This is a genomic window from Streptomyces sp. AgN23 (genome assembly GCF_001598115.1).
Taxonomy (GTDB): Bacteria; Actinomycetota; Actinomycetes; order Streptomycetales; family Streptomycetaceae; genus Streptomyces; species Streptomyces antimycoticus.
On record NZ_CP007153.1, the window covers coordinates 5,276,245 to 5,331,677 of the forward strand.

The following is a 55,433-nucleotide window of genomic DNA, read 5'->3' on the forward strand; positions in this document are numbered from 1 at the left end:
TGCGGCTCACGCCGACGACGCCGACGGCATGTCGGCCGCCGCGCGCACCGCGCCCAGCACCGGCTTGCGGAGCAGCAACAGCGCCGCGTCGTCGTGGAGCCGCCCGCCCACATGGGTCAGCAGTTCGTCGTGGAGCGAGGCGAGCGTGCGGGACGGCTCGTCGCAGAGGTGCCGCGGCACCCGCTCCAGCAGCGGGAAGTACTCCCGGCCCCGGTCCCGCGCCTCGATGACCCCGTCGGTATAGAGCAGCAGCTGGTCCCCGCCCGCGAACGCCACGACCTGGAGGCTCGGCAGATCGCCGCCCAGGGAGGCCAGACCGAGCGGCGGGGCCGGGCGGCTGGGCTCGACGGCGATGACCCCGGACTCGCCGATCAGCAGCGGCGGGGCGTGTCCGCAGTTGACGAGCTCCATCCGGCCGTCGCTGGGGTATCCGGCGACCACGGCGGTGACGAAGTCGTCGGGCGTCAGGTTGCGGGACAGGCTGCGCTCGATCCTGGCGACGACGTCGAGCAGGTCGGGTTCGTCGTAGGCGGCCTCGCGGAAGACACCGAGCACCAGCGCGGCGGTGCTCACCGCGGGCAGCCCCTTGCCGCGCACATCGCCGACGATCAGCCGGACCCCGTACGGCGTGGGCAGCAGGGCATAGAGATCGCCGCCCACCCGTGCCTCCGCGGCGGCGGCACTGTAGCGGACGGCCACCTGGAATTGGCCGACCCGGGAGGGCACCGGTTGGAGCAGGGCGTTCTGGGCGGCCTCGGCGACCGAGCGGACGTCGGCGAGGACCCGCTCACGGCGTCTGCGCAAGGCGCTGGCCCCGCAGCTCGCCAGGGACACGGCGGCGGGCGTGGCCAGCAGGATCGCCTGGGTGCGCATCGGCTCCACGCCCTGGGTACCCAGGAACGCGCCCACCGCCACCGCGAGCAGCCCGATGCGCAGTACCCCGTACGGTCCGAACTGGGCGGCGGCGAGCGCCGGGCCGACGGCGAGCAGGGGCAACCAGGCCAGCCCCTCCGAGGTGGCCAGGGCCAGCGGGATCACCCCACAAATGATGACGACGGGGACCGCGGAGGCGAGGTGCCGACCGGCGACCAGCTGGTCAGGGTCGGATGGGCGGAGTCGGGCCGGGAACATGACCTGCTTCGCTGCTCTCTTTCACGGGGGACAAGTGATACCGGAAATGTCTGTTACATCCAGAGAAACAGCGATTCCATAGGTTCGGCAAGGGCGGCGTTTTCAGATAGTGAGCGAGAGGTGCCTGCTCACCCGGTTCGCCGTCGGGACCAGGTGGGTCCGGAACAGCTCACGGTGCGGATCCAGCCGGGCCAGCCGGGCCAGCCGGGCCACCGGCAGCGAGACCCCGAGCGAGCCGAGCCGGTCCCCCCAGGAGATCGGCACCGCGAAGCAGACCGTGCCCAGGGCGTACTCCTCCAGGTCCGCGACCAGCGGACTGCCGGTCGGGGAGTCCAGCCGGCGCAGCAGATCGTCGGAGCGGGTGACGGTGCGCGGGGTGAGACCGAAGAGCGGATGGCGGGCCAGATAGTCGTGGCGGGCATCGTCGTCCAGTTCGCGCAGTACGCATTTGCCCAGCGCGGTGGCGTGCCCGGCGTCCTTGTACCCCACCCACAGATCGACCCGGGGCGCGTGCGGGCCGTCGACGATGTCCACGACCCGGATCTCGCCCTCGTCGTAGAAGGTGAGGTAGGCGGCGGCGGAGAGCTCGTCGCGCAGCGCGGTCAGGGTGGGCCGGATCCCGGCGAGCAGCGCCTGCTCCCGGCTTCCGGACTCGAGGGTGTGCAGCTTGTCGCCGATCACGAAACCGCCGTCGTCCAGCCGACGCAGATAGCCGTCGTGGACCAGCGTCCGCAGCAGGTGGTAGGTGGTCGCGAGCGGCAGCCTCGTCTCCCGTGCGAGCCGCTTGGCCGGCACACCGCCCTCATGCGCGCCCACCGCCTCCATCAGCCGCAAGGCCCGCTGTACGGATGTGATCAGCGTAGGCGCCGCGTGAACACCCATACATCCAGCTTGCTCCCGTTATGACCGGATGAGCAAGAACGGGATCGGACCCGCGTGAGGGCGCCGACCGGTGCGGTCGGCGCCCTCACGGACACGGGTGGAATCGGCGCGGTCGGCCGGGGGGGTGCCGACCACACGGTGGGGCCGGCCGGGGGAGATCCGGCCGCGCGGTGGGGTCAGCCGGGGGAGATCCGGCCGCGCCAGGCGCCTTCCGCCTCGCCGCGCCGCTCGATGAAGTCCTTGAACCTCCGCAGGTCCCCCTTCACCCGCCGGTCGAGCGTCCCGGTCATGTCCGCGGCCTTCTCCGCCATCCCGCTCGGCTGGAAGACCAGGGCCAGATTGACCCGGGTGTGGCGCTCGTCGAGGGGCTCGAAGGTCACCAGGCCCTGCTGCCGCACATCACCGGAGGTGGTGCGCCATGCGATGCGCTCGTCGGGAAGCTGATCCACGATCTCGGTGTCGAACTCCCGGTGCACACCGGCGATGGAGGTCGCCCAGTGGTTGTGGCGTTCGTCCACCTGGGTGACCTGGTCCACACCTTCCATGAACCTCGGGAACTCGGTGAACTGCGTCCACTGGTTGTAGGCGGTGTGGAGCGGAACCCCAACCTCGACGGACTCCCGCACGGTGCTCATCGGTGACTCCTTTCGATGTGGTCGTGTCGCTCACCACGGCGGGTTTCCGAGAGCGCCGCGCCAAAACATGCCCTCCCCGGACGATCGACGCGTCGACAGGAGGCGACAGGAGACGACGGGAACAGAGGCGGAGGCAGAGCCTGGGGACGGCCGCGGATCAGCGCAGCGGATGCAGCGGCGCCAGTTCGGCCGGGGAGGTGCCGGTCGCGATGGCCTCGGCCAGCAGCCGTCCGCTGAGCGGGCCGAGGGCCACGCCCCACATGCCGTGGCCGCCGTTGACGTAGACGCGCGGCGAGGCGGTCGGGCCGACCAGGGGCAGTCCGTCGGGGGTGCAGGGGCGGGCGCCGACCCAGGTGTCCTTACGGGCTTCCCAGTCGATGCCGCGCAGCAGCGGGCGGGCCGCCGCGATGATCGCCTGGATGCGGCGCGGGTCCACCGGCCGTTCCACGGGCGCCAGTTCCATCATCCCGGCGACCCGCACCCGGCCCTCGCCCAGCGGGGTGCAGACGACCTTCTGGGCGGCCAGATAGGTGGGGCGGGTGGGGGCGCCCTCGGCCGGCACGCTGAAGCTGTAGCCACGTCCGGCCTGGACCGGCACCCGGACCCCGAACGGCCGGACCAGCCCGTCCAGCCAGGCGCCGGTGGCCACGACGGCGACGTCCGCGCGGAGTTGGCCCCGGGAGGTGGTGACGGCCACGCCCTGCCCGAGGTCCCGGATTCCGGACACCTCCGTCCGCTCCAGGATCTCGCCGCCGTGCTCGCGCACCGCGTCCGCGAGGGCGCGGACGAAGTTCCCCGGGTTCAGATAGCGCTGGCCGTGGAGTTCGAGGGCCGCGCCGATGCCGTCGCCGAGCGTCGGCTCCAGCTCGCGGGCCCGGTCCCCCTCGATCGGCTCGTACGCGATCGAGAAACCGGCCGCGCGGGCCTGCTCCAGCTCCTCGACCATCGCGGCGCGCTCGGCCGCGGTGCGGAAGGCGAGCAGACAGGGTTCGGCGGGCCGGGTCGGCTCGGCGACACCGTCCGCCGCGAGGGCGTCGTACGCCTCCAGTGCATGGCGGTTCAGCGTGGCGAAGGTGGCGGCCAGGACCCGCCAGCGGCGGGGGGTGCAGTTCCGGGTGAAGGAGAGCAGGAAGCGGGCGAGCCGGGGATCGGGACGGGGCGGTATGTAGACGGGCGACTCGGGGGAGACCAGGCTGCGCAGCCCGTAGCGGAGCGCGGCCGGTTCGGGCAGCGGCAGCGTCAGGGCCGGGGACAGCCAGCCGGCGTTCCCCCAGGAGGCCCCGGCCGCGGGGTGACGCCGCTCCACGACGCTGACCTCGACGCCGTGGTTCCGCAGCGACCAGGCGGTGGCGAGGCCGACCATGCCGGCGCCGATGACGATGGCGCTGCGGGGCGGGCGGGACGGGCCGGTGGCACGGGACGAGCCGGTGGCAGAGGACACGGATGTGCTCCTTCCCATGGGTGGAACGCCATCATCGGCGGTAGCGGCCGGTCGCGGCACCGCCCCGCCGCCCTGGTGTGCCTCCTTGGTCACCCGATACCCGCCGGGCGCCGCCGCCAGTGCCCGGTGGCCTGCTCGAAGGCGTGGCCGACCTGGAGGACCGCGAAGTCCGCCCGGTGCGGCCCGACGATCTGCAGCCCGACGGGCAGCCCGCCGGGCGTGAACCCGGCCGGTACGGACAGTGCCGGACTGCCGGTCGAGCTGATCAGATACGCCGAGCGCATCCAGTCCAGATAGTCGTCCATGGCCACCCCGGCGACCTCGGTCGGGTACTCGATGCCGACGTCGAAGGGCAGCACCTGGCTCACCGGGAGCAGCAGCACGTCATAGCGGCCGAAGAACTCCCGGACGCGGTGGTAGAGCTGGGTGTGCAGCACCTCCGCGCGGCCGACGTCCGGCCCGCTGAGCTTGCGCCCCTCCTCGGTGTTCTCCCGGATCGTCCGCTTCAGACCGTCGGGGTGGCGGTCCATGAGCGTGCCGAAGGCGACCTCGAACATCGAGGCGCGCAGCGTACGGAAGACCTCCTCGGCCTCGGTCAGGTCCGGGCAGGCCCGCTCCACGACGCAGCCGAGGTCGCTGAAGACCTCCACCGCCGACTCGACCGCCGCGGCCACCTCGGGCTCGACCGGCACCAGCCCCCCGAGATCCGGCGACCAGGCCACCCGCAGCCCCGTCAGATCGCGGTCCAGGGGGCGGGCGAAGCGGGCGCCGGGCTCCTCCAGGGCGATCGGCGACCGCGCGTCGGGCCCGGCGACGGCGGACAGCAGCAGGGCGGCGTCGGCCACGGTACGGGCCAGCGGGCCCCTGACGTTGAGCGTGCTCCAGGCGGTCGCGGCAGGCCAGCCGGGGACGCGCCCGGGCGACGGGCGCAGACCGACGACATTGCAGAACGAGGCCGGGTTGCGCAGCGAACCGCCGGTGTCGCTGCCGTCCGCGATCGGGATCATGCCGGAGGCCAGCGCGGCCGCCGCGCCCCCGCTGCTGCCGCCCGCGCTGCGGCCCAGGTCGTACGGGTTGTGGGTGGCACCGAAAATCGGGTTGAAAGTGTGCGAACCGGCCCCGAACTCAGGAACGTTGGTCTTGCCGATGGTGATCGCCCCGGCGGCCCGGATCCGTTCGATCAGCAGATCGTCCTGGTCGGGCACGCCGTCGGCGAGCGGCGAGCCATGGGTGGTGCGGATGCCCGCGGTGTCGTGGGTGTCCTTGTGGGCGATGGGCAGCCCGTGCAGCGGCCCGAGCTCCTCCCCTGCCGCGGTCCGCTCATCGGCCCGTTCGGCGGCCTCGCGAGCACGGTCCGCGACGAGGGTGACGATCGCGTTGACGGCGGGGTTGACCCGTTCGATACGGGCCAGATGGGCCTCGAGCAGCTCGCGCGCGGACAGCTCGCGGGTGCGCAGCAGGCGGCTGAGGTCCAGCGCGGTCCTGAAGCAGAGGTCGTCATCCGTCGTCGTCACGGTCGCTCGCCTTCCTTACGGGGCCCAGGGACGGAACCCATGGTTCGGGAAGCGGCCGGTCGAGGGAAGAGCACCTGGGGTCGGGGCATCGGTCCGGTCGGCCCGGTCAGTCCGGGTCGGCCCTGTCAGTCCGGCAAGTGGCCGCCCCGCCGTGTCCCCTCGGACACGGCGGGGCGGCCGACCCCGAGGTCCTCACGGACGTGCTCCGACCGCCCCGGCGGGCACCGGAATCCGGGCGGCCGAGGTGCCGAGCCCGGTGGGCCCGTGCCACGGGGCCACCGGCCGCGCCCCCGATCCGGCCCCGGCCCCCACCGGCCGCCGGTGCACGCGGAGCAGCTCCGCCTCGCGGTAGCGCGGGACCTCCCGGTGCCAGTTCATGATTCCGGTCATCCAGTGGCGCAGCTCCCGCACATAGCCGTCCATCGCCCGCCGGGCCTCCGGCGCCAGGCCGAAGTCGTCGTAGAGCACCGGGAACTCATGCTCCGCGACATGCTGGAACTGCCGCATCCGGGACGTCATCAGATCGTTCACGACGGCGACCCCGGTCGGGTAGTCGCAGTCGAAGAAGTTCTGGACGACGAGGACGCCGTTGTGGATCTCGCCCTCGAACTCGATCTCCTTCTGGTACGAGAAGACGTCGTTCAGCAGCGTCGCGTAGTCCATGGCGGCGTTCTCCAGCGACCGGACGGGGCCGCTGCGGTAGATCTCGGGCGGCACCCGCCGTCCGCGCGCCAGCCGGCACAGGCTCATGGTGAGGTCGGAGCCGAAGGTGTGCCGGCGCATCTCGATGTAGTCGACCGGGTCGGGGATCCGGTTCTTGGTCTGGTTGACCAGCTCCCACAGCCAGCTTGCGGTCATGTCCTCGATGGACTGCCGCAGATCGCGGCGTGCCGAGTCCTCCATCGGGGCCGCCGTACGGGCCCACAGATCGGCCAGCGACCGTTCCAGCGCGGTCGCCGGGGCCGGGGTGGGGCCCATGTCGAGCGGCATGAACTCCCCGAGCCGGGCGTTGCACGCCCAGGCTCCGGCCAGGTCGTGGGTGCGGCCGAAGACCGCCGGGTAGTAGTCGTCCGCGTAGGTGCCCCAGGCCAGCCAGCCCGACGCCACGTCGAGCTCGTCCAGGGAGCCGTCCGGGTGGATGCCCGCCGCGCACAGCGGGAGATCGGCGGCGAGCAGCCGCTCCTCGTCCCAGACCCGCGCACCGGGGATGCCGGGCTGCGGTTCGAGGATGCCCATCCGGTGTGCCCAGTCGGTCAGATGGCGGCGGGCGGTGGGCAGATGCGCGTTGAGCCGGAGGGGGAACGGCATGAAGAAGTCCGGCAGCAGGGACGGCCCGGTCTTCTGGAACGGGACATGGCTGAACGTGCGCGCCCTGGCCGCCTCCGCCCGGCCGGTGGTCAGCGGCAGGCTCGCCGCGGAGACGCCGAGGCCGCTGAGCGCGAAGGGGGACCACGCCCCGGGTATGGCCGCCTGGCCGGTGCCGGTCGCCTCGTCGGCGGCGTGAGCGCCGCCCGCTTCGTTCGCGCCGTTCATATAGCGGCTGGAGCGCATATGCCACTCATGGCCGCCGGACTGCCAGTCCTGGAGCCCCTTGACGTAGGCGAGGACGCCCGCGCAGGCCACCGGGTCCAGGCCGTGTTCGGCGAAGAGCGGGCCGAGCTCGGTGAGCGTGGTGTCCTCGAACTGCCGCAGCCGTGAGGTGAGCAGCTCGTTGACGGAGTCGGCCGCCTCCTGGGTGGTGCAGCACAGGAACGTCTCCAGGACCAGGACGCCATTGCTGAGCTCGCCCTCGTCCTCGATCTCCCGCTGGTAGGAGAACAGGTCGTTGCGCAGATGCACCGCGTCCGCGAAGGCGTCCCGCAGCACCCGCATCGGCCGCGACCCGGCGATCAGCGCCGGCACCTCGGCCCCCACCGCATGCTCGACCAGCCCGGCCGACCAGGGCGCGCCGCCGACCTTACGGCGCATCTCGATGTACTCGACCGGATTGGGGACCCGGTGGATGTTGATGTTCGAGAGCTCCCAGAGCGATTCGTTGAGCAGATTCTCGGTGCTCTCCCGGAACCGGGCCCGCCAGTCCGACGACATCGAGGGCACGGTCCGCGCCCACAGATCCGCGAGCCCCGCCTCGACCGGGTTGGTGGGCTCGGGGGTCCCGGCGGCCAGGTCCATCGGCATGAAGGCGGGCAGCCGGTCGAGATACGCCTTACCGGCCTCACGGTCCTGGGAGCGCTTGAACGTCTCCAGGAAGTGGTCGTCGAAGAAGAAGACCCACACATACCAGTCCGTGATCAGCGAGAGCTCCGCGCCGGAACAGTCGGGGTGGGTGTAGGCGCACAGCAGGGCGTAGTCGTGGGCGTCGAGGTCCTCCTGCTCCCAGATCCCCGAGCCCTCGAGCATTCCCATCGCGCGGGCCCACTGGGTGGAGTGCTCCCGTGCCTCCTGGAGGTGGGGGTTCAGCCGGGCCGGGTACGGCATGTAGAACTCGGGGAGTTGAAAGGGCTGTGTCACTGCTGGGCCGGCACCTCTCCGTGCGACGGTGGCCCGTAGCCGTCCGGCTACGGACCGGGGTCGGCTACGGGCTACCCATGCCACTCCCGGCCTATCCGAAAGCCCCATTAGTCACACGAATGCGCTGCCGGGCCGGTCGGCGGCGGCCCCGCCGCCGGACCGCGCGGTCGGCCGGAAGGCCCATTCCATCCGCGGCTCCATCGCGAACCGGAACATCCGCTGGACGGGCGGTGTGCACAGGGCGGTCACCACGGCCACCGCCACCGCCGTCACCGCGATCTCCCCCAGCGGCCGGTGCAGCCACGGGTGGTCGTACCAGCCCCAGAAGCGGGAGCCCTTGGCCAGGAAGCCGTGCAGCAGATAGCCGTACAGCGTGCCGGCGCCGAGCACCGTGAACCACATCCGGCGCCGGGGCACCCAGGCGAGGAAGCACACGGTGAGCACCATGGAGCAGCCGAAGAGCGCGAACGTCATCACCGGCCCGGCCCACCACGGCGCACCGAGTTCCTGCGCGCTGTCCCGGCGGTAGAACCACGCCGGGTTCATCCGCGGCACGGCCCAGTAGGCGAAGACCACCGCGGCGGCGGTCACCGGCACGGACAGCCGTCTGACCTCGCGTCGCCGCAGCATCCGGAAGTGCTCCGGCCGCAGGTGCAGCCCCAGCACGAAGAAGGGCAGGAACTGCAGCACCCGCTGCAGATCGAGGTCGTCACCGATGTTCGGGGAGCAGGTGGCGAGCGCGGCGACGGTGAGCGCCAGCGCCACCGGCCACCGGGCGATCCGCCACAGCGGCGTGGTCAGCCGCCAGACGAAGAGCGCGATCAGGAACCAGGTCAGGTACCAGGGGTCGAGCGGGGTGATCGGAGAGGACGGATCGTCGTCCGCCCACCGCTTGAAGAGGGTGTACGCGACCTCGAAGAGGAGGTACGGGACGGCGACTCCCGTGATCAGGCGCTTGAGCCGGTCCGGCCGGACATCGAAACTCCGCGAGAAGTAGCCGGAGATGAGCACGAACGCCGGCATATGGAATGTGTAGACGGTCATATAGAGCGCGGACGCCGCTCTGCTGCCGCCCCGCAGGGGCTCCCACGCGTGTCCCATCGCGACCAGCACGATCGCCAGGTACTTGGCGTTGTCGAAGAACGCGTCACGTTGTCTCGGCGCGGGAGACGAGGCCGGTAACGCCTCGGGGGGCGGGGTCGACGGCGCCCGCCGCGCGGGCAGCAAGGAGGAGACGTTCATCACATACGGCCTCCCGGGGAACCTGCGGGGAAAATCCCGCCTCTTTCCAGATTTCGGCGGAGGGTTGCGGAGTGGAACATTCCACGCACCATAGTGGCGCCCGCCGCGCCTCGCCCGAAAAGGCTCAGCTCTCGCGTACGACGGTTTACGCCCAGCCCAGCGCATCCTTCACCTCCTCAACTTGGGAACTTCTTTACCCCTCCGGAAAGTTCAGAGAGCGATGAAGAGGGCCGATCCGCCCGGCCTTGACCGACCCAGCCTGCTAACTTCTACACAACTGTAGATGCTGACGACCCTATGGAGTGTGAGTGGCCATGGCCCTGTGGGACCGCCTCAAGGAATCCGCCCAGACGATGCAGACTCAGCTCGTCGAGAAGAAGAACGACTTGAAGAGCGGCGCGTTCCGCGACGCGAGCATGGCGATGTGTGCCCTGGTGGCGGCGGCGGACGGTTCGGTCGAGCCGTCCGAGCGGCAGCGTGTCGCCCAGCTGATCGCCACCAATGACGTGCTGCGGAACTTCCCGGCCGACGATCTGCAGCGGCGCTTCAACGACTACCTCAACAAGCTCACCACCGACTTCGACTTCGGCAAGGTGAGCGTGCTGCAGGAGGTCGCCAAGGCCAAGAAGAAGCCCGCCGAGGCGCGCGCCGTGATCCAGATCGGCATCGTCATCGGGGGCGCCGACGGCAACTTCGACAAGACCGAGCAGGCCATGGTCCGCGAGGCGTGCTACACCCTGGAGCTCCCGCCGGCCGAGTTCGACCTGTAAGGCGGCCCCGCACGCCGTTGGCGACAAGCCGTACGTCCTACAGCGGCGTCGCGGCGTGCAGGACGAGAACCAGGGCGACCGCCGCGTTCGCCGACGAGAGGGCGGACGCGGCCGTGCCCACCGCCGCGATCCACAGGGCCAGCCCCGCCGCCGTCCACGTCGGCGGCCAGTGCCGGGACGGCGGCACCGGCCCCAGCAGCGCCGCGACCCGCCGCGGCACCGGCCCCGGCGCGGCGAACCCGGCGAGCGCCGGTCCCGGCGCGCCCTGGGAGACCAGGGCGGCCTTGCCGACCGCCCGCGCCATGACCCGGCGGTCGCCTACCTCCCGGGCCGCCTCCTCGTCCGCCCAGCGCTCGGCGCAGTAGTCCACCGCGGCCCGCAGCGGCCGCAGCAGCGGATTGGCCCGCGCCGCGAGCTGTGCGGCCAGCAGATAGCGGTGGTGGCGGGCGGTCAGATGGGCGCGCTCATGCGCGATCAGGGCCCGCCGCTCGCGGGGGCTGAGGCTGTCCAGCATCCCGGTGGAGACGACGATCCGGCCCGGCCGCCCCGTCCGCCCGGAGGTCCCGGGCAGGGCGTACGCGTACGCCCTGTCGTCGGGCAGCACCGCGACCGGTGACTCCGGCAGCCCGGCGAGCGCGAGCCGGGCGTCCCGCCGCACCCGTCCATGGCGCACACAGGTGGCCGTACAGGACACGGCCACCGCCACCAGCGCGCCGATCGCCGCCTTTCCGGCCACAGCGTCCCAGGGCACAGCCGCCCGTACTTCGGGGTCCGACCAGCTGTCCGGCAGCGGATTGCCCGGCAGTTGTGCCGTGCCGACGACCATCAGCAGCCCCAGGCACAGCGTGGAGCACACCGTAAGGACGGTGCCGACGAGCGTCAGCAGCCGGGTGGCGGTGCGCGGGTGGAGATGCTGTTCGGCGAGCCGGGCGATCGGCAGCGCCGTCAAGGGCAGAACCAGCGGGAGGAAGACGAAGACACCCATCGGTCAGTCCTCCGGCTCCTCCGCCACGTCGCTCAGCAGGTCGCGCAGCAGCCGCTCGTCGTCCTGGGTCAGCCCGGTCACAAAGCTGGCCAGAACCGCCCCGCGGTCGTCCTGGCCGTCCAGCACCCGGCGCATCCGCAGTGCCGCGAGCCCCGCCTCGTCCGAGGCCGCCCGCCAGACGAAGGAGCGGCCCGCGCGTTCACGGGTCACGGCCTGCTTGGCGTGCAGCCGGGACAGGATGGTCATGACCGTGGTGTAGGCGAGCTCGCCCTCGATCCGCTCCTGTACCCATGCGGCGGTCACCGGCCCCGGCGCCCGGCGCAGCGCCGCGAGCACCTGCGCCTCCAGTTCGCCCTGGCCACGCCGACGGGGGCGGCGGGGCCAGCCGGGACCGCCGGTCCGGTCGTGGTCCGTCACACCGTCTCCTTCCACACCGCACGCGCCCGGCGCGTGGCGCTACATGGTAGCGAGCGACGGACCGCCGCCCTCCTCTTCCCCGGACCGCGGCCGGGCCGTTCGCCGCCCCTTCCCCGGGCCCCGGTCGTACGTTCGCCGCTTGGGCCGGGCTGTACGCGCGGCCCCGGTCGTACGTTCGCCCCTTTGGCCGGGCTGTACGCGCGGCCCCGGGCCGCCTCACCGATGCTGAGCAGGGGGACGACCCCGACGAAGGAACTCACTCAGCCATGACGCAGACGCAAGGCTCACTCGCGCGGCAGATCACCGACTACGCCCATCGTGCCGACCCGTATCCGATCTACGCAGAGCTACGCAAAACGCCCGTGGTGCACGACGAGGAGGGCCCGTACATCGTCTCCACCTACTGGGAGATCCACGGTCTGCTGCACGACCCCCGGCTCAGCTCCGAGGCGCGCGACCTGGACCCCGAGGCCGCCCCGGAGCTGGTCGAGGAGGACGACCCGGGGCTGCCGCCCAGCTTCCTGCGGCTGGACCCGCCCGAACACGACCGGCTGCGCCGACTGGCGATGGCGCCCTTCGGCCCGCCGCACACCCCGCGCCGGCTCCACGCCATGCGCGGTGAACTCACCCGTATCGTCGGCGAGCTGATCGACGGCTTCGAGGGCCGGGACCGGATCGATCTCGTCGACCACTTCTCCTACCCCTTCCCGGTGACCGTGATCTGCCGGCTGCTCGGGGTGCCGCGGGAGGACGAGCCGCGCTTCCACGCCTGGGCCGAGACCCTCGCCCTCAGTTTGGACCCCGACCCGGACGCGGACGCCGCCGAGCGGCGGCGGATTACCCGGCAGGCCCGTACGGAACTGGCGATGTACCTGTCCGAGCTGATGGCGGAGCGCCGGCGCGCACCCCGCGACGACATGCTCTCCGCCCTGGTCAACGGGCAGGGCCCGGAGGGGCGGATGAGCCGTGTGGAGCTGCTGAGCACCGCGGCGCTGCTGCTGGTGGCAGGGCATGAGACCACCGTCAACCTGATCACCAACGGCATGCTGACCCTGCTGCGCAACCCCGATGTGCTCGCCCGGCTGCGCAAGGATCCCCATCTGGTCGTCCCGCTGGTGGAGGAGCTGCTGCGGTTCGATCCGCCGGTGCAGATGCTTCCCCAGCGCACCCCGCTCTCGGAGATCGACATCGCGGGCGTGACCATCCCCAAGGGGGCGCCCGTCTGGCTGCTGCTGGCCTCGGGCAACCGTGATCCGCAGCGCTTCCTCGACCCCGACCGGTTCGATCCGCAGCGCAGGGACAACCAGCACCTCGGCTTCGGCAGCGGCATCCACAGCTGTTTCGGCGCCCCGCTGGCCCGGCTGGAGGCGCAGATCGCGCTGACCGAGCTGGCCCGGCGGCTGGACCAGCCCCGGCTGCTGGAGGACCCGCCGACCTACCGGCGCAACGCGGTGCTGCGCGGGCCACGGCATCTGCCGATCGCCCTGGAGGGACTGCGGCCGAACGCATCCCCGAACGGGTCCTCGAACGCCTCCCCGGACGCATCCCCGGACGGGTCCCCGAACGGGTCCCGGTGACGGCGGGCCTCAGCGGCCCGGCGCCCCCCGGGCCGGCAACGGGGCTCACCGCGAGCGGGACGCCGACGTGCTCGTCCCGGCCGCGTCCGTCCCGCCCGTACCCCTCCCGGCCACGTCCTTCTCGGCCCGGGCGGCGATGTTCCGGGCCATACCGCCGAAGACGAGGGCGTGGAAGGGAGCGACCGACCACCAGTAGAGATGTCCGGCGAGGCCGCGCGGATGGAACAGCGCCCGCTGCCGGTACACCGTCCCGCCCCGCGCGTCCCGGTCGACCGTCATCTCCAGCCAGGCCAGGCCCGGCAGCCGCATCTCGGCCCGCAGCCGCAGCAGCCGGGGCGGCAGGACCTCCTCCACCCGCCAGAAGTCGAGGCTGTCCCCCATCCTGAGCCGCGCCGCGTCCCGGCGGCCCCGGCGCAGCCCCACGCCGCCCACCAGGGTGTCGATCCAGCCGCGCAGCGCCCAGGCGAGCGGCATCGAGTACCACCCGTTCTCCCCGCCGATCCCCTCCACCACCCGCCAGACGTCCTCCGGCGAGGCGTCCACCGCGCGTGCGCGGCGGTCCTGGTAGAGGCTGCCGCCCGCCCAGTCGGGGTCGGTGGGCAGCGGATCGCCGGCCGCTCCGGGGGTGGCGGCGGAGGACCAGCGGGTGGCCACCTTCGCGTCGCGGACCCGGCGCAGGGCCAGCTCCAGCGCCCGGTCCACGCCGAGCGGCCCGCCCGACGGGTCCGGCACATAGCGGACGATGTCCCGTTCGGCGCACACCACTTCATGGCGCAGCGACTCCACCAGCGGGCGGGCGATGGCGCCGGGTACGGGCGTGACCAGGCCGACCCAGAGACCGGACAGCCTGGGGGTGAGCACCGGCACCGGGACGACCAGACGCCGCCGCAGCCCGGTCACCTCCGCGTACCGCCGCATCATGTCCAGGTAGGTGAGGACGTCGGGGCCGCCGATGTCGAAGGTCCGGTGCACGTCGTCCGGCAGCGTGGCGCAGCCCACCAGCAGTCGCAGCACATCGCGGACGGCGATCGGCTGAGTGCGGGTGTGCACCCAGCGGGGCGTCACCATCACCGGCAGCCGCTCGGTGAGGTAGCGGAGCATCTCGAACGAGGCCGAGCCCGAGCCGACGATCACCCCTGCCCGCAGGACGGCCGTCGGCACCCCGGAGTCCAGCAGCACCCGGCCCACCTCGGCCCGGGAGCGCAGATGGGGCGAGAGCTCGCGCTCGGGGACCCCGCCCGGGGTCAGTCCGCCGAGATAGACGATCCGGTGGACCCCCGCGGCCCGGGCCCGCTCGCCGAAGATCCGGGCGGCGCGGCGGTCGGTCTCCTCGAAGCCGGCTCCGGTGCCCAGCGCGTGCACCAGGTAGTACGCGACGTCCACGCCCTCAAGGGCGGCGCCGATGGACTCCTCGTCGGTCACATCGCCGCGTACGGTCTCCACTCGCCCCGTCCAGGGGTGATCGCGCAGCTTCTCGGGCGAGCGGGCCACACATCGCACCTGATAGCCCGCGGCCAGCAGCTCGGGCACCAGCCTGCCGCCGATATAGCCAGTGGCGCCGGTGACCAGACAGCGGCGCGGCTCCTGCGCACCGCGCTCACGGTGCGGCTCCGGCGAACGCTCGGGAACAGCCATGAGGCCATGGTGCGCGGGCAGGACAAAACCTGCGAGGTGGGCTCCCTTCGGCGGCATTGTCCGTATCAGGTAGTGGAGGTCGCTTTCCGGTCTCCCCGACCTTCGAGCCTCTCAGCCCGGCCATCTAGGAAACGCTCCGGGGGACTGACGTCCTCTGTCCTGAGCGCCTCTCCGGTCGAGCTCCCTCGCTCGCCCCGCAGGCTGTTATTCACGTTACTCCGACCACCTTTGAGCGCCTAGCCCCTTTCGAGCATTTTTTCCGTTTTTCCGATCCAGGCGAAGTCGGCCCCGGCCCGGCACTCGGGCGCCTTGGCTGCGCCGGGAGGGGCTTGGCCGGTAGGCTTTCCGTGTGATCTTCAAGCGCATCGGAAACGGTCGGCCCTATCCCGACCACGGACGGGAAAGCACCCGCCAGTGGGCGGATGTCGCCCCACGTCCGGTACGTCTTGACCAGTTGGTCACGACGAAGCAGCAGCTCGACTTGGAGACGCTGCTCGCGGAGGACTCGACGTTCTACGGGGACCTCTTCGCCCATGTCGTGAAATGGCAGGGCGACCTCTATCTGGAGGACGGGCTGCACCGGGCGGTGCGCGCCGCGCTCCAGCAGCGCCAGGTGCTCCACGCGCGGGTCCTGGACCTCGAGGGCTGACCGCGTCCGCGCCCCCGGTGACCGATCACCGCTGATCGACTTCCGATCTCTGTTGACCCTTTCGGGTTGGTCTGAGCACCAACCATTGATCATTTAGTAGGCATCGCCACCTGGCCGCACTACGCTGCGCTTATGAGCATGCTGACCCCTCCCGGCATGGGCGGAAAGTACCGCATTACGGGCGATCGGTACCCGCGGATGAGTCGACCCCGGAGCCGTCGGCGGCTGATGTTCGCCGCATTCGGCTCGGTCCTGGCACTCGGCCTGGTCGGCTGGGGAACGCTTCAGCTCATCGACGTCTTCTCCGGCGACAGCGACGACCAGACGGTCCGCGCGGCGCACGGCACCGGGGACTGCGAGCGCGGCGACAAGCGCCCCGACGAGAAGGCGAAGTCCGGCCGGTCCGACGGCGGCCAGAGCGGTCAGGGCGGCCGGCAGGGCCATACGGGCGGGAAGCTGCCGAAGCCCTCCCAGATCACGGTCAACGTCTACAACGCGACCACGCGCTCCGGCCTCGCCAAGGACACCGCGAAGGAGCTGGAGAAGCGCGGCTTCAAGATCGGGAAGGTGGGCAACGCCCCGGCCCAGTACGACAAGAAGGTCAAGACCACCGGGATGCTGCTCGGCGCCCCCGGCGCCGGCGACGGGGCCTTCAATGTGCTCGGCACGCAGCTCAGCGGCGCCCAGACCAAGAACGACGCGCGCAACGGCAAGGACATCGACCTGGTCATCGGCAACGGTTTCAAGGACCTGGTCAAGCAGAAGGACGCCGACAAGGCGCTGGCCGCCCTGGCCAAGCCCTCGCCCGCGCCCTCCGGAAAGCCCTGCCGCTGACCGATCGCGTCAGAGCACCCTTAAGCGGTTCTCAGCCCGCGCTCCCGTACATCCGGTCACCCGCGTCGCCGAGCCCGGGCACGATGTACCCCTGCTCGTTGAGCCGCTCGTCGATGGACGAGGTGACCACCGTCACCGGCGCGCCCGCCAGTTCGCGCTCCATCAGCTCGACACCCTGCGGCGCCGCCAGCAGACAGAGCGCGGTCACATCGTCGGCGCCCCGCGATATCAGCTCCCTGATCGCCGCGACCAGCGTCCCGCCGGTGGCGAGCATCGGGTCCAGGACGTACACCTGACGGCCGGAGAGGTCCTCGGGCATGCGGGTGGCGTAGGTGGACGCCTGCAGCGTCTCCTCGTCACGGATCATGCCCAGGAAGCCGACCTCCGCGGTGGGCAGCAGCCGCACCATGCCGTCCAGCATCCCGAGACCGGCCCGCAGGATCGGCACGACCATGGGGCGCGGATGGGACAGCCGTACTCCGGTCGTGGCCGTCACCGGGGTCTGGATGTCGACCTGCTCGGTGCGCACATCGCGCGTGGCCTCGTACGCGAGCAGGGTCACCAGCTCGTCGGCGAGCCGCCGGAAGGTGGGGGAGTCGGTGCGCTTGTCGCGCAGCGTGGTGAGTTTGTGCGCCACCAGCGGGTGGTCGACGACGTGGATCCGCATGGCAACGACACTAACCGAGCCTCCCGAGCCCGACTGCCGCCGGTGACCCCGTCCGCCCCCTCCGTGCGCCTCCCCCGCGCTCAACCGTCTGCCGCCGCACTGGAATCAAACCGCCGTTTCGGGGGAAAGTGGGCAGCAGCGCCCGGAGTGCCCCCGGGCGACACCTCGGCCCCGAGGAGTGATTGACCATGGCCGACGCGACCGCGAAGGAAACCTCCGCGGAACGCCGCCGCCGTCGCGACCGCTTCCTGCGCGCGCTGAACGAGGCCAGAGCGGTGCGGAACCGGGTGCGTCCCCGCCAGGCCCGCGCGGCCCGGATGCGCCGGGCGATACACATGCGGACGTTTTCCTGGTGAGTTCTGGTGGGCTTCCGCCGAACCGCCGGAGGAGGTTTCCGCGCGTTTCGATTCCGTCCGCGTGAGCCACATCTCTTTGGACTGGTGCACGACGCAGCGTGGAAGACCTCTCGCGACGCGACGGTTTCTGCCACGATTCCGATTGGGGCGGGACACTGTCCCGCCCGCCCCCGGCACGCCTATGACCAGTGGGAGAGTCACGGTGTACTTCGCCGCATTGCTCGCGCGCACCGCAGAAGGGTGGGAAGCGAGCGACACAGAGCTCGATGACGTGGAAACCCTGACGGATCTGATCGAACTGGCCCGTCTGGCCTCCAAGGACGACGACACGGTATTGGCCTTCATCGAGCACGAAGACGCGTGGTTCGGCGTCGTCCGTGTGGACGGCGAGGACGACCCGCACATCTACGTATCGGACGCGGCAGCGGCCGCCCGCACCTCGTACGGCTCGATGCTCACCGACGAGCTGCTCGGCCGGGACCCCGACGACGATCTGGACAGCCTGGTCGACCTGGACGGCACCGAGGACGGGGAGCCGGACCGGGACGACGAGGACGCGGACGACGCCCCGGTCCCGCTCGGCCCGCTCGGCGACGCCGACATCCTGGCCGACTACGGCATGGACGAGAAGGAGCTGAAGTCCCTCGACGGGGACGCCCTCGAATCGATCGCCGAGATGCTGGGCTGCAGCATGGAGGGGCTGGAGGCGGTGCGCTGACCGCCGCAGCCATGCCACCCACCCCGTCACCGCACTGATCCAAATGATCCACACGAACCGCGGACGCAACCGATCCGCACGAACCGATCCACACTGACGTCATGACCGATCCGCTGACCGGCCTCCTGCCCGGCCCCGAACCCGACCCCCTGCGCGATCCCTGGCGCGCCCCCATGCGCCTGGCGCTGGAGGAGGCGCTACGGGCACCCGAAACGGGAGATGTGCCGGTCGGCGCCGTCGTGCTGGGCCCGGACGGCTCGGTACTCGGCCGCGGCCGCAACGAGCGCGAGGCCCACGGCGACCCCACGGCCCACGCCGAGGTCCTCGCCCTCCGAGCCGCCGCCCACCACCTCGGCGGCTGGCGGCTGACCGGCTGCACCCTGGTGGTCACCCTGGAGCCGTGCACGATGTGCGCCGGCGCGATCGTCCTGTCCCGCCTGGACCGGCTGGTCTACGGCGCCGTGGACGAGAAGGCCGGCGCGGTCGGCTCCCTCTGGGACGTCGTCCGCGACCGCCGCCTCAACCACCGCCCCGAGGTCATCGCGGGTGTCCTGGCGGAGGCGTGCGCGGCCCCCCTGACCACCTTCTTCCGCAAGTCCTGACCCCTGCGCCCGGGTCCGCCCCGTAACCGATTTCGGTTCCCGGCCGCCCGTCCGCTAGGCTCTCCCTCGGTAGCGTGTCCGAGCGGCCGAAGGAGCGCGCCTCGAAAGCGCGTGAGGGGGCAACTCCTCCGTGGGTTCAAATCCCACCGCTACCGCCGCTGAGAACGTAGGGCCCGGCTCTTATGAGCCGGGCCCTACGTGTGTGCGGTGGTCGTCCCATCCCGTCAGGACGGGGGCGGCTGCTCCGGGGGCTGCTGCTGGTTGGGGTCGGGCTGCTGCTGTGGCTGGTCCTGCGGGGGTTGGTTGGGGGGCGGTTGGTTCGGCGGGGGCTGGTTCGGGGGCGGGGGCGGCTGCGGCGGGGGCTGGTTCGGCGGAGGTTGGTTCGGGGGCGGCTGGTTCGGCGGGGGCTGGTTGGGCGGCGGCTGGTTCGGGGGCGGCTGGTTCGGCGGAGGCTGCGGCTGGGGTTGCTGCTGGCCCGGATCCGTGGGCTGGTCCTGGGGCTGCTGCTGACCCGGATCGGAGGGCTGGTCCTGCGGCTGCTGACCCGGATCCGTGGGCTGGTCCTGCGGCTGCTGACCCGGATCGGAGGGCTGGTCCTGCGGCTGCTGACCCGGATCCGTGGGCTGGTCCTGCGGCTGCTGACCCGGATCGGAGGGCTGGTCCTGCGGCTGCTGACCCGGATCCGTGGGCTGGTCCTGCGGCTGCTGACCCGGATCGGAGGGCTGGTCCTGCGGCTGCTGACCCGGATCCGTGGGCTGGTCGGAGGGCTGCGACTGCTGCGAGGGGGTCCCGGACGGGCGATCGGTCTCCAGCGGGGTGAACCGGTCGGACGGCTTCAGGCTGACCTTCGGCGCTTCCCGCAGCCGCGGGGCGTGCTGCTCGCCCGGCATGGCCAGGGAGGACGGGTAGTCGGCCCGAGCCAGCACGGTGTCGCGCGGGTCCCCGCTGCCGTCACCGTCGCCGAGCGGGCGCTTCAGAAGCTCGGTCTTGCCGGCCCCCACCAGGACGAGGTGCTTGATGTCCTTCGTGGCCGGCCGGATGACGGTCACCGTGGTCCGGGAGAAACCGTTCCACTGGGGCCCGGTGAAGGTCGGCTTGGCGTTGCGCGGCGGGGCCGAGACCCTGACGGGATTTCCGGAGTCGCACTTCACGACGGGCGCGCCGTGCTCATCGACGAAAACCGCCGTTCCGGCCTGGAGGACGGCGGGCACCGGTTTCACCCCGCCGCGGTAGCCGTAGGTCTTCGCATAGGTGTCGGAGCGCAGCGTGACGCTCGTGAGCCGCTGCACGAAACCGGGGATGTCGTCCTGGCTGATGTGCTGGACCCGGCTCCAGGCGGCCCCCCTCTTCTTGTCGGCGTCGAGGTCATGGGTCAGTCCCTGCCGGTCGCAGGGCTGCCGGTTCCGGACGCCGGCGTAGAGACCGGGGGTGTCGCCGCGGAAGGCCCGGCCTCCGTTGGACGGCGAGACCACGTATTTGCGGTCATGGCCGACGGAGGAGGTGAACGCGGGGACCGAGGTCCTTCCGACGGGTTCGCGCCGGTATTCGACCGTCGAGGCGAATCGGGGGGCTTCCCCGGAAGCCTGTCTGGGAGCTTTCCCGGAGGCCTTTTCGGAGGAGGAGACCATCCCAAGGACCACCACGACGGCCACCACGACGACGAAACCGACGAAGAGTGCTGAGCGACGTGAGGTGAGGTGCCATGAGATCAAGCGCATTTCCCTCTCCTTCCCTTACCTCGCCCCCCATCCTGCGCTCGCCCCGCCCGCCCCCGCTTCCCCCGAAACCTTGACATCTCACCCCACTTTCGGGGGACTTGGCCAGGGTTTGCCCGCCGCCGCCCGCAGAACCGCCTCCGGTCCGGTGGCCCGGACCGGAGGCGGTCGCTGCCCCTCGCGGTCTGTGTGCGGCACCCCCTCCGACCATGTCGGATGTTCGCCGCGTATCTAGACTAAACGGACCTGCTCCAGTTGGCAGGGGAACGGACCGGAGAACGGACGGCGGCCAAGGAGGACCCTGATGAGCGGCGCTGTCGTGGCGGGGGTCGACGGATCGCAGCGCAGCCTTACGGCGGCCGAATGGGCCGCGCGGGAGGCGGCGCGGCGCGGGCGCGTCCTGCGGCTCGTGCACGCCAGTCCGCCGCTGCCGCGACGGGTCTCGCCGGTGCCCGGGGCGGACGCCTGGCAGCACGTGGGCGAGCAGATGCTCGGGCAGACGGTCGCCGACTTCCGGGCGCGCGAGCCGGACCTCGAGATCGTCGGGGAGCACACCGCCGCCGAACCGGCCGAGGCACTGCTGACGGCCGCCGCGGGCGCCGGGCTGCTGGTGGTCGGGGCCCGGGGCTGGGGAGGCTTCGACGGGCTGGCACTGGGCTCCGTGGCGCTGCGGGTGGCGGCGATGGCTCAGTGCCCCGTCGTCACGGTCCCGGAGGCGCGGCGTACGGGCGGCCGATGGGACGGTGCGCATACGGACGAGGTGCAGCTCGGCTTCGACGCCCACGCTCCGGCGGAGGCGCCGGCCGACTTCGCGTTCCGCGGCGCGCAGGAGCGGGGCGTGCCGCTGCGGGTCGTGCATGCGTGGGCGCTGCCCCCGGCCTCCCCGTCGGCCTGGATGCTCACGGTGCTGGAGGAGGACCGCGCGATGTGGGAGGACCAGGAGAGCCAGGTGGTATCCGACGCCCTGCGGCCGTGGCGGGAGAGATATCCGGAGGTCACGGTGGTGCCGGATGTCCTTCTGCTCAATCCCGCGGAGGCGCTGGTGAGGGCCTCGGAGCGGGCCGGGCTGCTGGTGATCGGGCGCCGTGCGGCCACCCGGCCGACCGAGCTGCGGCTGGGGCCGGTCGCCCTTCCCGTACTGCACCACGCCCACTGCCCGGTGGCGGTCGTGCCGCACCCCGCACTCTGAACGCTCAGCCGAAGAACACCCCGAGTTCGGAGTAGAGCGCGGGATCGACGGTCTTGGTGCCCGCCGTGGCCTCCGCCAGCGGTATGCGCACGATGTCCGTGCCGCGCAGCGCCACCATCGTGCCGAAGTCCTGGTCCTTGACGGTGTCGATCGCGCGCAGCCCGAGGCGGGTGGCCAGCCAGCGGTCGAAGGCGCTGGGCGTCCCACCGCGCTGAATATGGCCCAGGACCGTGGTGCGGGCCTCCTTGCCGGTGCGGTCGGCGATCTCATGGGCCAGCCACTCGCCGATACCGGACAGCCGGACATGGCCGAACTCGTCCCGGCTGGAGTCCTTGACCACCATCTGCCCCTTCTTCGGCACGGCCCCCTCCGCCACCACCACGATCGGTGCGTATCTGATCTTGAAGCGGTTCTCCACCCAGGCGCAGACCTGGCCGATGTCGAAGGGCTGCTCGGGGATGAGGATGACGTTGGCCCCGCCCGCGATGCCCGAGTGCAGCGCGATCCACCCGGCGTGCCGCCCCATCACCTCGACCACCAGGGCGCGGGTGTGGGATTCGGCGGTGGTGTGCAGCCGGTCGATCGCCTCGGTGGCGATATTGACGGCGGTGTCGAAGCCGAAGGTGTAGTCGGTGCCGGCCACGTCGTTGTCGATCGTCTTGGGCACTCCGACCACCTGGATGCCCTCGCCGCCCAGGGCCGCGGCGACGCCGAGCGTGTCCTCGCCGCCGATCGCGATGAGCGCGTCCACCTCGAACTCGGCGAGGGTCTCCCGCACCCGGCCGACCCCGTCCTCGCCGGCCAGGGGATTGGTCCGGGAGGAGCCGAGGATGGTGCCGCCGCGCGGCAGGATGCCGCGCACGGCCCGGACGTCCAGCGGCACGATGGCTCCTTCGAGCACGCCGCGCCAGCCGTCCCGCACTCCGACGAACTCGAAGCCGTGGACCTCCACGCCCTTTCGGACGATGCCGCGGATCGCGGCGTTGAGCCCGGGGCAGTCACCGCCGCCGGTCAGCACACCGACACGCATCTCCGCTCCCTCCGCCGACGCCGCTGCTTCTGGCGCCACTCGGTCACCCCCCTCTTTCTCCAGAATCCACCTATTTGTAGCGCGGCGCCCACACCGGCGAAGGACCGTTTCCACAACACCAGTCCGTTCATCCGACTGATACGACTGATGCGCCAGAGGTGTGGATAGACTCTCGCGACTGCACAAGGGCACAGCGGGAGAGGCAGCACAGATGGCCCAGGCGAAGAAAATCGTGCTCTATATGCTGATCGTCTTCGTGCTGTACACGATCATCAAGACGCCGGCCAGGGCAGCCGACCTCGTCCAGGTCGGTTTCGAGGGCATATCGGACGCCGCGACGAGCGTCGGCGAGTTCATGACGGAACTGGCCAAATAGCCTCGTTCCACCGCGCTCTCACCCCTCGAACTACCACCCCCACCACCCCCTTATTGGGCGATTCCTCCACCAACACGTGGTAAAGCGGTGCTTGCACACAGTGCACATGTCTTGTGATGCTATGACCGCTTTTGCCGGGTGAGTAATCGTGAAGGGGTGGCGTGACCGTGTCGGCCCGTACCGCGCCCAGAACCCCGCCCCAGGGCGATGGCGGCAGCGAAAGCGGCAGAAGCCGCGGGGCTGACGCCAGAGCGCTCACCCAGGTGCTCTTCGCCGAGCTCTCGGGCCTCACCCCCGGAACCCCCGAGCACACCCGTGTGCGCGCCGCGCTGATCGAGGCCAATCTGCCGCTGGTCCGCTACGCCGCGGCCCGCTTCCGCAGCCGCAACGAACCCATGGAGGACGTGATCCAGGTCGGCACCATCGGCCTGATCAACGCGATCGACCGGTTCGACCCGGACCGCGGGGTGCAGTTCCCGACGTTCGCCATGCCGACCGTCGTCGGCGAGATCAAGCGCTACTTCCGCGACAACGTCCGCACCGTCCACGTGCCGCGCCGGCTGCATGAACTGTGGGTGCAGGTCAACGGCGCGACCGAGGATCTGACCGTGCTGCACGGCCGCTCCCCGACGACCGCCGAGATCGCCGAGCGGCTCAAACTCAGCGAGGAGGAGGTGCTCGCCTGCATCGAGGCGGGCCGCTCCTATCACGCCACTTCCCTGGAGGCCGCCCAGGAGGGCGACGGACTGCCCGGGCTGGTCGACCGGCTCGGCTACGAGGATCCGGCGCTCGCCGGAGTCGAGCACCGCGATCTGGTGCGCCATCTGCTCGTGCAACTGCCCGAGCGCGAGCAGCGTATCCTTTTGCTGCGTTACTACAGCAATCTGACGCAATCTCAGATCAGCGCCGAGCTCGGCGTCTCCCAGATGCATGTGTCCCGGCTGCTGTCCCGCAGCTTCGCCAGGCTGAGGTCCGCAAATCGGATCGAGTCCTGATCCTTGCGAGGGACCTGCGCCCCGGTACCTCAAGGCTGTAATGTCGACTTGGCGCTACAGCGTGTTGCCGACATGTGACATTCTGCGGAAACCGCGTTTGGCGCGGCCCGACCTCCGGTATTCAGGGGGAGGCTGCGTCGGACGCGAACCGCGCAGCTGGGATCCGTCCGCGACCTCTAGGGGGTGGCATGTCCGTAGAACTGGGCAGCTCGAAGGTGCTCAACAACGATGCACTGCTCATGCCTGACGACTGCGACGCCATCGACACCCGCACCCTCTCCCGCTCCCTCTTCCTGCGGCTCGCCACACTCGACAAGGACAGTGCGGAGGCCGGCTACGTCCGTGACACCCTCATCGAGCTGAACCTCCCGCTCGTCCGCTACGCGGCGGCCCGGTTCCGCAGCCGTAACGAGCCGATGGAGGACATCGTCCAAGTCGGCACCATCGGCCTGATCAAGGCGATCGACCGCTTCGACTGCGAACGGGGCGTGGAGTTCCCGACGTTCGCCATGCCGACCGTCGTCGGCGAGATCAAGCGGTTCTTCCGCGACACCAGCTGGTCGGTGCGGGTCCCGCGGCGGCTGCAGGAGCTGCGGCTGGCGCTCACCAAGGCCAGTGACGAGCTGTCACAGAAGCTCGACCGCTCCCCGACCGTCCCCGAGCTCGCCACGGCGCTGGGCGTCTCGGAGGAGGACGTGGTCGACGGGCTCGCCGTGGGCAATGCCTACACGGCCAGCTCGCTGGACTCCCCGTCCCCCGAGGACGACGGCGGCGAGGGGTCGCTCGCCGACCGGCTGGGGTACGAGGACAGCGCGCTGGAGGGCGTGGAGTACCGCGAGTCGCTCAAGCCCCTGCTGGCCAAACTGCCGCCGCGCGAGCGCCAGATCATCATGCTGCGCTTCTTCGCCAATATGACGCAGTCGCAAATCGGCGAAGAGGTCGGGATCTCCCAGATGCATGTCTCCCGGCTGCTCACCCGGACCCTGGCCCAGCTGCGCGAGGGTCTGATCTCGGACTGAGCCGGCCGCCCCGTCGCCCTGTCGGATCCCTGTACACCTGACGAGTCGTCAGACACACTGGCCCGATGCGATACGCATCGAGCCGGACAACCGGCCGCCGAGGCACGGCGCTCGCCTCCTCGGCGGCCGCGCTGTGCCTGGGGGCCCTGCTCAGCGGCTGCGGCGCAGGCGGCGACGGCTATGTCGCCGCCGGGGCGGCCGGGCCCGACGGCCAGCGGAGCGCGGAGGCCGTACCGCCCAAGGGCGGCGTCGACCTGGTGCCCCTGGACGAGGACGGCACAGGGAACGATCGCGACGGTAAGGGCGGCCTGGGCGGGAAGCGCGATCAGGGCGCATCCGGCCCGGCGGCCACCGGGGACGGCAATGCGGACGGGCCGGCCTCGCGGGCGCCCTCGGCATCAGCACGGGCCCCCGGCCGTACGGACGGCCCGGGCCGCGGCAAGGGCGGCTCCGGGGCCCCGGGAAATAGGGACGACGACCCCAAGGGCGACGAGCCGGGGAAGCCCTCGCCCTCCGGGCCCGGCTCGGACCCCTCGAACCCCTCCGGCTCCCCCACGCCCACCGGACCGGCCGTCCTCGAGGTCGGCAAGCCGGAGCGTACGGCGACCGATGAGCGCTGGTGCGAGAAGGTGAAGGTCGAGTTCCGCAACACCGGAGGATCCGCTGTCGCCTCGGGCACCGTCACCTTCTCGACGCATGTGATCGACCTCCTCGGCATCGACTGGGCGACGCTGAAATCCGAGGAAGAGCTGCCCGCGCCGATCGGCGCGGGTCAGAAGAAGGAGAAGACCTGGACGGTGTGCGTGGACGACTGGCGGGTGCCGCTGGGCATGCGTATCGAGACCAAGGACGTCTCGGTCACCTGGAAGCCGTAAGGCCGGTCCGGCAGCCGTAAGGGGCGCGGAAGCTCATGCTCCCGCTGGAAGCGTCAGGGCCTCGGGGCTCAGCCCAGCGCCAGCCAGGCCACCGCGGCGACGATCACGACCGCCGCGATCACACCGACGATCACGCCCACGCGCGAACCGCCGCTCGATCCGGTGGACGCCTGAGGCTGCCGCGTGCCCTCGTCGACGAAGGCGCGGAACATCTGAGTGGAACCGGACGGGTCCTGGTTGCCGTTGGGGCTCTGGGGGTTGTTCGCCATGGGCCCCGACCCTAGCGAACGAGCGGATTCCGGGACACCCCCGGGTCTCCGCCGCACCTGGCGCCTCAGCCACCCCACTTGACCGACTCCAGAACGACTCTTTAATGGCAATTTACCGCCCAGACCGCCCTTTCATTTGCCTGTTGCAACTAACTTCTTCTATGGTTGCCCTAAGCAACTGACCAATCCCTCTGGGGGGTGCCGTGGCCACACAGCGCCACTACGAGGAGCTGGCCCGGCAGCTCAGCGCCATCGGCACCGTCAAGCGCGGGCTCGGGCGCGTCCTGCCGACCGACTGCCCATCGGGCGCCGCCATCGTCCTGATGCTCCTCGACCGCTACGGCGAGATGCGCATGAGCAAGCTCGCCGAGCTGCTCGACATCGATATGTCGGTGACCAGCCGGCATGTGGCACATGTCGCGGGCCGCGGCTGGGTGGACCGCAAGCCCGACCCGCTCGACCGGCGGTCGCGACTGCTGAGCATCAACGCCAGCGGACGAACCCTGCTCGGTGAGGTGTCCGAGCGCTACACGGACGCGCTCGCCCACTGTCTGAGCGACTGGTCGGACGAGGACGTCGACCACCTCAACGAACTTCTCGACCGATTGCGGACGAGTTTCGGGGACACGCGTTCCCGAGCCGTGCCGCAACAGGTCGAGAGCAGCATCACCCGTACACCTTCGCAACGTTAAGGATCTTCATGGCAACGACCACACCGGACGGCGGTGTGCGGGGACCCGCGGGGCACCCCGCCCACGCCAAGCACGGCGGAGGAGGACACCGGGCCCATCAGGGCCACGACGCGGACTCCTCGGCGCCGATGACCCACCGGCAGATCATGGAGGCGCTCTCCGGGCTGCTGCTGGGGATGTTCGTCGCGATCCTGTCGTCGACGATCGTCTCCAACGCGCTGCCCGAGATCATCGCCGATCTCCACGGCGGTCAGTCCGCCTACACCTGGGTCGTCACCGCCACCCTGCTGGCCATGACCGCCGCCACCCCGCTGTGGGGCAAGCTCTCCGATCTGTTCAGCAAGAAGCTGCTGGTCCAGATAGCCCTGCTGATCTATGTCGCGGGCTCCGTAGTGGCCGGTCTGTCGCAGAACCCCGGCATGCTGATCGCCTGCCGTGTGGTGCAGGGCGTCGGCGTCGGCGGTCTGTCCGCCCTGGCCCAGGTCGTCATGGCGGCCATGATCTCCCCGCGTGAGCGCGGCCGGTACAGCGGCTACCTCGGCGCGACCTTCGCCGTCGCGACCGTCGGCGGTCCGCTGCTGGGCGGCGTGATCACCGACACCTCCTGGCTGGGCTGGCGCTGGTGCTTCTACGTCGGCGTTCCGTTCGCCGTCATCGCGCTGATCGTGCTGCAGAAGACCCTGAAGCTCCCCGTGGTCAAGCGGGACGTCAAGGTCGACTGGAGCGGCGCCTTCTTCATCAGTGCGGCGGTCTCGCTGCTGCTGCTCTGGGTGACCTTCGCGGGCGACAAGTACGACTGGATCTCGTGGCAGACCTACGCGATGGTCGGCGGTTCGATCGCGCTCGGCCTGATCTTCATCCTGATCGAGTCCAAGGCGCGCGAGCCGATCATCCCGCTGCGGCTGTTCCGCAACAAGACGATCACCCTCGCCTCGCTGGCATCGCTCTTCGTCGGTATCGCGATGTTCTCCGGCACCGTCTTCTTCAGCCAGTACTTCCAGCTGGCGCGCGGTGAGACGCCCACCATGTCGGGCGTCATGACCATCCCGATGATCGGTGGCCTGTTCATCTCCTCGACCGTCTCCGGTCAGGTCATCACCAAGACCGGTCGCTGGAAGGCATGGCTGGTCATCGGTGGTGTGCTGGTGACGGCGGGCCTCGGGCTGCTGGGCACCATCCGGTACGACACCCCGTACTGGCACATGGCGATCTACATGGCGCTCATGGGCCTCGGCATCGGCATGATGATGCAGAACCTGGTGCTGGCCACCCAGAACCAGGTGGCCCCGCAGGACCTCGGCGCGGCCAGTGCCGTCGTCACCTTCTTCCGCTCCCTGGGCGGTGCGGTGGGCGTCTCGGCGCTCGGTGCGGTGCTCGCCAACCGCGTCACCCACTACGTCAAGGACGGCCTGTCCGACCTCGGCCCCAAGGGTGCCGCGCTGGCCCACGCCGGCAGCGGCGGCGGTGGCATCCCCAACATCAAGGCGCTGCCCGAGCCGATCCGCACGATCACGGAGAGCGCCTACGGCCACGGTGTCGCGGACGTCTTCCTCTTCGCCGCCCCGGCCACGCTGCTCGGCCTCCTGCTGACCCTGTTCATCAAGGAGGTCGCCCTGAAGACCAACTCCGGATCCCAGCAGGCCGCGATCGCCTCGGACGCCCCGGCCAACGACGCCACCCCGGCCGACGCGATGGCTGCCCCGGCCGCCGCCGGACAGGTCGCCGACCTCGAGCCCGCCCTCGTGGGCGCCCCGGCCGCCGGGATGCCCGAGCCGGACTCGGGCGGTGCCCTCGCGGCCGCCGCCCCGCAGCGCCTGGCGGCCTTCGCCTCCACCGGGGGCGACGGCGCGGACCATCAGCCCCGGCAGGGTGTGCACGGCTTCGTGCGGAACGCGGACGGCGGCCCCGTCGCCCGCGCCGCGGTGACGCTGATCTCGCTCGCCGGGCGCCAGCTGGGCCGCTCGGTGGCGCACCCCGACGGCTCGTACGCGCTGGACGCGCCGAGCTCCGGCTCGTACGTCCTGATCGCGGCGGCCGACGGGCACCAGCCGCAGGCGTCCACGATCGTGGTCGGGGACGAACCACTCGGCTTCGACATCGTCCTGTCGGGCACCAGCGGTCTGGTGGGCACCGTGCGCGGCGCCGCCGACGGCCGTCCGGTCGACGCGGCGATGGTCGTGGTCACCGATGTCCGCGGCGAGGTGCTGGCCACCGGGAAGACCGGTGAGCAGGGCGACTTCGGCTTCGAGGAGCTGGTCTCCGGGACCTTCACACTCGCGGTGAACGCGCCGGGCTACCGGCCCGCGGCCCTGCCCGTCGAGGTGGGCGCCCAGGGTCTGACCCGGGTGGAGATAGCCCTGCAGGCCGGCGCCCGGGTGCAGGGCATAGTCCGGGCCGGTGCCGACCGGCGCCCGCTGCCGGACGCGCGGGTCACCCTCGTGGACGCGGCCGGGAACGTGGTCGCCACCTCCACCACCGGTGAGGACGGCGCGTACGCCTTCACCGACCTGGACGCGGGCGACTACACGGTCATCGCGAGCGGCTACCCGCCGGTCGCGGGGGCGCTGACGGTCTCCGGGCCCGGCGTCGACGGCCACGACGTCGAGCTCGCCCACCCGGGCGAGTGACGGAACTCCGGGCCCGGGGCGCGTAAGAGCGGAGACGCCCCGGGCCCGGTCCGGGTGACGGATTTTTCCGCCGGTCCCGGAACCCGGATCCCGGCGGCGGTGTAGTGAAGGCAGGGGACGGCCTTACACCGCCGCCCGGATCCGGCGCACGAACACGACGTACGCGACGTACGCGACGCACACGACGTACGCGGTGAACACTACGAGCACGACCAGCACGACCAGCACGTCGAGTACGACCAGCTCGACGAGCACCACGCGCACGACCAGCAACACCAGTACGACCAGCAGCACGAGCGACACGAGCGACACCCGAGCGGGAGCGAAACGCGGCATGACGACCACAGGAGCAGGAGCACGCGGGGGAGCGGGGCTGCGGGCCCGGATCCACACCCGCGACGGCTGGGCGGTCCAGCACGCGGTGCTGACCGTCACGGATATGACGGGCGCGCAGGTGCTGCGCGCGCAGGCCGACGGGGACGGCGCCGTGCGGACCGACGAGCCGCTGCCGCCGGGGCCGTACACGATCATCGCCACCGCCGTGGGCTATGCCCCGGTCGCGTCCACGGCGATCGTCACGGCCTCCGGGCGGGCCGATGTGGGCACGGTGGTGCTGGCGCGGCAGGGCGGAGTGGAGCTTCCCCCGCCCGGTGCGTGGACGCTCGACCCGGCGCATTCGACGGTGGCCGCGGTCGCCCAGCACCTGGGGATCTCCAGCGTGCACGGCCGGTTCACGGAGTTCGGCGGGCGGATCGAGGTCAGCGAGGACATCGAGAAGTCGCGCGTCGAGGCGGTCATCCAGGCCGCCAGCATCGACACCGGCAATGCCATGCGGGACGGCCATCTGAAGTCGCCCGACTTCCTCAATGTGGAGGAGTTCCCGCAGCTGACGTACCGGAGCACGCATCTGAGCACGGCCGGGGCCGACCGCTGGACGGTCCATGGTGAGCTGTCGATGCACGGCGTCGTCCGGGACGTGGACCTGGACCTGACGTACCTGGGCACGGGCCCCGACCCCTGGGGCGGAGTGCGGGCGGCCTTCCGGGCCGTCGCCGAGCTGCGCCGCGAGGACTTCGCGATGAACTACAACCAGGTGGTCGCGGCGGGCATCGCGGCGATCGGCACGACCCTGCGGGTGGAGCTGGACATACAGGCGGTGCAGGGCGAGGAGCTTCCCACGGCCTGACGGCCCGGCGGCCGCCTGACCGGTCACGCCCCGGCAGCCCGGCAGCCGGACCGCCCGGCGCCCTGGCCGCCCCGCCGCCCGACCGCCCGGCGCCCTGGCCGCCCCGCCGCCCGACCGCCCGGCGCCCTGGCCGCCCCGCCGCCCGACCCTCTGGCGCCTTGGCCGCCCGGCGGCCCGGTCCTCCGGCGGCCCGGTCCTCCGGCGGCTGATGTCCCGGGGCGGCGCCCCGGTCCGCCGGGCGCGCGCTACCGGTCCCGCAGGGCTTCGATACCGGCGATCGCGAGGTCCAGGGCGAACGTGAAGTCGCGGTCCCGCATCTCCTCGACCGTATTGCCGCCCCGAGCCTTCATGATCTTCCGCGACTCGTCGAACTCCATACGGTCCGCGACCGAGCTCATCGTCTCGTGGAACAGCTCGTCCTGGGTGAGTCCCGCCGCCCGGCAGCGGGCGGCGAAGCGGCCCTCGATCGTCCCGAAGCCGTAGACGAACTGGTAGACGAGGGACAGCGCGCTGGTGATCTTGTCGTCCGGCAGTCCGCTGTTGCGCATCACGGCCAGCGCGGCGTTGCTGAAGACCACCGCGTTGGGCCCGATGTTGAGGTACTCCCCCAGCAGCGCGGGCAGCCAGGAATGGCGGACCATCACCTGCCGGTACTCGGCGGCGAGCTGGCGCAGCTGCTCACGCCAGTCGCGCGGCTCGGCCGGGGAGTGCTCATGGCCCTCGACGGGCCCGACCGCCTCCATGGGCAGCGCTATCTCGCCCATCGCGGCGTCGAGGGCGAGTTCGAGCAGATGGTCCTTGGTCTCCACGTACCAGTAGACCGACATGGCGGTCACCCCGAGCTCCGCCGCGAGCCGCCGCATCGAGAAGCCCGACAGACCCTCGGCGTCCAGCAGCCGCATCGTCGCCGCGACGATCTTCAGATGGTCGAGCCCGACGGGCTGCTGATCGCCCTTGCGCTTGGGGGCCTTGCGTTCGGAGAGCCAGACGCTGGACCGCGGGCGGACGGTACGGCTGCCGGTTGCCATGGCGGCGCCTCTCTTTCTCCAATGCGCTGGCACCATGCGTACCGGGACCCGGCACGCGGCACCTCACTCCCTGCAGATGCTATGCCGCCGGGGCCTCCTGTGAAGATCGTTCAGCCCTGCTGAGCAGGAGCGCGGCCAGCAGCCCGCCCGCCAGCACGGCCGCCGCGCCGACGAGCTGGCTGGTCTCCAGCCCAGAGGAGAAGGCGTCCGTGACAGCCGCCCGGTCCCCGGGGGTACGGGCCGCGGCGAGGGCGGCCGGGAGCGAGCCGGCTCCGGCGGCGGCCGCGGGCAGCAGCGAGCTGAAGCGGGAATTGAGCACCGCGCCGAGGACGGCCACGCCGAGCCCGTTGCCGAACTCGGTGAGGGTCCCGTTGACTCCCGCGCCCACACCCGCCTTCTCCGGCGGGATGGCCGACATGATGGCGTTCGCCATCGCGGGCATGGCGAGCGCGATCCCGGCCCCCATCACCACCAGTCCCAGCAGCATTCCGCCATAGCCGTCCGCGCCGAGGACCGCGATGAGCGCGAGGCCGACAGCGAGCAGCCCCATACCGCTGACGATCGTCAGCGGCGTCCCGAGCTTCGGCAGCAGCCGGGCGCCGACCCCGGTGAGGTTGAGCGCCACGATCACCAGCGCGAGCGGCGCGGTGCGCAGCCCCGCGTCCAGCGCGTCGTAGCCGAGCACGAACTGCAGATGCTGCGTGAGCAGGAAGAGCGAACCGCCCATCCCGAAGGCGACGAGGATGCCGCCCGCGACGGCACCCACGAAGCGGCGGTCCCTGAAGAAGTGCATGTCCAGCATCGGATACGGAATATGACGCTCCCACAGCGCGAAACCGGTCAGCACCACGACCCCGACGACGGCGGAGAGCAGCACCCGGGCGGAGGTCCAGCCGTGGTCGGGCCCGGCGATGATCGCGTAGACGACTCCGGTCATACCGATGGTGGAGAGCACCGCGCCCAGCAGATCGGGGCGGTCGCCGACCGGGTCCTTGGACTCGGGCACCAGCCAGATCACGGCGATCAGCCCGAGCAGGGCGACCGGGATGTTGATCAGGAAGATCGAGCCCCACCAGAAGTGCTCCAGCAGCGCGCCGCCGATCAGCGGCCCGGCGGCGAAGCCGAGCGAGCTGACCGCGCCCCACAGGCCGATCGCCTTGGTCCGCTCGGTCTCGTCGAAGATCTGCACCACGACGGCGAGCGTCGTGGTCATCAGCAGCGCTCCGCCGACCCCCATGCCCGCGCGGGCGGCGATGAGCTGGCCGGCCCCCTGCGCCAGCGACGCGAACAGCGAGCCGACCCCGAACAGGGCGAGCCCCGCGACCAGCATCTTCTTACGGCCGTAGCGGTCCGCGGCATTGCCCGCGGTGAGCAGCAGCCCCGACTGGACCAGCGAATAGGCGCTGATCATCCACTGGATCTCGGCGGTGGTCGCGTCCATCTCCCGGGAGAGGGAGGGGACCGCGACATTGAGGATCGTGTTGTCCAGCAACACGGTGAGCTGGGCCAGGCAGATCACGGCGAGGATCAGCCAGCGCTGTGGATGACCACCCGGGGAGGGGCCGGGTGGAGCGGAGGCGGCGTCGGCGGTCGAAACCGTCATAGGGACTCCAGGCAGAGGCTTCTACGGTGTATGACGACGTGGTCGCTGTACACCGTACAAGCATCGCTGTACGGCGTACAGCGAATTACCGTCCACGCGCCGCACGCGTGTACGGGACTCCTGCGTCAGTCGAAGAGCGTCGAGGACGCCGAGGACGCCGACGACTTCGAGGACGCCGACGACTTCGAGGACTTCTGCGTCAGGTCATAGAGCGTGGTGCTGCCCACGGTGACCTTCTTGTAGGTGGCCTCGATCCAGGAGGTGATCTGGGACGAGGTCCCCTGGCCGCCGCCCGGCCCGCCGCCCATACCGGTGCCCGAGGAGATGAAGTAGTGGATCTTGCCCTGCTTCACATACTCCTTGAACTGGGCGAGCGTCGGGGACGGGTCGCTGCCGTTGAAGCCGCCGATGGCCATCACGGGCTTCTGGGTGGCGAGTTGATAGCTCGCGGCGTTCTGGGAGCCGATCGCCGCGGCCGCCCAGGTGTAGTCGTCGGCGTTCTTCTCCAGCTTCGCCTCCGTCCTGGCGTCGACCTGCTGACCGTCGAGCAGTCCGCCCATGCCGCCGCCGCGCCGGCCGCCCTCGCCCATGCCGCCGCCACCGGGCAGCATTCCCGGTCGGCCGTTCTGCCCCTGGCCCTGCCCCTGAGCGTTGCCCTTACCGTTTCGCGGAGACTGGCCGCCGCCCGGGAAACCGCCGCCGGGGAAACCGTTCTGACCGCCCGGCTGACCGCCGCCGATGCCCCCGCCCGGCATGCCCTGCCGACCGCCCTGCCCCTGCCCCTGCTGGCCCTGGCCACCCTGCTGATTGCCCTGGCCCTGCCCCTGCTGGCCCGCGCCCTGGCGTCCGTTCTGCATCCCCGGCGGGCCGCCCATCCGGCCGCCGCCACCGGGGCCGCCCATACCGCCCGCCACCGACGGACCGGCCGTCACGATGGAGCCGCGCTTCGGGGTGTCCACCGTGTTGAGCGTGTACGCGACCGGCCCGGCCAGCCCCGCCGCGAGGCCCAGGCCCGCCGCGGCCAGCACCGCCTTCCGGCCGAGGCGCGCCGTCAGCAGCAGTCCGGCCGCCGCCACGAGTCCGCCGATCAGCACCGCCCAGCGCAGCCAGGGGTGCCAGTCCGCCGACCGCCCCAGCAGCACGTACGACATATAGGCGGTCACCGCGACCGTGACGGCCAGCACCGCCGAGGCCGCCGACCCCGCCCGGCCGCCTTCGTTCCGCCGCTCCCACAGCAGCGCCGCGCCCATGCCCACGACCGCCGCGATATAGGGCGCCAGGGCGATGTTGTAGTACTGGTGGAAGATCCCGGACATGAAGCTGAAGGTGGCGAACGTCATCAGCAGCGCCCCGCCCCACACCAGGAAGGCCGCGCGCCGGGTGTCGGTGCGCCCCGCCCGCCAGGTCAGCCAGATCCCGGCCGCCAGCAGGATGAACGCCGCGGGCAGCAGCCAGGCGATCTGACCGCCCATGTCGGAGCCGAAGAGCCGGTCGATCCCGGTCTCGCCCCACCTGCCGCCACCGCCGCCACCCGGGCCGCCCCCGCCGACGCTGCCGGTCTCATTGCCGTTGATCCGGCCCAGCCCGTTGTAGCCGAAGGTCAGCTCCAGGAAGCTGTTGTGCTGCGAACCGCCGATGTACGGACGCGAGGACGCCGGCCACAACTCGACGATCGCGACCCACCAGCCGCCGGAAACCACCATGGCGAGCCCCGCGAGCAGCAGTTGCCCGATCCGCCGGCCGAACCTCGCCGGGGCGCACACCGCGTACACCACCGCGAGCGGCGGCAGGATCAGCCACGCCTGCAGGGTCTTGGTGAGGAAGCCGAGGCCGAAGCAGACCCCCGCGAGCAACAGCCACTTGGTGCGGGCGTCCTCCAGCGCGCGCAGCACGCAGTAGACGGCCGAGACCATGAGCAGACAGAGCAGCGCGTCGGGGTTGTTGAAGCGGAACATCAGCGCCGCGACCGGGGTGACCGCGAGCGCCGCGCCCGCGATGAGCCCGGCGGCCGCGCTGAACCTGCGCCGTACGGCCGCGTACAGCACCCCGACCGTCGCGACGCCCATGAGCGCCTCGGGGACGAGGACCGCCCAGGAGGAGAGGCCGAAGAGCCGCACCGACAGGGCCATCGGCCACAGCGCGGCCGGGGGCTTGTCGACGGTGATGGAATTCGCGGCGTCGGAGGAGCCGAAGAAGAACGCCTTCCAGCTCTCGCTGCCCGCCTGTACGGCGGCCGAGTAGAACTGGTTGGCGTAGCCGGACGCGCCCAGGCTCCACAGATAGAGCACGGTGGTCACGGCCAGCAGGGCCCACAGGGCGGGCCGCGCCCAGCGCGGGTCCTCCGGCCGTCCCCGCCAGACCCGCGTCAGGCGCGAACCGCCGGTGGCCTGCGGCCGCGCCGCCTGCCGCCCGTCCGTGGCCGCCGGGGTCGCCGGGGTCGCCGGAGCCACCTGGCCTGCCGGGATCGCCGAGGCCGCCAGGGGCTGGGGAGGCTGCGGGGGAGCTGGGGGCCGCGAGGCCGCCGGGCGCTGCGGGGGCGGAGGTCCGGCGTCCCGGGTGCCGTGGTCGTACGTCGTCATCGGTTGTCGTTCCTCAAGTCGTCGGTGGTGGCGCCGCTGTCCGACGGGAAGACCCAGGCCCGGAAGAGCAGGAAGCGCAGAACGGTCGCGGCGAGGTTCGCCGCGATCAGCACGGCCAGTTCGGTGCCGTGCGCGGCGGTGCCGGGGGCGGCGTCCAGAGCGGCGAGGGAGCCGCTGGTCAGCACGAGGCCGATGCCGAAGACGACCAGCCCCTGGGCCTGGTGACGCATCGCGCGGTCCCGGCCCCGCACCCCGAAGGTGAGCCTCCGGTTGGCCGCGGTGTTGCCGAGCGCCGACAGCAGCAGCGCCAGCGCGTTGGCCACCTGCGGGCCGGTGCCCATCCGGAAGAGCGAGTACAGCAGCAGATAGACCAGCGTGCTCAGCGCGCCGACCACGCAGAACCCGACGAGCTGGCGGGCCAGCCCCTTCGGCACCCCGCTCAGCTCGCGGTCGCGCGGATCGTCGCCGAACGGACGGCGCACCCGGTCCAGCGGCAGCGCACCGGTGGCCAGCGCGCGCCCCACCCGCCACACACCTCTGAGGTCCTCCGTGGCCGTCTTCACGATGTGGACCGTGCTGTTGGGGTCGTCGACCCAGTCCACCGGCACCTCGTGGATGCGCAGCCCGGCCCGCTCGGCGAGCACCAGCATCTCGGTGTCGAAGAACCAGCCCGTGTCCTCGACCAATGGCAGCAGCCGTTCCGCGACGTCCTTACGGATCGCTTTGAAACCGCACTGGGCGTCGGAGAAGCGGGCGGCGAGGCTGCCGCGCAGGATCAGGTTGTACGCCCGCGAGATGAACTCCCGCTTGGGCCCGCGCACCACACGCGAGCTGCGCGCCAGCCGCGATCCGATCGCCAGGTCGGAGTGACCGGAGATCAGCGGGGCGACCAGCGGCAGCAGCGCCTTGAGATCCGTGGACAGATCGACGTCCATATAGGCGAGCACGGGCGCCTCGGACAGCGACCACACGGTGCGCAGCGCCCGCCCGCGCCCCTTCTGCTCCAGCCGGACCGCCGTCACCTCCTCGATGGACTCGTCCAGGTGGGCCGCGAGCTCGGGCGTGCGGTCCGTGCTGGCGTTGTCGGCGATGGTGATCCGGAAGCCGTACGGGAAGGTGCGGGCCAGATGGTCGTGGAGCCGTCGCACACACCGCTCGAGGTCCGCTTCCTCGTTGTAGACGGGGATGACGACGTCCAGCACCGGACGGCCGAGCTCGGCCATCACCGGCCCGCGCACGGGCAAGGTCTGCAGGGGTGTCTCGGGCGGAACCCCGAGAGGGGTGTCGGTTCGCATGAGGTCGACACTCGCGAGCCGCGCTGTCACGGCTGTGTGGTCAGCCTGTGGCCTGCCTGTGAGTCCGTTACGGCGTGGTGAACGGCTTGCTGAGCGCCCCGGTGAACGGGCGGGTGGACGGGCGGGTGGACGGGTGGACGGGCAGATGGACGCCGAACACGGTGCGCCCGGGAACGCTGTCCACCGTCACCTGCCCGTCGTGCGCGGCCACGACCGCGTGCACGATGGCCAGGCCGAGCCCCGTACTGCCCGCGCCGCGGGAGCGCGAGGCGTCGCCGCGTGCGAACCGTTCGAAGACATGCGGCAGCAGCTCGGGCGGGATGCCCGGACCGTCGTCCTCGATCTCCAGCGAGACGTACGAGGGCGGCTGGGGCGGGCCGAAGGCCCCGGCGCCGACGCGGGCGGCCGCGTACGGCGGTCCGAACGGCGATCCGAACGGCGGGGCGTATGGCGAGCCGCCGCCCTTACGGTGCCCACGGGGGCCACCGGTTCCGAGGGACATGCCTGCGGACACCCCGGACGACGGGTCAGGGGGGACCCCGTAGGACAGGCCGTACGGCGCCCCGTAAGACAGGTTGTGCGGCGCCAGATACGGCGAGGGGTACGGCGACGCCTGCGGCCCGCCCCACAGCACCCGCGCCGTGACCGTGGTGCCGGCGGGGGTGTGCGTACGCGCGTTGGCGAGCAGATTGACCAGCACCTGGTGCAGCCGGGCGTCGTCACCGTGGACGACCGCGGGTTCATCGGGCAGCTCCAGCCGCCACTCGTGGTCGGAGCCCGCCGCCCGCGCGTCACTGACGGCGTCGACGACCAGCGGGGAGAGATCGACCTCCGCACATTCCAGGGGCCGGCCCGCGTCCAGCCGCGCCAGGAGCAGCAGATCCTCGACCAGCCCGGTCATCCGCCCGGCCTCGGACTCGACCCGGCCGAGGGCATGCCGGGTGTCGGGCCCGATCTCCTCCCGGCCGCGCCGGGTCAGCTCGGCGTAGCCGCGGATCGAGGCGAGCGGCGTACGGAGCTCATGGCTGGCGTCGGCGACGAACTGCCGCACCCGCGTCTCGCTCTCCTGGCGGGCCGCGAGCGCCGACTCCACATGGCCGAGCATGCGGTTGAGCGCCGCGCCCACCTGGCCGACCTCGGTGCGCGGATCGGCCTCCGAGGCCGGAACGCGCTCGCGCAGCGCCACCTCGCCGCTGTGCAGGCGGAGTTCGGCGACTCGGGTCGCGGTCGCGGCCACCCGGCGCAGCGGGCGCAGCGAGATGCCGACCATCGCGGCCCCGGCGATCCCGGCCGCGACCAGCCCGGCCGCGGCCACACAGAACTCGACGAGAATGAGGGTGTTGACCGTCTCCTGGGTCTGGTCGAGCGGGAAGGCGAGGATGATGCCGCCTTCCCGGTGATCCCACTGGGCCACGGCCCGATAGCCGCCGAGGCCGGGCAGATCGATGGTGTGCACCTGTCCGTCCAAGGGGACGGCGGCGAGCGCCTTGCGCTGACCGCTGGTCAGGGAATCCACCCGGCTGTCGACGTCGATGTCGTTCGTCACGGGCGAGTCATTGCTCTTGCCGGACGTGGAGATCTCCCCGCCCTGGCCGAAGCGTGCCCCGACCGTGCCGATGGGCTGACCGGGTGAGGCGACGAAGAGCACATCGTCCCGGGGGAGTTCGCCCGCCGGGCCCGGCTTGTTCAGGAACCGCCCGACCGATGCCCGCAGATCGCCGTCCACCTGGCCCTGGAGGTAGGACTGCAGGGCCAGGGTCGTGACCGTGCCGATCACCGCGCAGACCACCGCGATCAGCGCGACGGCCGAGACGACCAGGCGGGTGCGCAGGGACCAGGGACGGCGCCCGCCCCGCGGAGCGCGCCGGGCGTGCGCCCGCCCCTGCGCCGCCCCCGCACTCCGGGGCGGCTCGGGGGCGGGGGTCGGCCCGGGGGCGGCGGACGTCTCACGGACCCTGGGCGCCTCGCGGACACCAGACATCTCAGGGACACCAGACATCTCAGGGACACCAGACGTCTCAGGGGTCCCGGACGTCTCAGGGGTCCCGGACGGCCGGATCGGGGGGTGCGCCACAGTGGCTACTCCCCGGGCTTGATCAGATACCCGGCGCCACGCCGGGTGTGAATCATCGGGCTGCGCCCCGCATCGATCTTGCGCCGCAGATACGAGATGTAGAGCTCGACCACGTTGGCCTGGCCGCCGAAGTCATAGCTCCAGACCCGGTCGAGGATCTGCGCCTTGCTGAGCACCCGGCGCGGATTGCGCATGAGATAGCGCAGCAGCTCGAACTCGGTCGCGGTGAGATGGATCTCCCGGCCGCCGCGCGACACCTCATGGCTGTCCTCGTCCAGGATCAGATCGCCGACGGCCAGCACCGACTCGCTGCGCGCGGCCGCCGCCCCCGACCTGCGCAGCAGACCCCGCAGCCGGGCGACGACCTCCTCCAGGCTGAACGGCTTGGTGACGTAGTCGTCGCCGCCCGCCGTCAGCCCCGCGATCCGGTCCTCCACCGCGTCCCGCGCGGTCAGGAACAGCACCGGGACATCGGGCAGTTCGCGGCGCAGCCGCCCCAGCACCGTGAGCCCGTCCATATCGGGCAGCATGACGTCCAGGACCACCGCGTCCGGGCGCAGCTCACGGGTGATCCGGATCGCCTCCCCGCCGTCGCCCGCGGTGCGCACCTCCCAGCCTTCGTAGCGCAGCGCCATCGACAGCAGGTCGGCGAGCGCCGACTCGTCGTCCACGACCAGCACCCGGACGGGGCTCCCATCGGGGCGCAGCAGCTCGGTACGCCCATGGGGCGAGGTCGGCATCATGGGCCCTACCCTCCGGGCGGGTCCTGAGAGGTCGCTTTCGGCTGCCTGTGAATTACCTGAGAATCCTGTGGGGCCACGGAACAACGGCGGAGACACGGAACGACGAAGGGGAACGCGGACCACCCGCGGGCGCCCGGAACGACCCCAGGGGCCCGGAACAACTTCAGGGACGCGGAACAACCTCAAGGACGCGGAATAAGCGGAAGGACTCTCCGGCTTCCCCCTGTATGAATTCTCGTCCCGCACTTGGCAAGATCGGCGTCTGGACCGCGGCCCTGAAGACGGATTCCCTACCATCAGCACAGGTCAGCGAGGTGGCGGCCGAACTGGACGAGCTGGGGTACGGCGCTATCTGGCTCGGTGGCAGCCCCAGCCCGGACCAGGCCGGTGTGCTGCTGGACGCCACCTCCCGGATCACCATCGCGACCGGAATCCTGAGTATCTGGGACCACGAGGCGGCCTATGTGGCCGAGCGCCACGCCGCGCTCAGCGCGGCCCACGACGGCCGCTTCCTCCTCGGCCTCGGCGTGAGTCACAGCGCGCTCGCCGGTGAGCGCTATCGGCGTCCGTACACGGCGATGAAGGAGTACCTGACCGCGCTGGACTCCGCCCCGGCCCCGGTCCCCGCCTCCCAGCGGGTCCTGGCCGCACTGGGCCCCAAGATGCTGAAGCTGTCCCGCGACCGCGCGACCGGCGCGCACCCGTACCTCGTCACTCCGGAGCACACCGCGGAGGCCCGCGACATCCTGGGGAAGGATTCCGTGCTCGCGCCGGAGCTGAAGGTCGTGCTCGACACGGATCTGGACCGCGCCCGCGCCACGGCCCGCGGCTACCTCTCCCGCTATCTGGCGCTGCCCAACTACACCAACAACTTCCTGCGGCTGGGCTTCGAGGACGCGGACTTCGCGGACGGCGGCAGCGACCGTCTCATCTCCGCCATGTTCGCCCTCGGTGACGCGGAGGTGATCCGGGCGCGCGTCGACGAGTTCCTGGCCGCGGGCGCGGACCATGTCGCGATCCAGGCGGTAACGGACAGCCAGTTGGCCGACGTCCCGCGCGCGGAGTGGCGCACACTGGCCGAGGCACTGCCGCTGGACAAGGGCTGACCTCCTAGCCCCTCAGCCCCCTCAGCCCTTCACTCCCCGCCCGACGCCGAGATGGCGCCGGGCGGGCCGCTTCAAATCCCGAACAGACGCGCGCGTCATATCCCGAACAGGCGCGCGCGTCATATCCCGAACAGACGCGCCGCGTTCCCGTAGCACACCGCGCGCAGCCACTCCTCGTCCTGACCGATCCGCGTCAGCGCCTCCAGCGCGTGCAGGTACCCGTACGGGATGTTGGGGAAGTCGCTCCCGAACAGCACCCGGTCCCCCAGCGCGGCCAGCCTTCCCCGCTCCGCCCGCGGAAACGGCCACCGGCTCTCGGTGAAGTCGGTGAAGGCCATCGTGGTGTCCAGATGCACCCCCTCGTACCGCTCCGCCAGCGCCAGGAAGTCCGCGTACTCCGGCAGCCCCATATGCGCGATGATCAGGCGCAGCCGAGGATGACGGGCCAGCACCCGCCCCACCGGCTCCGGCCCGGTGTACTTGCCCGGATCGGGCCCCGATCCGCAGTGGATGACGATGGGCGTCCCGCTCTCGGCGAGCGTGCCCCACACCGGGTCGAGCAGCGCGTCGCCCGGGTCGTACGCCCCCACCTGCACATGAGCCTTGAACACCCGCGCCCCGTCTTCGAGCGCCGCGCGCACGTACCCCTCCACACCGGGCTCGGGGAAGAAGGTCGCGGTGTGCAGACAGTCGGGCGTACGGGCGGCGAACCCGGCCGACCAGTCGTTCAGCCAGTGCGCCATCTCCGGCTTGTGCGGATAGAGCATCGACGTGAAGGCTCGCACCCCGAATGCCCGGAGCACCGCGAGGCGTTCGTCCTCCTCCTCGCGGTAGGTGATGTGCCATCGGGGCTCGACGGCGTCGAAGTAGGCCCAGACCTTGTCCAGTACGCGCTGCGGCATGAAGTGGGTGTGCACATCGATGAGGCCGGGCAGCCCGAGTTCCTGCCAGAACCGCTGCACCGTCACCACGGCGGGATCGTCCATGCGGGTCACGGTAGTTGCCCCGGGCGTCTGTGCTACAGCCTCGTCTCAGGGCCGCTGCGAGTTGATCACAGCCTCAACCAGTGGTTTTGTCACGCCCATGATGATCTGCGGTGACAAGATCACCACAAGGGCAACCGACACGGTGAACTGACGCTCCGGCACCGGCGTATCCATCTGGGCCGGCCTGAGGCCATCTCCTGAGGCCGGCATCCAAGGCCACCGCCTGAGGCTCGTTCAACGCCACCTCAGGCCGCCGCCGCCCGCCCGACGTCGTCACCGACCACGACCAGCCACGGGGGACCATCCATGCTCAACCGCCCGCCTCACACCACCCGATTCCGGGCCGCTCTCGTCTGCGTCCTCGGCACCACCCTCCTCGGCCTCGCCACCGCCGGCTGCGAGGACGACACCGCGGCGTCCGACTCCGGCCGACGGCAGTCCGCGACCCGCGCCGACCTGGCGACCGACGGCGACGGCGGCAAGACGCTCCGGCTCGGCGAGCCCACGTCGATCACCTACAAGCGCGGCTCGGACCATATGCGGGGCGCCCTGCGGGTCACTGCGGTGAGCGTGCGCGAGGGCACACACGCGGAGCTGAAGAAGGCGGGCACGGAACCGTCCGACGTACGGACGACCCAGCCGTACTACGTCACCATGACCTTCGAGAACGTCGGCGAGAACTCCCTCCACTACCCCTTCCTCAACACCCCCACCGGACTCCAGGACACCAACGGTGTGGACGACCAGCCGCTCATCACCGGGGACACCGAGGTGGCGGCATGCCCGGGCAAGGACCCGGACGACTTCGCGGTGGGAGCGAAGGTCTCCCTGTGCAAGGTGTTCCTGGTGCCGAACGGCATACGGCCGTCGGTGGTGACATACAGCACAGGCGATGACACCAAGCGGCCAGTGAGCTGGAAGGTCAGGCGCTGACGGCGGCGGGGTGGAGGCGGCGGGAGGCTGCGGTTCCCGCCGCTCGAACCACGAGATGACCGAACGATCGAGGGCCCGGCACTGGAAAAGTGCCGGGCCCTCGATACCTGAGTAGCGGGGACAGGATTTGAACCTGCGACCTCTGGGTTATGAGCCCAGCGAGCTACCGAGCTGCTCCACCCCGCGTCGATGAACGTAACTCTACGTCGTTCTTCCCGCTAAGGGAAATCCGCCCTCCCCACACCGACTCGGCGATGGACCTCGACCACGACCGAGACGGCTCCGATGACCGCCCCGTACCCGAGGATCGTCAGCAGCGGCCAGGGGACGCGCCGGGGAACCAGCACCCTCAACGCGCCCATGACCCCGGCCGCCCGCTTCCCTCGCACACCTCGCGGGCCATGGCGCTCGCGGATCGCGGGCGGATAGTCATCTGTCGCCAGCGCCGAAATCCTCGACCGGCGCGGGTTGCTGCCGGCCGCGGAGGAGGTACAGCGCCGGCTCTTCGCATCCGTCGGCGCCTTCGCCGGCCGTAAGAACGCCTTCGCGAACCAGCCGGACTCGCACGAGGGCCCGCGCGAGCGTGCCGCGCACCGCTTCCCGGTCGCCGGACACTTCGCGGGCATGCTGTTCCGCAATGAGCTGGGCGGCACCAGTCGGATCGATCGCCGGAGATGTCACGTTGTCGTCCTCCGGCGACCGGCTCGCCGGCCACGCCCACGACGGCCGCTTCGCCCTCGTCGACCGTTCCCCCGACGGCCGCTTCGCCCAGGCCGTACGCCCGCTGGAGCACAGGATCGCCTACGTCGCCGCCCCCGCCTCCGACACATCGCCGCCCAGCCTGTTCGTACGTCCGGACGGTGTCATCATCTGGGCCACCTCACCCGACACCGCTTCGTCCGACGACGCCGTCCTCAAGGAGTTCGGCACCGCCATCCGGCGTTGGGTCGGCACGCGCCGAGAGAGCCGGTCGGTGCAAACGGAGCTGCGGGGTCCGAGGCTCAGGAGGCCAACCGCTCGCGTGCGGTGCGACCGGATCCTGCGGGTTCGGCCTCGCCGTCGGACTGGTTGATCTCGGCCCACACCTCATCGAGCGAAAGGCCGAGGACGTCGGCAATCGCCGCGATGGTCGGAAAGGCAGGGGTGGCTACGCGACCGGACTCGATCTTCCGAAGGGTCTCTGGTGAGACACCTGCGTCCAGCGCGGTATCGAGCATCGAGCGCTCCCCCCTGGCCCGACGGAGGAGGGCGCCGAGGCGCTGACCGCGCTCGACCTCTGCGGGAGTGAGCGGCAATCTGACCATGGCACCGATTCTAATACCGGTATAGTAAGCCCGGTATAGTTATTGGTCACATGAGTACGTGAGAAGGACGCCGCATGATCGAGATCCTGAGCCCCACCGAACTGACCCGAGCAAAGGACACCGGCGCTCTGGTCGCCGACATCCTGCACACGCTGAAGGGCCGTAGCACGGTCGGCACGAACCTTCTGGACATCGATCGGTGGGCCAAGGCCATGATCGTCGAGGCGGGAGCGCTGTCCTGCTACGTCGACTACGAGCCGTCCTTCGGACGCGGCCCGTTCGGCCACTACATCTGCACGGCCGTCAACGACGCCGTGCTCCACGGACGGCCGTACGACTACACCCTTGCCGACGGCGATTTGCTGACACTCGACCTCGCCGTCTCCAAAGCCGGAGTCGCCGCGGACGCCGCCATCAGCTTCATCGTGGGCGACGCGAAGCCCCCGGAGAGCATCGCGATGATCGATGCGACCGAACGCGCACTGGCCGCGGGGATCGCCGCCGCCGGGCCCGGCGCTCGCATCGGCGACATCTCCCATGCCATCGGCACGGTCCTCAGCGAGGCGGGGTATCCGATCAACACCGAGTTCGGCGGTCATGGCATCGGATCGACGATGCACCAGGACCCGCACGTGTCGAACACCGGTCGAGCCGGCCGTGGTTACAAACTGCGCCCTGGGCTGCTGCTGGCACTGGAGCCGTGGATCATGGCGGACACCGCCGAGCTCGTCACCGATGCCGACGGCTGGACCCTCCGCAGCGCGACAGGCTGCCGCACGGCGCACAGCGAGCACACGATCGCCATCACCGACGACGGAGCCGACATCCTCACCCTGCCCCAGCAGATGCGGCCGTGAGCGACGCGTTGTACGTGAGGTTTCAGGGGACCGCCCGGAGCCCGCGAGGCCACTTCCCCGGTGTCTTCGCACTGGCCAACGGCCTCGCGCGGGCAGGCCGGCTGAGTGACGAGGAACATCGCTTCTGGCGAGCGGGCAACGACTGGTTCAACGCCAACTTCGCCAACCCCTCCGAGGTCGATCCCTCGGTCTACGACCCCGAACTCAATCCAGGAGCGGTGGCATGGTTCGCCCTCGATCCGGGCCGCGACCGCCGTACCGCTCGATCAGCCGGTCGGCGACCGCATCGAGGTCCTGCCCGATGTAGTCGGGCTGCGGGCCGACGTCGAGGGGCGCGTTGCCCTCGCGGAGGATGAGCGCGGACTGCCAACCGGCCGCCGCAGCGCCGATCGTGTCCCAGACGTGGCACGCGATCATGCAGATGTCCCCAGGATCGGCCTCGAGCGCGGCGGCCACCCCCTGGTACACCTCCGGCGCCGGCTTATGGCGTCGTACGGTCTCCACGCTGAAGCGGCGCTCGAACAGATCGATCACCCCCGCCCGCTCCAACTGCCGCTCGGAGACCTCCAGCGTGTTGTTGGTGAGCGTGAACAGCCGGAAGCCATGGTCGCGCAGCCGACGCAGGGCCGCCGGGACTTCGGGATGGGGCGGCATGCTGCCAAACCGCTCCGTGAGTTCGGCGCCGTCGGCGTCGCTGATCGTGATGTCGCGGGTGGCGGCGAGCATCCGGAGCACGGCACCGCCGATGTCGGTGAACGGGACGTACGCTCCGCTGAGCGTGAGCGCCTCGGAGTAGGTGACCAGGTTGGCGAACCACAGGCGCATGGCGCCGGGGTCGTCGAAAATCCTGTCAAAGGCGGGGCGGAGCGCATCCAGGTCGAGCAGGGTTTCGTTGACGTCGAAGACCAGGATCGGTCGCTCAGGCATAGCGGATCCTTCGTTCACCGGCGGGACAGAAGACTCTCAGGGCGGCACGGGTCACCAGCATGGCCCCGCACAACCGTGATCGACGGCATCGACGGCACGGGTTGCGAAAACGATGCGGCGGAAAGCCCGTTTTTGCCGACGCTCGCGACCGCACCGCCGACGGCCCGCCTCGGACGTTAGCCGGGCGTTAGCCGCACGGCGATAGATCGCCAGCGGTGCCCGACAGTCTTGTTCTCACGAAGCCGAAACGCCACGTCGAGTGAACGGGAATGAAGATGTCGCAGCGCACCACAGTCCGCCACGCCCGCAAGACCGCCGCCGCCATGCTGATCGCCATCGCCGCCTTCGGGCTCACCGCCTGCCAGGACGGCGACACCAACTCCTCGTCCTCATCCCCCTCCGCGAGCGCCACGCAATCCCCCACCCCCGCGGCCAAGCCCAGCCAGGGCTCGGACCAGGACTCCGCCAAGGGCACCCCGTCGGGCATCCCCAGGAAGCCCGGTATGCGCTGCACCAACCAGATCGACTACGGCGACGACCCCAGGGACAACGCCACGATCAACAGCATCGGCTCGGACACCGGCTACTGCCCGGAGCCGCAAAAGGGCGGCACCCCGGCCGGCACCCCCAGGAAGCCCGGCATGCGCTGCACCAACCAGATCGACTACGGCGACGACCCCAGGGACAACGCCACGATCAACAGCATCGGCTCGGACACCGGCTACTGCCCGCCGGTCCAGCACCAGTGAGTGCTCGCAGTAATTCCCGCCTCCGGGGTCCACGAGCAGGCTGCATGGGATTCCCGGACGGCAATCGCCACACCGCACAGACTGGAGGCGAACGTCCAGCCTGACAGCACCTCCCCGCTGAACCTCAAGCGCCTGGGCTTCCAGCGCGAGGGCTGCTCGACAGCCTTCCGGTTCATCAACGGCGAGTGGAGCGACCACGAGCGTTGGGCCATCACTGCCGAGATGGCCCAAGCCGAGGCTCCCTGGCCTAAAACCTCTTGATCCGTAGGTCGTCCAAGCGACGTCGCCAAGGTCCGGTCTCCGACCTCATGCGTGACGTCTTTTAGCCATGCCCGAAAGAGCGCCCCTCAGCTCTTGAGGGCTTTTCTTCCGCTCCGTCATCAGCCCCTCCACACGCCAGGGAGTATCCGACGGATAAGGCTGGAAATGAACACGCGCCAGACGCCGCTCGCCCCAGCAGTATTAAAGGGCACATGGGCAGCACCCACCTGCTGAACTCCGTTTCCTCGCACCCCTTCCAGGGAATGATCCATACACGCTGTCAGAGGATTTCAGCGAGGCGGGGGGCCTGCTCATGAGCGGTACGTCACGGTCGCATCAGAACGGCGCGGAGGCAGGGAACACCACCCCTGAGCCACAGTGCCACAACGCCAAGCAGATAGCGCACACGCCGCCGTCACCGGGACCGCTCCCTGAGCGCAAGGATTCGGACGACGCGCGCACCGACCGCCAACTCGCCGCAATGCGGGCCAAGGTCGACGCCGGAGAGAAAATCCCGACTCCTGGAAGCACCGCGGGCAACGACGACCGCGACATCCATGAGGAGAAGTGGCGCGCACACGATCGCAGCGGCCCCTATGGACAACGGCGCCGCCGCAAGAATTAACCCAACACGTGCCGCAGAGGACGACCACCGTCACTGGGTAGCGCAAGAGGCCCCATCCATCTCTGGAAGGGGCCTCTTAGCTGCTGCGCCGCAGATAGCCACATCAGGGCGGCAAGGGCGTTCGCGCCCAAGGCGAGGGCTTACGGGTGGTACTTCTCCTCAACCGTATCGGCACCGCTGGACTTACGGTCCATGGTGACGCGGACGGTCACGCTGTTGGTCTTGGCAGCCTTCTCCAGCTCGTCCACGGTGCACTTCGCGGTGCCGTAGCCGTCGTCGCCGATGGCCACGCTGCCGTCGGGGGCGGTGCAGATCGCGGCCGCGCCGCGGATATTCGTGGCGTTGGCGACCAAGAACGCCTGGTCCGTGCCGCCGTCCTCGGGCTTGACGATCAGCTTGCCGGGCGCGAGGTACTCCATCGTGCCGACGATCGTGAGGCTCCTACCCGCATTGGCGGCACCGCCCCCGCCCTGGCCCTGCGAGCCGGAGTTGCCCGAGGAGGAACCGCCGGTGGGCTCGCTCGAGGCTTGCTGCGAGGGGGACGCGGTCGAAGAGGCCGAGGAGCCGCTGGGGTCCGCAGCATCGGAGTCGGGCCCGCAGGCCGTGGCCCCCAGACCCAGCGCCGCGGCGGCGACGATGGTGGCGGCGATGCGGCGGCCGGCGCGGCCGCGGAAGCGGTTGGTGGTGGTGCTCATCGTGTCTCCCATTGCTGCGTTGTCGTGTCTCGCTCCCGGACGACAATCAGCTTCGAAGACCGCGTTGGCGTTCGACTAACGGACACCTAATGGAACCCAGCGACGCATAACAGCACGCTTACGCGCGTCCGAGATCGCGAGTTGCCCTCGTTCGCTTCTCCGCCCGCGCGGCGACAGCGCGGGTCGCGGGTCCTCTGCGGCCCGGCGGCCGCGCGCTCCACCAACCACCCGAGCGATAAAGCCGACGTTGAACTGACGACGCACCTCGCCGTCCGTGAAGCAATGACGTGCCGAGGGTCGGTGTACGTGCCGACGAGTCCCGTGATCTCGACGTCCAACCCCGTCTCTTCCTTGACCTCGCGGACCGCCGTACCCGGCAAGGAGTCGGTCCCTCGTACGCCTAGCCCCTCAAAGGCTGGACGGGGTCGCAGCCATGGAGGGACCGGCGGCCCCCGCCCTCAACAGCTTCAGGCGGGTACTCAGGTGCGCGAGAATTGTGCTGTGCATGGTGAAGCCATGATGAGCAGCAGGTCATGCCGCTGGTTAAAGGGGATCTTCGTCTCGGCAGCCGCCGCCCATGGGACGTACTGGGTGTGGGAATCCGCCGAGCAGTGGGCGTCGGAAGCGCGCCATGCCAACCCGGACGGGGGCATCGGCACAGGGCTCATCGAAGGGGCTCTGGCCACATTCGCCTGGTTGACGCTGGTGCCGTTGCTGCTGTGGTCTGGGATGCGGCTGCTGCGGGAGCGAGACAATCAGCTGCTGGTGACCATGGGATCGGCGGCGTGGATCATTCTCGGGACTCAGATGACCGAGGGCGGCGTCAGCAGGGTGGAAACGGAACTGTTCCTTCTCGCGTTCACTCTGCTTGGCGGCTTCCTGGCGCTGTTCCGCCCCACCGCACCAGAAGAGTGATCGCCCGGCGGCGGCTCACCGACCCTGCCCTGAGCGTCCCCCGACGGTTGCTGTCACCGCTGCTGTCACCGCACACGCAAGAGGCCCCTCCCGGTGATCGGAAGGGGCCTCTGAGCTGGTGCGCGCTCGGCAGGATTCGAACCTGCAACCTCTTGATCCGTAGGTTCGGCAGGGTGCTGGTACGGGTCTCGGCTGCGGTCCGGCCTGGTGTCCATGGCGAGCTGATGGCGGGCGTCGTGTGCCGTCGTTGCCGTCAGCGTTGCCGTCACCATCCGCTGTCAGATCCGCCAGCCATCGGCGTGGCTCCTACGCTGTCTCCGGGACACGTGATCAGCCGGAGCCCTAGCATCTTCGCCATGGAGATCGGCGAAGCAAGAGGGCTTGTGGACGAATCGCCATACGTACGGTTCCAGAGCACGGTCCGAAATGAGCGCGGATACTTCACCGGAGTGTTCGGACTGATCAATGGGCTGGCGCGGGACGGGAAGCTGACCGATGAGCAGGAGCGCTTCAGGCGGGCCAACAATGACTGGTACAACGTGGCCTATCCTGACCCCTCCTCCGTCGATCCGACGGTCTACGACCGCGAGCTTCGCCCCGGGGCAGCGGCCTGGTTCAAGTCCACGTCGCAGGACCTGATCAAGCGAGTGGACGGGTACTTGGAGATCCTTGCTGCTCACGGGATCGGGTGCCGCATGATGCGATCGTCAGATCCAGGGAGGATCGTCTACGAGGACGAGTACCAAATCGTCGTCGTTCCGCATGAGGCGGAACCGGGCCAACCGAGTCCGGCGGCCATACGCGGCGGGAATGAGTAGCGAGCGTGCGGCTCGTAGGCCCCGGCCCGCCTATGACGGCGCGGGTGGTGCTCTGGTCGCCGTCTGATCGAGGCGCGCGGCGGTTGCCGTCAACGACCGCCGTCAACGGGCAACGCAAGAGGCCCCTTCCATCCCTGGAAGGGGCCTCTGAGCTGGTGCGCGCTCGGCAGGATTCGAACCTGCAACCTCTTGATCCGTAGGTTCGGGCAGGGCCCTAGTAACGGCCTCGACAGCGCTCCGAACCGGTGCCTGTACTGAACCCCCGGAAGGCGCCGTGTGCCGTCGTTGATGTCAGCACTGATGTCACCGAGCCTTACATGATGCACTGTCACAATGACCTGCTGGCCGCAAGAACTGCTGAACAGCTAGCGAACCGTCACCCCCTTGCAGGATGATTGTGTAGCTAGCACCACAGATAGATCGAAAAGTAGTTTGATTCTATGGCTCCTGGGGGCAGAGTGGATCCATACGCCAGTGCAAAAAGTGAACTCCATGGCCTTCTCGGATCATCAACGCTCGGCAGTGGAGCCAACGAGGACACGACCCGCCTGCATCTGATCGATGCGCTTCTCTTCAACTGCTTGGGCTGGAATGCACAGGACGCGACAACCGAGGATCATTACAACGGTTCATACGTAGACTACATTGTTGGAACACCTTCTGCCCAATTCATTCTTGAAGCAAAAAGGGAAGGCATTGCCTTCCGCTTGCCGCCTGGCATTGCAGGCAGACATGCGATCACTGTTCCTACACTTATGGAGGACGAGAATACCGCTAAAGCAATTCGACAAGTTTTGGAATACTGCCAAGAACGCGGGGTGCCAGTCGGCATAATCTCCAACGGACATCAACTCGCCGCCTTCTTTGCTTCACGACAAGACGGCATTCCTCCTCTATCGGGAGAGGCCCTAGTCTTCAGCTCCCTCCAAGAAATGCATGACGACTTCAACACCCTTTGGAGTCATCTATCTAAGCCAGCTGTAGCTACTAGGAACCTACAGAGGTACTTGCTCGGAAGAAAACCGCAATCCCTAGCCCCAGAAAAGCTATCCAACTCTATTGCGAACTATCCAGGTTTCCGCAGACGAACCGAGCTGGAAACTGACCTAAAGACGCTGGGGCAACTCTTTATTCAAGACCTCGAGCACGAAAAAAACATCTCAGACGAGTTCATCCGAGACTGCTATTGCGCGAGTGGCGCATTGTCACAGTACTCACTCGTCAGTAGAGAGGTACTGCGCGCGCGATATGCCTCGGTTGCTTCAGCGATTCCAGGAGGCGCAGAGCAGGTTACAGGAAAGAAGGGATTAAATCCGAAACTCACGGCAGAAATGGTGACTGCCGCATTAAGTCGACGCCCCATCATCTTGTTAGGTGACGTAGGAGTAGGCAAGAGCATGTTCCTGCGCCACTTGATCCGAGTTGATGCACAAGAAGTACTCGCCAAATCAATAATCCTCTACGTGGACTTCGTGCGTGAGCCAGTATTCGTCACCGATCTACCGGAATACATTACCGAGCGCATGTCCGAGCAACTTGAGGCCGAGCAAGGCATAGACATTCAGGAGCGGTCCTTCGTCAGGGCTGTCTACAACAAGGAGATCAATAAGTTCAAAAAAACGATCTTCGGCGATGAGTCAGATCCGGCAGAATACCGCAAACACGAACTTGCTATGCTCGCAGGTCACATCTCTAACGAATTCGAACATCTGCGACGATCCCTAGATCACATTCGCGGCACGTCCGGTCGGTCGCCGCTCGTCATTTTGGATAACATCGACCAACGCCCTTTTGAGTTCCAAGAAAGAATCTTTGAGACTGCACACTCCATTGCCGACTCCTGGTCTGGCACCGTATTCGTTTCAATCAGGCCTAGCACCTTCTTTCAATCCAGGTCACACGGTGCACTGGCAGCCTATCAAACGCGCGCCTTCACGATCGCTCCAGCTCGAACCGATCAGGTCATTTCGAAGCGTCTGAACTATGCAAAGAATAAGGTCATCGAGTCCGGGGCCGATGGGATTTTCCCACAAAATCTTTCGATCAACGACCGGGACCTAATTTCGTATCTGGATGCACTGATCAAAGCTTTCAACGTCGACGAGGAACTCAAATCCCTCATCGACAATATGAGCGGCGGGAACACCAGAATAGCACTGATGTTCCTTTTCACATTCATAGGAAGCGGGTACGTGTCCACCCAACGGGTGCTCGACGTGGCAGATTCTGGGCGCGTATACACCGTACCTATGCACGAATTCATTCGCGCTATCGTATTTGGCGACTACGATTACTACTCACCCGAGGCGAGTGTAGTTTGCAACCTATTCGACATCACCACTAACGACGCACGTGAGCACTTCCTCTTGCCCAACATCTTGGCCCATGTTCAGCGCCAGGCTGAAAGCGCGGGTGGAGAAGGGTTCGTCTCCGCAGCAAGTATCTACTCTTTCGGTCAAGGGATCGGATTCTCACAAGAGCAAATCGGGGCCCAGCTCGACAGGGCAACTAAGAAGAATCTCCTAGACTTTTCTGACGCCGCAGAAGACGCTTCATACCGACCCACCAGTGTTGGTAACTACATGTATCGAAAGATGTCGGCTTCCTTTAGCTATGTCGACGCCATGATCGTGGACACCCCGATCGTCGACCCAAGTACCAGGCGCTTAATTAGGGACGTTCAAAGCATCAAAGATCGCCTATCAAGGGCACGCATTTTTAGGGATTACCTAGACGCTAATTGGTTGACTTTCGGCTCGGCGGCGGACGAACTACCGTTCCGATGGAATGACGTAAGCGCCATTCTGGCGGATGAAATAGCAGAAGCGGAGGCGAAAGCGGAGGCGGCCGCTCAGAGAAGGAATGATTCATCCACGCATTTTTGGAGCCGATAGCGTATCGATTGAAATGTCCTCACCTGACTGTCGCTTGGTCGGAGCCTGCACCGCCTCACTTGGCAACTGATCTAGGTGTGCCGGTCGGGTAGCCGGAGCCCATTGCAGGGCCCCCGGCTACCCGACCACCCATCTAGTACTCCAGCTGTAGATGGTGATCTTCACGCTTGAACGGCTTGCCGCCGGTAGTGGCTGGCCTGAGATCGGGCCTGGTGGCGGCGTCGCCAGTCGGACCAGGCGAGCAAATGGGCGGTGTCGTGGACGGTGCGGATCACGAGGGTGATGAACAAGCGTTGGATCTCGTTGCAGGTCAGCCGTATGAGGCCGTCCGGTGCGGGATGGTAGGAGTGCTCGTCGGCGCGGACGACGGCTAGGAAAGCATGCGCAAGCATGGCCAGGGTGACCCAGCGCGACCAGGACACGTAGCGGCGTACCTGGTGCTCATCCAGGGCAGCCAGACCCTTTCCGGCCTGAAAGAACTCCTCCACTCGCCACCTTGATCCAGCGACCCGCACCAGTTCGGTCAGCGGCACCGGGGTGGGCGAGTAACAGCGGTAGTAGGCGAGTTCGCCCGTGCCGCGATTGCGGCGGATCAACAACTGACGGCTGCCGGGGTCGACGAGGTCGATAACGGCCCAGTCGTAGAAACGGTGGCCCTTGGCCCCGGTCCCTGCCGACAACTTCTGCCAGGCCCGCTCGGGTACCTTCCTGGCCAGGGCATCCGAGCGAAACCTCCCGGCGCCGGTGGTGACTTCGTGCGAGCAGGCCACGGTGAGGACGTAGCCGGTGCCGCGTTGCTCCAGCATGGTCCGCAGTTTCGGGTTACCGCCGTAGACCTCGTCGCCGACCACCCAGGCGGCTCGATGGCCAGCATCCAGGAACCGGGCGACCATGCGTGCGGCCAACTCCGGCTTGGTTGCGAAGGCGGCCTCCTTATCGAGTCCGGCGGCGCGGCAGCGGTCAGGGTCGGCAGTCCAGGAACGCGGAACGTACAGTTCCCGGTCCACCGCGGCGTGCCCACGCCGTCCCGCGTAGACCAGGTAGACGGCGACCTGGGCATTCTCGATTCTGCCCGCGGTACCGGTGTATTGGCGCTGAACGCCCACCGTGCCGGAGCCCTTCTTCACATCGCCGGTCTCATCGACGACCAGCACCGCCCGCTCGTCGTGCAGGTGCTCCACCACGTAGCCCCGAAGGTCGTCGCGGACGGCGTCGGCATCCCACTTGGCCCGGCTGAGCAGGTGCTGCATGGCGTCCGGAGTGGACTCCCCGGCCCACTCGGCGATCGTCCAGCAGTTCTTGCGCGGCAAGTCCGACAGAAGTCCGAGCACCAACCGACGTACCCGACGTCGTGGTTCTACCCGCGCGAATTGGCCTGCGATCCGACCCATCAAGACCTCGAAGGACTGCTGCCAACGGGTGGGGTCTAGGCTGTGACCTACGGCCACCGCATGATCTTCAGTCTTCACACACCGATGATCAGCGGTGTCCGCAATCGTGTCCGCACTGCCCCCATCGTCAAGCCCACGCGATGCGACAGTGCGTCAGCCAGGCTGGCGCCAAGGCGTGAGGTCGAGCCCCGGATACCGCAGCGCCACCCCGGACAATGTCTCCGGGGACCAGTACGGATGTCCAGGCGGTGGGAACCCGAATGCCTGGAGTTGGCGGGGGGTGGCCCGCTCGACGAACTTGACCCAGTCCTCCTGGACAGCGGAGTAGGCCCAGCCCCGGCGCTGACCCCACTGGACTTGGGAGGGACGGAAGTTCAAGTGCATGGTGAACCGGGCACCGTGCGGCGCGGTCATGGCCGTTCCGCGGTGGACGGTGCCGATCTCGAAGGCGACGACTGTCCCGGCGGGACCGGCTGCGGACACCTCTGCTCCGTACAGGTGCGGGCTGCCGCTGACGTCGTGGAAGCGGTTCTTGCTTTCGTGGCCGGGCCGCAGATACCGATCGGGTACGGCGGGGAGGTCGGCCGTGTGCCTTCGCGAGACAAGGTGAGCCGGGCCGAACTCCTCCGGCACGTCCGCCAAGTACACGAACATCTCCAGCTGGCGGAAGCCGGGGGCGGTGCTGGGCACCAGAAGGGTATGGCCCGGGTGGTCGCGGTGCAGGTCCTGCTCGTAGTCGCTGGCACCGGCGTACTTCGCCCAGGCCTCCGCGCCGGAGATCTGGACATCGTCGTCTTCCAGCAGCGTCTTGGCCAGCGCCAGAATCCGGTGGTTCACAGCCAACAGGCTGATCTCCGTGCTGGTGAACGGGAAGTAGTCGATTCCGGCGAACTGGTCGCCGATGAAGCGCTCGCGTCGCGGGTCGGTTGCGTCGTGGAACCCCTCGGCGGACGGGAAGAGTAGATCCAGTTCGCCCGTTGCGGGCTTCAGCTCATCGGGTGAGATGAAACCGGGGAGGATGACGAAGCCGTCTTCACGCCATGCATGTGCCGCTTCTTTGAGGTCCATCGGGCCAGGGTGATCACGGTGAGCGCCGCAAGCAACCGGTTTT

Annotated in this window: 53 protein-coding genes, 2 tRNA genes and 3 pseudogenes; 27 read left to right on the forward strand and 31 right to left on the reverse strand. The window is 69.7% G+C overall.

All coding sequences use genetic code 11. The features are described from left to right. Positions 1-6: 6 nt before the first annotated feature. The 7 genes from AS97_RS22580 to AS97_RS22610 all read right to left on the reverse strand — a co-directional run bounded on the left by AS97_RS22580 (position 7) and on the right by AS97_RS22610 (position 9,356). Positions 7-1,131, reverse strand: coding sequence for a PP2C family protein-serine/threonine phosphatase (locus AS97_RS22580; protein WP_063805005.1), 1,125 nt, complete (start codon positions 1,129-1,131; stop codon positions 7-9). Positions 1,132-1,233: 102 nt separating this feature from the next. Continuing rightward, positions 1,234-2,013, reverse strand: coding sequence for an IclR family transcriptional regulator C-terminal domain-containing protein (locus tag AS97_RS22585; RefSeq protein WP_210565528.1), 780 nt, complete (start codon positions 2,011-2,013; stop codon positions 1,234-1,236). Between the two features lie 176 nt (positions 2,014-2,189). Further along, positions 2,190-2,648, reverse strand: coding sequence for an SRPBCC family protein (locus AS97_RS22590; protein WP_059148209.1), 459 nt, complete (start codon positions 2,646-2,648; stop codon positions 2,190-2,192). Between the two features lie 157 nt (positions 2,649-2,805). After that, positions 2,806-4,089, reverse strand: a complete 1,284-nt coding sequence (locus AS97_RS22595; protein ID WP_210565529.1) for an FAD-dependent oxidoreductase — start codon at positions 4,087-4,089, stop codon at positions 2,806-2,808. An 89-nt stretch (positions 4,090-4,178) separates the two neighbouring features. Next, positions 4,179-5,603, reverse strand: coding sequence for an amidase (locus AS97_RS22600; protein WP_059148210.1), 1,425 nt, complete (start codon positions 5,601-5,603; stop codon positions 4,179-4,181). A 192-nt stretch (positions 5,604-5,795) separates the two neighbouring features. Then, positions 5,796-8,114: a terpene synthase family protein gene (locus tag AS97_RS22605; RefSeq protein WP_349017598.1), complete on the reverse strand. Its 2,319-nt coding sequence runs from the start codon at positions 8,112-8,114 to the stop codon at positions 5,796-5,798. Between the two features lie 111 nt (positions 8,115-8,225). Then, a complete protein-coding gene (locus AS97_RS22610; RefSeq protein WP_059148211.1) occupies positions 8,226-9,356 on the reverse strand; it encodes an acyltransferase family protein in 1,131 nt (376 codons plus the stop codon). 314 nt (positions 9,357-9,670) lie between these two features. Here AS97_RS22610 and AS97_RS22615 point away from each other — a divergent pair, with 314 nt between their 5' ends. Continuing rightward, a complete protein-coding gene (locus tag AS97_RS22615; protein WP_059148212.1) occupies positions 9,671-10,126 on the forward strand; it encodes a TerB family tellurite resistance protein in 456 nt (151 codons plus the stop codon). Between the two features lie 37 nt (positions 10,127-10,163). Here AS97_RS22615 and AS97_RS22620 read toward each other — a convergent pair whose 3' ends face one another. Both AS97_RS22620 and AS97_RS22625 read right to left on the reverse strand, forming a co-directional pair. Beyond that, the gene (locus tag AS97_RS22620; protein WP_059148213.1) at positions 10,164-11,111 is read right to left on the reverse strand and encodes a M56 family metallopeptidase; all 948 of its coding nucleotides are present in this window, start codon (positions 11,109-11,111) and stop codon (positions 10,164-10,166) included. A 3-nt stretch (positions 11,112-11,114) separates the two neighbouring features. Continuing rightward, positions 11,115-11,528, reverse strand: a complete 414-nt coding sequence (locus tag AS97_RS22625) for a BlaI/MecI/CopY family transcriptional regulator (RefSeq protein WP_059148214.1) — start codon at positions 11,526-11,528, stop codon at positions 11,115-11,117. 266 nt (positions 11,529-11,794) lie between these two features. On the opposite strand from AS97_RS22625, the gene AS97_RS22630 reads away from it, so the two are divergent. Beyond that, on the forward strand, positions 11,795-13,105 hold the full coding sequence (locus AS97_RS22630) for a cytochrome P450 (protein ID WP_086706394.1): 1,311 nt from the start codon (positions 11,795-11,797) through the stop codon (positions 13,103-13,105). Positions 13,106-13,150: 45 nt separating this feature from the next. Here AS97_RS22630 and AS97_RS22635 read toward each other — a convergent pair whose 3' ends face one another. Beyond that, a complete protein-coding gene (locus tag AS97_RS22635; RefSeq protein ID WP_210565530.1) occupies positions 13,151-14,740 on the reverse strand; it encodes an SDR family oxidoreductase in 1,590 nt (529 codons plus the stop codon). 349 nt (positions 14,741-15,089) lie between these two features. Between AS97_RS22635 and AS97_RS22640 the strand changes: the two genes are divergently transcribed. Together AS97_RS22640 and AS97_RS22645 are read left to right on the forward strand one after the other, a co-directional pair. Next, complete coding sequence (locus AS97_RS22640) at positions 15,090-15,389, forward strand: type II toxin-antitoxin system VapB family antitoxin (protein ID WP_059148217.1); 300 nt, start codon at positions 15,090-15,092, stop codon at positions 15,387-15,389. A gap of 156 nt (positions 15,390-15,545) precedes the next feature. Then, positions 15,546-16,223, forward strand: a complete 678-nt coding sequence (locus AS97_RS22645; RefSeq protein ID WP_185930067.1) for a LytR C-terminal domain-containing protein — start codon at positions 15,546-15,548, stop codon at positions 16,221-16,223. Positions 16,224-16,254: 31 nt separating this feature from the next. Here AS97_RS22645 and upp read toward each other — a convergent pair whose 3' ends face one another. Further along, positions 16,255-16,890 (reverse strand): uracil phosphoribosyltransferase, encoded by a 636-nt coding sequence (upp, locus tag AS97_RS22650; protein ID WP_059148219.1) that lies wholly within the window; start codon positions 16,888-16,890, stop codon positions 16,255-16,257. Between the two features lie 188 nt (positions 16,891-17,078). Here upp and AS97_RS22655 point away from each other — a divergent pair, with 188 nt between their 5' ends. The 4 genes from AS97_RS22655 to AS97_RS22670 all read left to right on the forward strand — a co-directional run bounded on the left by AS97_RS22655 (position 17,079) and on the right by AS97_RS22670 (position 18,721). Continuing rightward, a complete protein-coding gene (locus AS97_RS22655; protein ID WP_014061828.1) occupies positions 17,079-17,246 on the forward strand; it encodes a hypothetical protein in 168 nt (55 codons plus the stop codon). Positions 17,247-17,427: 181 nt separating this feature from the next. After that, complete coding sequence (locus tag AS97_RS22660; RefSeq protein ID WP_185930066.1) at positions 17,428-17,964, forward strand: hypothetical protein; 537 nt, start codon at positions 17,428-17,430, stop codon at positions 17,962-17,964. Positions 17,965-18,065: 101 nt separating this feature from the next. Continuing rightward, entirely contained in the window at positions 18,066-18,566 is a 501-nt protein-coding gene (gene tadA / locus AS97_RS22665) for a tRNA adenosine(34) deaminase TadA (RefSeq protein WP_210565531.1), read from the forward strand. Positions 18,567-18,634: 68 nt separating this feature from the next. Beyond that, a tRNA-Ser gene (locus tag AS97_RS22670) sits at positions 18,635-18,721 on the forward strand. Between the two features lie 69 nt (positions 18,722-18,790). Here AS97_RS22670 and AS97_RS22675 read toward each other — a convergent pair. After that, positions 18,791-20,284, reverse strand: coding sequence for a DUF6777 domain-containing protein (locus AS97_RS22675; RefSeq protein ID WP_210565532.1), 1,494 nt, complete (start codon positions 20,282-20,284; stop codon positions 18,791-18,793). Positions 20,285-20,585: 301 nt separating this feature from the next. Here AS97_RS22675 and AS97_RS22680 point away from each other — a divergent pair, with 301 nt between their 5' ends. Beyond that, the gene (locus AS97_RS22680) at positions 20,586-21,470 is read left to right on the forward strand and encodes a universal stress protein (protein ID WP_210565533.1); all 885 of its coding nucleotides are present in this window, start codon (positions 20,586-20,588) and stop codon (positions 21,468-21,470) included. Positions 21,471-21,474: 4 nt separating this feature from the next. Here the strand turns inward: AS97_RS22680 and AS97_RS22685 are convergent, their stop codons facing one another. Further along, a complete protein-coding gene (locus AS97_RS22685) occupies positions 21,475-22,500 on the reverse strand; it encodes a 6-phosphofructokinase (protein WP_059147254.1) in 1,026 nt (341 codons plus the stop codon). A gap of 211 nt (positions 22,501-22,711) precedes the next feature. Between AS97_RS22685 and AS97_RS22690 the strand changes: the two genes are divergently transcribed. The 4 genes from AS97_RS22690 (at position 22,712) to AS97_RS22705 (ending at position 25,765) form a co-directional block, all read left to right on the forward strand. Further along, on the forward strand, positions 22,712-22,876 hold the full coding sequence (locus AS97_RS22690; RefSeq protein ID WP_185930028.1) for a hypothetical protein: 165 nt from the start codon (positions 22,712-22,714) through the stop codon (positions 22,874-22,876). A 161-nt stretch (positions 22,877-23,037) separates the two neighbouring features. After that, entirely contained in the window at positions 23,038-23,871 is an 834-nt protein-coding gene (locus AS97_RS22695) for an RNA polymerase sigma factor SigF (RefSeq protein ID WP_059147253.1), read from the forward strand. A gap of 188 nt (positions 23,872-24,059) precedes the next feature. After that, positions 24,060-24,890: an RNA polymerase sigma factor SigF gene (locus AS97_RS22700; protein WP_059147252.1), complete on the forward strand. Its 831-nt coding sequence runs from the start codon at positions 24,060-24,062 to the stop codon at positions 24,888-24,890. Between the two features lie 65 nt (positions 24,891-24,955). Continuing rightward, entirely contained in the window at positions 24,956-25,765 is an 810-nt protein-coding gene (locus AS97_RS22705; RefSeq protein WP_059147251.1) for a hypothetical protein, read from the forward strand. Positions 25,766-25,833: 68 nt separating this feature from the next. On the opposite strand, the gene AS97_RS22710 is transcribed toward AS97_RS22705, so the two are convergent. Next, complete coding sequence (locus AS97_RS22710; RefSeq protein ID WP_059147250.1) at positions 25,834-26,034, reverse strand: hypothetical protein; 201 nt, start codon at positions 26,032-26,034, stop codon at positions 25,834-25,836. 203 nt (positions 26,035-26,237) lie between these two features. Here AS97_RS22710 and AS97_RS22715 point away from each other — a divergent pair, with 203 nt between their 5' ends. Both AS97_RS22715 and AS97_RS22720 read left to right on the forward strand, forming a co-directional pair. Continuing rightward, positions 26,238-26,726: a MarR family winged helix-turn-helix transcriptional regulator gene (locus tag AS97_RS22715; RefSeq protein WP_210565534.1), complete on the forward strand. Its 489-nt coding sequence runs from the start codon at positions 26,238-26,240 to the stop codon at positions 26,724-26,726. An 8-nt stretch (positions 26,727-26,734) separates the two neighbouring features. Beyond that, positions 26,735-29,353, forward strand: a complete 2,619-nt coding sequence (locus AS97_RS22720) for an MFS transporter (RefSeq protein ID WP_210565535.1) — start codon at positions 26,735-26,737, stop codon at positions 29,351-29,353. Positions 29,354-29,476: 123 nt separating this feature from the next. Here AS97_RS22720 and AS97_RS22725 read toward each other — a convergent pair whose 3' ends face one another. After that, a complete protein-coding gene (locus AS97_RS22725) occupies positions 29,477-29,689 on the reverse strand; it encodes a hypothetical protein (RefSeq protein WP_210565536.1) in 213 nt (70 codons plus the stop codon). Here AS97_RS22725 and AS97_RS22730 point away from each other — a divergent pair. After that, on the forward strand, positions 29,688-30,539 hold the full coding sequence (locus AS97_RS22730) for a YceI family protein (protein WP_059147247.1): 852 nt from the start codon (positions 29,688-29,690) through the stop codon (positions 30,537-30,539). The two genes, AS97_RS22725 and AS97_RS22730, sit on opposite strands and share 2 nt — an antisense overlap. Before the next feature lie 245 nt (positions 30,540-30,784). On the opposite strand, the gene AS97_RS22735 is transcribed toward AS97_RS22730, so the two are convergent. The 6 genes from AS97_RS22735 to AS97_RS22760 form a co-directional block, all read right to left on the reverse strand. Next, complete coding sequence (locus AS97_RS22735; protein WP_059147246.1) at positions 30,785-31,567, reverse strand: TetR/AcrR family transcriptional regulator C-terminal domain-containing protein; 783 nt, start codon at positions 31,565-31,567, stop codon at positions 30,785-30,787. 79 nt (positions 31,568-31,646) lie between these two features. Continuing rightward, positions 31,647-33,170, reverse strand: a complete 1,524-nt coding sequence (locus AS97_RS22740; protein WP_210565537.1) for an MFS transporter — start codon at positions 33,168-33,170, stop codon at positions 31,647-31,649. 125 nt (positions 33,171-33,295) lie between these two features. Then, positions 33,296-35,749: a glycosyltransferase family 39 protein gene (locus tag AS97_RS22745; protein ID WP_210565538.1), complete on the reverse strand. Its 2,454-nt coding sequence runs from the start codon at positions 35,747-35,749 to the stop codon at positions 33,296-33,298. After that, complete coding sequence (locus tag AS97_RS22750) at positions 35,746-37,044, reverse strand: bifunctional glycosyltransferase family 2/GtrA family protein (protein WP_210565539.1); 1,299 nt, start codon at positions 37,042-37,044, stop codon at positions 35,746-35,748. The genes AS97_RS22745 and AS97_RS22750 overlap by 4 nt, the downstream gene beginning before the upstream one ends. A 67-nt stretch (positions 37,045-37,111) precedes the next feature. Next, the gene (locus AS97_RS22755; RefSeq protein WP_210565540.1) at positions 37,112-39,025 is read right to left on the reverse strand and encodes a HAMP domain-containing sensor histidine kinase; all 1,914 of its coding nucleotides are present in this window, start codon (positions 39,023-39,025) and stop codon (positions 37,112-37,114) included. Positions 39,026-39,123: 98 nt separating this feature from the next. Then, complete coding sequence (locus AS97_RS22760; protein WP_059147243.1) at positions 39,124-39,861, reverse strand: response regulator transcription factor; 738 nt, start codon at positions 39,859-39,861, stop codon at positions 39,124-39,126. 227 nt (positions 39,862-40,088) lie between these two features. Between AS97_RS22760 and AS97_RS22765 the strand changes: the two genes are divergently transcribed. Further along, complete coding sequence (locus AS97_RS22765; protein WP_086710075.1) at positions 40,089-40,967, forward strand: LLM class F420-dependent oxidoreductase; 879 nt, start codon at positions 40,089-40,091, stop codon at positions 40,965-40,967. A gap of 119 nt (positions 40,968-41,086) precedes the next feature. Here AS97_RS22765 and AS97_RS22770 read toward each other — a convergent pair whose 3' ends face one another. Together AS97_RS22770 and AS97_RS48630 are read right to left on the reverse strand one after the other, a co-directional pair. Continuing rightward, positions 41,087-41,953, reverse strand: coding sequence for an amidohydrolase family protein (locus AS97_RS22770; protein ID WP_059147241.1), 867 nt, complete (start codon positions 41,951-41,953; stop codon positions 41,087-41,089). A 45-nt stretch (positions 41,954-41,998) separates the two neighbouring features. Further along, positions 41,999-42,127, reverse strand: coding sequence for a hypothetical protein (locus AS97_RS48630; RefSeq protein ID WP_260613221.1), 129 nt, complete (start codon positions 42,125-42,127; stop codon positions 41,999-42,001). A gap of 132 nt (positions 42,128-42,259) precedes the next feature. On the opposite strand from AS97_RS48630, the gene AS97_RS22775 reads away from it, so the two are divergent. Then, complete coding sequence (locus AS97_RS22775) at positions 42,260-42,886, forward strand: hypothetical protein (RefSeq protein ID WP_210565541.1); 627 nt, start codon at positions 42,260-42,262, stop codon at positions 42,884-42,886. A gap of 112 nt (positions 42,887-42,998) precedes the next feature. Here the strand turns inward: AS97_RS22775 and AS97_RS22780 are convergent. Continuing rightward, a tRNA-Met gene (locus AS97_RS22780) sits at positions 42,999-43,072 on the reverse strand. A gap of 243 nt (positions 43,073-43,315) precedes the next feature. Next, complete coding sequence (locus tag AS97_RS22785) at positions 43,316-43,567, reverse strand: hypothetical protein (RefSeq protein ID WP_210565542.1); 252 nt, start codon at positions 43,565-43,567, stop codon at positions 43,316-43,318. Here AS97_RS22785 and AS97_RS49035 point away from each other — a divergent pair. Continuing rightward, the gene (locus tag AS97_RS49035; RefSeq protein WP_349017599.1) at positions 43,524-43,958 is read left to right on the forward strand and encodes a hypothetical protein; all 435 of its coding nucleotides are present in this window, start codon (positions 43,524-43,526) and stop codon (positions 43,956-43,958) included. The genes AS97_RS22785 and AS97_RS49035 overlap by 44 nt on opposite strands. Here AS97_RS49035 and AS97_RS22790 read toward each other — a convergent pair. Next, a complete protein-coding gene (locus tag AS97_RS22790) occupies positions 43,888-44,190 on the reverse strand; it encodes a helix-turn-helix transcriptional regulator (RefSeq protein ID WP_079059673.1) in 303 nt (100 codons plus the stop codon). The genes AS97_RS49035 and AS97_RS22790 overlap by 71 nt on opposite strands. Before the next feature lie 74 nt (positions 44,191-44,264). On the opposite strand from AS97_RS22790, the gene map reads away from it, so the two are divergent. Continuing rightward, on the forward strand, positions 44,265-45,047 hold the full coding sequence (map, locus tag AS97_RS22795; protein WP_210565543.1) for a type I methionyl aminopeptidase: 783 nt from the start codon (positions 44,265-44,267) through the stop codon (positions 45,045-45,047). After that, positions 45,044-45,277: pseudogene (locus AS97_RS47540) on the forward strand (hypothetical protein); the annotation flags it as partial. The gene map and the pseudogene AS97_RS47540, both read left to right, overlap by 4 nt. Here AS97_RS47540 and AS97_RS22800 read toward each other — a convergent pair. After that, a complete protein-coding gene (locus tag AS97_RS22800; protein WP_059147236.1) occupies positions 45,252-45,974 on the reverse strand; it encodes a haloacid dehalogenase type II in 723 nt (240 codons plus the stop codon). The pseudogene AS97_RS47540 and the gene AS97_RS22800 sit on opposite strands and share 26 nt — an antisense overlap. Before the next feature lie 275 nt (positions 45,975-46,249). Between AS97_RS22800 and AS97_RS22805 the strand changes: the two genes are divergently transcribed. The 3 genes and pseudogenes from AS97_RS22805 to AS97_RS22810 all read left to right on the forward strand — a co-directional run bounded on the left by AS97_RS22805 (position 46,250) and on the right by AS97_RS22810 (position 47,609). Next, positions 46,250-46,723 (forward strand): hypothetical protein, encoded by a 474-nt coding sequence (locus AS97_RS22805; protein ID WP_210565544.1) that lies wholly within the window; start codon positions 46,250-46,252, stop codon positions 46,721-46,723. A gap of 75 nt (positions 46,724-46,798) precedes the next feature. Then, positions 46,799-46,984: pseudogene (locus AS97_RS47545) on the forward strand (RimJ/RimL family protein N-acetyltransferase); the annotation flags it as partial. A 313-nt stretch (positions 46,985-47,297) separates the two neighbouring features. Next, positions 47,298-47,609, forward strand: coding sequence for a hypothetical protein (locus AS97_RS22810; protein WP_210565545.1), 312 nt, complete (start codon positions 47,298-47,300; stop codon positions 47,607-47,609). A gap of 140 nt (positions 47,610-47,749) precedes the next feature. Here AS97_RS22810 and AS97_RS22815 read toward each other — a convergent pair whose 3' ends face one another. Then, entirely contained in the window at positions 47,750-48,304 is a 555-nt protein-coding gene (locus tag AS97_RS22815; protein ID WP_210565546.1) for a hypothetical protein, read from the reverse strand. A gap of 219 nt (positions 48,305-48,523) precedes the next feature. After that, a pseudogene (locus AS97_RS22820) lies at positions 48,524-48,693 on the reverse strand (NUDIX domain-containing protein); the annotation flags it as partial. 127 nt (positions 48,694-48,820) lie between these two features. Between AS97_RS22820 and AS97_RS22825 the strand changes: the two are divergent. The 3 genes from AS97_RS22825 (at position 48,821) to AS97_RS22835 (ending at position 52,931) form a co-directional block, all read left to right on the forward strand. Continuing rightward, positions 48,821-49,219 carry a hypothetical protein gene (locus AS97_RS22825; protein ID WP_125758505.1) on the forward strand — a complete coding sequence of 133 codons (399 nt, stop codon included), beginning with the start codon at positions 48,821-48,823 and terminating at the stop codon, positions 49,217-49,219. A gap of 356 nt (positions 49,220-49,575) precedes the next feature. Further along, positions 49,576-50,037, forward strand: a complete 462-nt coding sequence (locus AS97_RS22830; RefSeq protein ID WP_125758506.1) for a hypothetical protein — start codon at positions 49,576-49,578, stop codon at positions 50,035-50,037. 458 nt (positions 50,038-50,495) lie between these two features. Further along, a complete protein-coding gene (locus tag AS97_RS22835; RefSeq protein WP_210565547.1) occupies positions 50,496-52,931 on the forward strand; it encodes a hypothetical protein in 2,436 nt (811 codons plus the stop codon). Positions 52,932-53,092: 161 nt separating this feature from the next. Here the strand turns inward: AS97_RS22835 and AS97_RS22840 are convergent, their stop codons facing one another. Next, on the reverse strand, positions 53,093-54,322 hold the full coding sequence (locus AS97_RS22840) for an IS701 family transposase (protein WP_210567262.1): 1,230 nt from the start codon (positions 54,320-54,322) through the stop codon (positions 53,093-53,095). A 153-nt stretch (positions 54,323-54,475) separates the two neighbouring features. Next, complete coding sequence (locus AS97_RS22845; protein ID WP_210565548.1) at positions 54,476-55,390, reverse strand: phytanoyl-CoA dioxygenase family protein; 915 nt, start codon at positions 55,388-55,390, stop codon at positions 54,476-54,478. Positions 55,391-55,433 lie beyond the last annotated feature (43 nt).

What these genes read in the sequence shown, in the direction of transcription:
- AS97_RS22580 (WP_063805005.1), bottom strand. Translation starts at nt 1,131, where the DNA reads ATGTTCCCGGCCCGACTCCGCCCATCCGACCCTGACCAGCTGGTCGCC.
- AS97_RS22585 (WP_210565528.1), bottom strand. Translation starts at nt 2,013, where the DNA reads ATGGGTGTTCACGCGGCGCCTACGCTGATCACATCCGTACAGCGGGCC.
- AS97_RS22590 (WP_059148209.1), bottom strand. Translation starts at nt 2,648, where the DNA reads ATGAGCACCGTGCGGGAGTCCGTCGAGGTTGGGGTTCCGCTCCACACC.
- AS97_RS22610 (WP_059148211.1), bottom strand. Translation starts at nt 9,356, where the DNA reads ATGAACGTCTCCTCCTTGCTGCCCGCGCGGCGGGCGCCGTCGACCCCG.
- AS97_RS22615 (WP_059148212.1), top strand. Translation starts at nt 9,671, where the DNA reads ATGGCCCTGTGGGACCGCCTCAAGGAATCCGCCCAGACGATGCAGACT.
- AS97_RS22620 (WP_059148213.1), bottom strand. Translation starts at nt 11,111, where the DNA reads ATGGGTGTCTTCGTCTTCCTCCCGCTGGTTCTGCCCTTGACGGCGCTG.
- AS97_RS22630 (WP_086706394.1), top strand. Translation starts at nt 11,795, where the DNA reads ATGACGCAGACGCAAGGCTCACTCGCGCGGCAGATCACCGACTACGCC.
- AS97_RS22635 (WP_210565530.1), bottom strand. Translation starts at nt 14,740, where the DNA reads ATGGCTGTTCCCGAGCGTTCGCCGGAGCCGCACCGTGAGCGCGGTGCG.
- AS97_RS22645 (WP_185930067.1), top strand. Translation starts at nt 15,546, where the DNA reads ATGGGCGGAAAGTACCGCATTACGGGCGATCGGTACCCGCGGATGAGT.
- upp (WP_059148219.1), bottom strand. Translation starts at nt 16,890, where the DNA reads ATGCGGATCCACGTCGTCGACCACCCGCTGGTGGCGCACAAACTCACC.
- AS97_RS22655 (WP_014061828.1), top strand. Translation starts at nt 17,079, where the DNA reads ATGGCCGACGCGACCGCGAAGGAAACCTCCGCGGAACGCCGCCGCCGT.
- AS97_RS22660 (WP_185930066.1), top strand. Translation starts at nt 17,428, where the DNA reads ATGACCAGTGGGAGAGTCACGGTGTACTTCGCCGCATTGCTCGCGCGC.
- tadA (WP_210565531.1), top strand. Translation starts at nt 18,066, where the DNA reads ATGACCGATCCGCTGACCGGCCTCCTGCCCGGCCCCGAACCCGACCCC.
- AS97_RS22675 (WP_210565532.1), bottom strand. Translation starts at nt 20,284, where the DNA reads ATGCGCTTGATCTCATGGCACCTCACCTCACGTCGCTCAGCACTCTTC.
- AS97_RS22680 (WP_210565533.1), top strand. Translation starts at nt 20,586, where the DNA reads ATGAGCGGCGCTGTCGTGGCGGGGGTCGACGGATCGCAGCGCAGCCTT.
- AS97_RS22685 (WP_059147254.1), bottom strand. Translation starts at nt 22,500, where the DNA reads ATGCGTGTCGGTGTGCTGACCGGCGGCGGTGACTGCCCCGGGCTCAAC.
- AS97_RS22690 (WP_185930028.1), top strand. Translation starts at nt 22,712, where the DNA reads ATGGCCCAGGCGAAGAAAATCGTGCTCTATATGCTGATCGTCTTCGTG.
- AS97_RS22700 (WP_059147252.1), top strand. Translation starts at nt 24,060, where the DNA reads ATGTCCGTAGAACTGGGCAGCTCGAAGGTGCTCAACAACGATGCACTG.
- AS97_RS22705 (WP_059147251.1), top strand. Translation starts at nt 24,956, where the DNA reads ATGCGATACGCATCGAGCCGGACAACCGGCCGCCGAGGCACGGCGCTC.
- AS97_RS22710 (WP_059147250.1), bottom strand. Translation starts at nt 26,034, where the DNA reads ATGGCGAACAACCCCCAGAGCCCCAACGGCAACCAGGACCCGTCCGGT.
- AS97_RS22720 (WP_210565535.1), top strand. Translation starts at nt 26,735, where the DNA reads ATGGCAACGACCACACCGGACGGCGGTGTGCGGGGACCCGCGGGGCAC.
- AS97_RS22730 (WP_059147247.1), top strand. Translation starts at nt 29,688, where the DNA reads ATGACGACCACAGGAGCAGGAGCACGCGGGGGAGCGGGGCTGCGGGCC.
- AS97_RS22725 (WP_210565536.1), bottom strand. Translation starts at nt 29,689, where the DNA reads ATGCCGCGTTTCGCTCCCGCTCGGGTGTCGCTCGTGTCGCTCGTGCTG.
- AS97_RS22735 (WP_059147246.1), bottom strand. Translation starts at nt 31,567, where the DNA reads ATGGCAACCGGCAGCCGTACCGTCCGCCCGCGGTCCAGCGTCTGGCTC.
- AS97_RS22740 (WP_210565537.1), bottom strand. Translation starts at nt 33,170, where the DNA reads ATGACGGTTTCGACCGCCGACGCCGCCTCCGCTCCACCCGGCCCCTCC.
- AS97_RS22745 (WP_210565538.1), bottom strand. Translation starts at nt 35,749, where the DNA reads ATGACGACGTACGACCACGGCACCCGGGACGCCGGACCTCCGCCCCCG.
- AS97_RS22750 (WP_210565539.1), bottom strand. Translation starts at nt 37,044, where the DNA reads ATGCGAACCGACACCCCTCTCGGGGTTCCGCCCGAGACACCCCTGCAG.
- AS97_RS22755 (WP_210565540.1), bottom strand. Translation starts at nt 39,025, where the DNA reads ATGTCTGGTGTCCGCGAGGCGCCCAGGGTCCGTGAGACGTCCGCCGCC.
- AS97_RS22760 (WP_059147243.1), bottom strand. Translation starts at nt 39,861, where the DNA reads ATGATGCCGACCTCGCCCCATGGGCGTACCGAGCTGCTGCGCCCCGAT.
- AS97_RS22765 (WP_086710075.1), top strand. Translation starts at nt 40,089, where the DNA reads ATGAATTCTCGTCCCGCACTTGGCAAGATCGGCGTCTGGACCGCGGCC.
- AS97_RS22770 (WP_059147241.1), bottom strand. Translation starts at nt 41,953, where the DNA reads ATGGACGATCCCGCCGTGGTGACGGTGCAGCGGTTCTGGCAGGAACTC.
- AS97_RS48630 (WP_260613221.1), bottom strand. Translation starts at nt 42,127, where the DNA reads ATGGATACGCCGGTGCCGGAGCGTCAGTTCACCGTGTCGGTTGCCCTT.
- AS97_RS22775 (WP_210565541.1), top strand. Translation starts at nt 42,260, where the DNA reads ATGCTCAACCGCCCGCCTCACACCACCCGATTCCGGGCCGCTCTCGTC.
- AS97_RS49035 (WP_349017599.1), top strand. Translation starts at nt 43,524, where the DNA reads ATGAGCTGGGCGGCACCAGTCGGATCGATCGCCGGAGATGTCACGTTG.
- AS97_RS22790 (WP_079059673.1), bottom strand. Translation starts at nt 44,190, where the DNA reads ATGGTCAGATTGCCGCTCACTCCCGCAGAGGTCGAGCGCGGTCAGCGC.
- map (WP_210565543.1), top strand. Translation starts at nt 44,265, where the DNA reads ATGATCGAGATCCTGAGCCCCACCGAACTGACCCGAGCAAAGGACACC.
- AS97_RS22800 (WP_059147236.1), bottom strand. Translation starts at nt 45,974, where the DNA reads ATGCCTGAGCGACCGATCCTGGTCTTCGACGTCAACGAAACCCTGCTC.
- AS97_RS22805 (WP_210565544.1), top strand. Translation starts at nt 46,250, where the DNA reads ATGTCGCAGCGCACCACAGTCCGCCACGCCCGCAAGACCGCCGCCGCC.
- AS97_RS22810 (WP_210565545.1), top strand. Translation starts at nt 47,298, where the DNA reads ATGAGCGGTACGTCACGGTCGCATCAGAACGGCGCGGAGGCAGGGAAC.
- AS97_RS22815 (WP_210565546.1), bottom strand. Translation starts at nt 48,304, where the DNA reads ATGAGCACCACCACCAACCGCTTCCGCGGCCGCGCCGGCCGCCGCATC.
- AS97_RS22825 (WP_125758505.1), top strand. Translation starts at nt 48,821, where the DNA reads ATGATGAGCAGCAGGTCATGCCGCTGGTTAAAGGGGATCTTCGTCTCG.
- AS97_RS22830 (WP_125758506.1), top strand. Translation starts at nt 49,576, where the DNA reads ATGGAGATCGGCGAAGCAAGAGGGCTTGTGGACGAATCGCCATACGTA.
- AS97_RS22840 (WP_210567262.1), bottom strand. Translation starts at nt 54,322, where the DNA reads ATGGGTCGGATCGCAGGCCAATTCGCGCGGGTAGAACCACGACGTCGG.
- AS97_RS22845 (WP_210565548.1), bottom strand. Translation starts at nt 55,390, where the DNA reads ATGGACCTCAAAGAAGCGGCACATGCATGGCGTGAAGACGGCTTCGTC.